This window comes from Xanthobacter aminoxidans (assembly GCF_023571765.1).
In the GTDB taxonomy this organism is placed as follows: domain Bacteria; phylum Pseudomonadota; class Alphaproteobacteria; order Rhizobiales; family Xanthobacteraceae; genus Xanthobacter; species Xanthobacter aminoxidans.
Genome location: NZ_JAMJXC010000008.1, coordinates 112,877 through 169,427 on the forward strand (window position 1 = coordinate 112,877; position 56,551 = coordinate 169,427).

The following is a 56,551-nucleotide window of genomic DNA, read 5'->3' on the forward strand; positions in this document are numbered from 1 at the left end:
CTACGGCCCGCCGCGGCAGGAGGGGCTGATCGTCGTGCCCCTCGGCGAGGAGACGGTGACGCCCCTGTGCGCGCCGGAAATGGCCGCCCGCATCTCGGGGCCGTTGGACCTGCTCGAACACGACCTCATCGAGAGCGACAACAAGCGCGTGCGCTGGAACCACTGGTTCGAATCCAACGGCGTGGCCCCGCCCGGCCCGCGCGGCTCGCGCTTCGACCGCTCCTTCATGGCCATCGCGGCGGCGGTGGACGGGCTCGGGATCGCGCTGGAATCCACCCGCCTCGCCGAACGCGAGATCGCGCGCGGGCAATTGGTGGCGCCGCTCGCCGGCAAGGCGAACGACGTCACTTATGTCGGGCACTATCTGGTCTTCCCCCGCGCCGCGAAAGCACGCCGGGCGGTGCGCATGTTCGCCAGCTGGATCACGCAGGAACTCGATTTGCCCACGCCCCGCATCTGAGAGCGCAGGCGACGGCAACCGTGGCGTTGCGCGATGTCCGGCCATCGCCCGAACATCGTTTCGCAACACAGATTCGAGCTGTCCGACCTCAGGCAATCCTCGGGAGATGCAGCGCGAGGGTTTCTCCCCCGCTGCCTTCCACTGCCGGATAGAGCACGCGGACCCGTGGATCGTGGCCGGGCACGATCATCTCCTCCCGGCCCTCTGCCAGCACACGCGCCCGCCCCCAACCGGCGGCCATGTCGCCGAGGTTGAAGACGATCGGGAAGGGCAGGCCTTCCTGCATGTTGGCGTAGAAGTGGCTGGCATCGCTGGCGAGGACGAGGGGGCCGCGCGCGGTCTCCACACGCACCATCTGCAACCCGTCCGTGTGGCCGCCCACATGGTGGACACTGACGCCGGGCGCCACTTCCCCGTCGCCGGCGTGGAAGCGCACCCGGCCCGCATAGAGGGCGCGCACCATCTTCACCACGTCCTCCACATCGAAGGCGTGGCGCATGCAGGCCACGCACATATGCCGCCCCGTGGCGAAGCCCATCTCCCGTTCCTGCAGGTGGAAGGTGGCGTTCGGGAAGAGATCGAGGTTGCCGGCGTGGTCGTAGTGGAGGTGGGTGATGATGACGTCCCCGACGTCCGCCGGATCGCAGCCGAGATCGGCATAGGCCGTCGCGACATCGCGCAGGATGCGCCGCCCCCGCGCCGGTGTGCCGACCTTCGCAAAGCCGGTGTCCACGGCGATCAGGCGGCTGCCGCTGCGCAGAAGCCAGACGTAGAAGTCGAGCGGCATCGGCGTGTCGTGCGGGTCTCCCGCGCCGATGAAGTTCATGCCGCGCGTGCGCTGCTGGTCGCCGTAGCGCAGGGCGTAGACCTCCCACTCCATCGTTACCTCCCTGTGACCCGCTCTCGTTCAAGCCACTTGCCAGCGGTCTACCCCTCTGTATATTCGACTTCGAAAAAAGAACAGACGTTCTGTCTAGAAGAACGATAATCGGGAGGAAGCTGGTGGACTCAGAAGACGACGTGGTGGCGCGGCTCCTCCGCCTGCCCGACCTGCTCGAACGCGCGCCGGCCCTTCAGGAGCGCGGCCGCTTCCTCTCGGTTGATTGGCTCGTGGGCGTTCCCGGCCGGCCCTTCCGGGTCCGGATCGAGCAGGGACGCATCGTCCGCATGGACGAGGCGCCGAAGGTGATGGCGAACTGGCGTTTCGCCTATCGCGCGCGCCCCGAGGCGTGGATGGAGTTCTGGCAGCCCATGCCGAAGGCGGGCTGGCACGACCTTCTGGCCCTAACCAAGCGGGGAGCGGCGACGCTGGAGGGTGACCTCCACCCCTTCATCGCCAACCTCCAGTATTTCAAGGACCTTCTGGCGCTGCCGCGGGAGGTGCGGGCATGAGCACGACCGTTCCCGCGCCCATCGAGCCGATGATCGGCCGCTATGTGACCTTCCCCATCGAAGGCCGGCCGCATCGCGTCTATTTCGAGGAGGCCGGCGCCGGCATTCCGCTCGTCTGCCTGCACACCGCAGGCTCGGACGGACGCCAGTGGCGCCACCTTATGACCGATCCCGAGATCACGCAGCACTTCCGCGTCATCGCCTTCGATCTGCCGTTCCACGGCAAGTCCAATCCGCCCGAGGACTGGGACGGCACCGAATATCGCCTCACCACGGCGGCCTACACCGCCACCATCCGCGCCTTCTGCGGCGCGCTCCGACTTGAGAAGCCGGTGGTGATGGGCTGCTCCATCGGCGGGCGCATCGTGCTCAACCTTGCCATCGATCACGCTGCGGAGTTTTCCGCGCTGATCGGCCTCGAGGCGGCCGATTTCCAGCAGCCCTGGTACGACACGGAATGGCTCAACCGGCCCGATGTCCACGGCGGCGAAGCCTGTGCGGCGCTGGTTTCCGGCCTGATGTCGCCCGACCTCCCCCCTGCGCGGCGCATGGAAACGCTGTGGCACTACAAGCAGAGCGGGCCGGGCGTGTTCAAGGGCGACCTGTATTTCTACCGCGTCGATGGCGACCTGCGCGGTCGCACCGCCGCCATCGACACCAAGGTCTGCCCGCTCTACCTGCTCACGGGCGAATACGACTATTCCTGCTCGCCCGACGACACGCTCCGCACCGCCCGCTCCATTTCCGGGGCGCAGGTAACGGTGATGGAGCGTCTCGGCCACTTCCCCATGAGTGAGAACCCCGAGCAGTTCCGCCGCTACATCGCGCCCGTGCTGGACGACGTCCGGCGGCGCGCCAGCCAACCATAACCCAAGAAAGAAAACCGAGGAGGAAACCCAGAATGAAGACAACGAAGAGGCTCGCCGCGGCCGCCCTTGGCATGGCCCTCGCCACCGCCCCCGTCGCGGCACGGGCCGCCGATGACGTGATCCGCATCGGCATCCTAAACGACCAGTCCGGCGTGTTCGCCGACAACGGCGGGCGCGGTTCCGTCATCGCCGCCAAGCTGGCGGCGGAAGACTTCGCCAACGAAGTGATCGGTCAGCGCATCGAGATCATCGATGCCGACCACCAGAACAAGGCGGACATCGCCTCCGCCACCGCCCGCAAGTGGTTCGATACCCAGGGCGTGGATCTGATCGCGGACGGCGCGGCCTCCTCGGCCGGCTTCGCGATCCTGGAGGCGGCCAAGGAGCGCAAGAAGATCTTCATCGTGAACGGCCCGGCCTCGTCGGACTTCACGGGCAAGGCCTGCTCGCCCTACTCCTTCCACTTCACCTACGACACCTACGCGCTGGCCAAGATCACCAGCCAGGCCATCACCAAGGCCGGCGGCAAGAGCTGGTATTTCATCACGGCGGACTACGCCTTCGGCCACGCGCTCCAGCGCGACGCCACCAAGTTCATCGAGGCGGCAGGCGGCAAGGTGGTCGGCCAGGCGGCCCATCCGCTCGGCACCAACGACTTCTCCTCCTTCCTCCTTCAGGCGCAGGCCTCGAAGGCGAACGTGGTGGGCCTCGCCACCTCGGGCCGCGACGTGCAGACCGCCATCAAGCAGGCGGGCGAATTCGGCATCGTCGAGGGCGGGCAGCAGCTCGCCGGCCTCCTCGTCTTCATCACCGACGTGAAGGCGCTGGGCGTGAAGGCCGCGCAGGGCCTGAAGGTGACCACCTCCTTCTACTGGGACCTCACCGACGAGACCCGCGCCTGGACCAAGCGCTTCCAGGCCCAGATGGGCGGGCGTGTCCCCTCCATGATCCATGCCGGCGTCTATAGCGGCGTGAAGCACTATCTGGCGGCGGTGAAGGCGCTCGGCACCAAGGACGGCGAGAAAGTCGCCGCCAAGATGCACGAGATGAAGGTCAACGACATGTACAACAAGGATGTCGTGATCCGCGCCGATGGCCGCGTGCTGCACGACATGTACCTGATGCAGGTGAAGACACCGGCGGAGTCGAAGTACGAGTTCGACTATTACAAGACGGTCGAGCGCTTCCCCGGCTCCGAATCCTTCCGCCCCCTGAGCGAGAGCGAGTGCCCGCTCGTCAAGCGCTGATCCGCCTTGCCGCGCCCGCGCACGACGCGGGCCGGCTCCCCTGCGAGGATCTCATGAGCCCATTGCCTTTCTTCGTCTCCGGAAAGCCCGTCACGGGCACCGGCCCCACCTTCGTCTCCCGCAACCCGGCGACCGGCGAGGTGAACTACGAACTCTCCGCCGCCTCCGCCGCCGATGTGGACGCCGCCGTCTCCTCGGCGCAGCAGGCCGTGCGGTCCGCCGCGTGGCGCAACATGCGGCCCCACGAGCGCGCCCGCATCATCGCCCGCATCGCCGATGGCATGGCCGCCAACGCCGATGAGCTTGCCGCCATCCAGATGCGCGAGAACGGCAAGGTCATCGCCGAGTGCCGCACCCAGGTGGCGAGCGCCATCGCCACCTTCCGCTACTTCGCGGCGGTCTGCGAGACGCTCGGCTCCGAGGTGACGCCGGCGCGCGGCGATTACCTGTCCATGACGGTCTATGAGCCCATGGGCGTCATCGCCGCCATCACCCCCTGGAATTCGCCGCTCACCATGGAGGCCCAGAAGGTGGCCCCGGCGCTCGCCGCCGGCAACGCCATCATCGTGAAGCCGTCCGAGGTGACGCCCACCGCCGCCATTCTCGTCGCCCGCATCGCCGCGGAAGCGGGACTGCCCCCCGGCATCCTCAATGTGGTGACCGGCCTCGGCGGCGATACCGGCGTCGCGCTGGTGCAGCATCCGGGCGTGCGCATGGTGTCGTTCACCGGCGGCACCGGCACCGGGCGCGCCATCGGCCGCATCTGCGCCGACCGGCTCATTCCCGCCGCGCTGGAACTCGGCGGCAAGTCGCCGAACATCGTGTTCGAGGACGCCGATCTCGATGCGGCGGTGGCCGGTGTCATGGGCGGCATCTTCGAAGGCTCCGGCCAGTCCTGCGTCGCCGGCTCGCGCCTGTTCGTGCAGAAGTCCGTCTACAACGCCTTCGTCGATCGCCTGAAGGCGAAGACCGAGGCGCTGGCGGTGGGAATGCCCACGGAGCCGGCCTCGAAGATGGGGCCCCTCGCCTCCTTCCCCCACCGCGACCGGGTGGAAAGCATGGTGGACATCGCCCGCAAGGAGGGCGGCGACATCATCGCCGGCGGCCGCCGGCCCGACGCGGCCGCGCTTGCCAACGGCGCCTTCTATCTGCCCACCCTCATCGGCGGGCTGACCAATGCGGCGCGGGTGGCACAGGAAGAGATCTTCGGCCCCGTGCTGGTGATCCTGCCCTTCTCCGACGAGGCGGACCTCGTCGCCCAGGCCAACGACAGCGTCTACGGCCTCGCCTGCGGCATCTGGACGGCCGACTACCGCCGCGCCTGGCGCATCGCGCGGGCCATCGAGGCCGGCACCATCTGGATCAACACCTACAAGCAGCTCTCCGTGGCAACGCCGTTCGGCGGCTTCAAGGAAAGCGGCATCGGCCGCGAGAAGGGCATCTCGGGCGTCCGCCTCTACCAGCAGGCGAAGGGCATCTATTGGGACATGGGCAAGCTGGTGCCCGAGGAAGGCATGGGACAATGAGCGGCAGCGTCGGTTTCATCGGGCTCGGCGTCATGGGCGAGCCCATGTGCCGCAACCTCGCACAGAAGAGCGGGCGGCCGGTCATTGGCTTCGACCGGGCGGACGCGCCGCTGGAGCGGCTCGCCGCTTCCGGGGTGACCCGCGCGGCCAGCCTCTCCGCGCTATCCGAGGCGTGCGACGTGATCTTCATGGCCCTCCCGAGCGGCGCCCATGTGGAGGCCGTGACCCTTGGCGCGGACGGCCTTCTCGCCCATGCCCGTCCGGGGCAGGTGATCGTGGACCTCGGCACCTCGCCGGTGGAGCTGACGCGGGACATCGCGGCGAAGTTCGTCGCGGCCGACGCGCGCTATGCGGATGCGCCCATCGCGCGCACCCGTCAGGCGGCCGAGGAAGGCACGCTCTCCATCATGGTCGGCGCGGATCAGCCGACGTTCGACGTCGTCCGCCCGCTGCTCGCCACCTTCGCCAGCGACATCACCCATTGCGGGCCGATCGGAGCGGGGCAGATCGTCAAGATCCTGAACAACATGGTGCTGGTGGAGACGGTGGTGGCGCTGAGCGAGGCGATGGCCACGGCCACGCGCGCCGGTGTCGACGGCAAGCTGCTGTTCGAAACCCTGATGAAGGGATCGGCCGACAGCTTCGCCCTGCGCAACCACGGCATGAAGGCGGTGGTGGCGGAGACCTTCCCGGAGCGCGCCTTCTCCACCACCTATGCCCGCAAGGACATCGGCTACGCGCTGTCCCTCGCCCAGTCCGTGGGGCTGCGGCTGCAAGGCGCGGAACTCGCCGACCAGTTGCTGGAGAAGACGCAGGCCGAGGGGTTTGGCGATCTCTACTGGCCCGTGGTCAGCCGCATCGTCGCCAAATCGAACTGAGGCCCGAGCCGGGGCCGAGACCAGACCGCTCCCTGCGGGCAACCTCGCACCGCAGGAAGCGTTCCAATTGCCGGCCGCTTCTGCGATCATCCATCGCCCGTTCGGCTCAGGCCGGCGGGCGTACTGGAGATGCGTGTGTCCGAGTCCAAGACCCTCAGTGCGCCTGACGGCGGCGGCGTCGCCGCCGTGGAGCGGGCGCTCACCATCGTCAGCGCGCTGGAGCGCGCGAACGGTCCCGTCAGCCTGGCGGATCTCTCCCGTTTGACGGGGTTCTACAAAAGCACCATCCTCCGCCTCATGGCCTCGCTGGAAGGCAACGGCTACGTCACGCGCCTGCGCGATGGCGGGTACGATCTCGGGCCGGCCGCCTTCCGCCTCGGCATCGCCTATGAGCGGCGCAACGGGCTGCGCGGCCATGTGATGCCGGTTCTGCAGGATCTGGTGGAGCGCGGGACCGAAAGCTCGTCCTTCCATGTCCGGCAGGATGCCGGCCACCGCCTGTGCCTGTTCCGGGTGGATTCGCGCCATGCGACGCTCGACAGGGTGGCGGCGGGCGATGTCTATCCCATACGGGTCGGCGCCGGCGGGCATGTCCTGCTGGCCTTCGACGGTGAAGCGGGGCCGCGCTACGACGCAATCCGCACCGAAGGCTTGGCGGTGTCCCTGGGCGAACGCGATCCCGCCTGCGCGGCGGTTGCCGCGCCCGTATTCGGCCCCGCGGGGCTATTTGGCACGCTCTCCTTGTCAGGCCCACGCGAGCGCTTTTCGCCGGAGCAGGTCGCCATCATGCGCGCCGAGCTTCTGCCGCAGGCGGAGCGGCTGACGCGCACGCTCGGCGGTACCTGGCCTCATTTCCAGCGTCCCACCGGAAAGGTCGAGCGCGGCGCCGCCTGAGGGACGGCGACACCGCGCCCGACACCCGCATCCCGGCCCGCGCCGAACGCGAACCGGGACAGGGAGCCCTACTTGAGCGAAGCGCCGGAGGCCTTCACCGCGGCGGCCCACTTGCCGCTCTCCTCCTTCATGAAGGTCGCGAATTCGGCGGGCGTGCTGTTGACCACGTCGCCGCCGAGCTGCTCGATGCGGCGGCGCATGTCCGGCTCCGCGACGATCTTCGACACGTCGGCGTAGATCTTCTCCACCAGCTCCGGCTTGATCTTCGCCGGCGCCAGCAGGCCGAACCAGGTGGCGGCCTCGAAGTCCTTGACGCCGGCCTCGGCGAAGGTCGGCACCTGCGGCAGCGCGCCGAGGCGGCGGTTGTGGGCGACGGCGATCGCCTTCACCTTGCCGCTCTCGATGAGCGGAATGACGGCAGTGGCGGTGGCGAGCATCATCTGCACCTGCCCGCCCATGAGATCGGTGAGGGCCGGCGCATCGCCCTTGTAGGGCACGTGGGTGATGCCGCTCTTGGTCGCGATCTTGAACAGCTCGCCGGAGAGATGCTGCGCGGTGCCGATGCCCGGGGAGGCGTAGTTCACCTTGTCCCCCTCCTTGGCCAGCCAGGCGAGGAACTCGGCCATGTTGGAAGCCGGCACCTGCGGGCTCACCACCAGAACCAGCGGCACCTTGGTGATGAGGGTGATGGGCGCGAAGTCCTTCAGCGCGTCGAAGGTCAGGCCGGGATAGAGGTGCCCCGAAATCGTGTGGGCGGAGGTCGTCATGTACAGCAGGTAGCCGTCCCCCGGCGCCTGCGCCACCGTCCGGGCGGCGATGGTGGTGCCGGCACCCGCGCGATTGTCCACCACGACCGCCTGGCCCCACGCCCCGGTGAGCTTTTCGGCCACGGCACGGGCCACGACGTCGGTGGCGCCGCCGGCGGCATAGGGCACGATCATCGTCACCGGCCGCGCCGGGTAAGTCTCCGCCGATGTGGGGCCGGCGAGGGCGATGCAACTCGCGAGGCAGCCGGCGACGGCAGCCATCATGCTTCGGAACGACATGTTTCCTCCTGAGCCGCTCTGTGCGGCCTTTTTGTTCTGTTAGACAGAATAGTTATTCTTTTTTATAACCGTCGCGAATTCGGGCCGGTACGTCAAGGGGTCGCTTGACGTGGACGGGAAACGCGCGCAGAAATCTGCGCACGACTGTATACAATAGAATGCAGCCATGAGCGGGCGTATGGCGAGACGGGTGGAGGAGCGGATGACGCGAGAGGGAGCCGAGGCGCAGACGGCAGCTGAAGCCTCCGCCGTGCTGGGCAGGCGCTGGGATGTGCTGGTGGTGGGCGGGGGCAACGCGGCCCTCTGCGCCGCCATCGCCGCGCGGCGGGACGGCGCGTCGGTTCTGGTGCTGGAAATGGCGCCGCGCTTCTACCGCGGCGGCAACACGCGCCACACCCGCAACATGCGCTGCGCCCACGACACCGCCACCGACACCCTGACCGGCCCCTACACCGAGGATGAGTTCTGGGACGACCTCAAGCGCGTCACCCAGGGCCATACGGACGAGGAACTGGCCCGCTTCATGATCGCCCAGTCCAAGGACATGCTGGGCTGGATCACCGAGCAGGGCGTGCGGTTCCAGCCCTCCCTCGGCGGCACGCTGAGCCTCGGGCGCACCAATTCCTTCTTCCTCGGCGGTGGCCGCTCCATGCTGAACGCCCTCTACCAGACCGCCGAGCGGCTGGGGGTTGAGGTGCTGTACGACGCCGAGGTGGTGGACCTCGACATCGCCGACGGCTTCTTCCTCGGCGCCCAGGTGAAGCATGGCGGGCAGCGCCACATGGTGCGCGCGGGGGCTCTGGTGGCGGCCGCCGGCGGGTTCGAGGCCAACATCGACTGGCTCAAGGAATATTGGGGGCCGCCGGCGGAGAACTTCCTCATCCGCGGCACGCCCTACAACCGCGGCACCATGCTGCGGATGTTGCTGGACAAGGGCGTGAAGCCGGTGGGCGATCCCACCCAGTGCCACGCGGTGGCCATCGATGCGCGCGCCCCCAAGTTCGACGGCGGCATCATCACCCGGCTCGACTGCGTCGTGTTCGGCATCGTGATGAACAACAAGGCCGAGCGCTTCTACGACGAGGGCGAGGACTTCTGGCCCAAGCGCTACGCCATCTGGGGCCGGCTCGTGGCCCAGCAGCCGGACCAGATCGCCTACATCGTATTCGACGCCAAGTCGCTCACCTCCTTCATGCCCTCGCTTTACCCGCCCATCAGCGCGGCGACGCCGGAGGAACTGGCGGGCAAGCTCGGGCTCGATCCGCAGGCCTTCGCCGCCACCGTCGCGAACTTCAATGCGTCCATCGTGCCCGGCGGCAGCTTCGACCACACCGTGCTGGACGACTGCCGCACGGAAGGCCTTACCCCGCCCAAGACCCACTGGGCGCGGCCCATCGATACCGCACCGTTCTATGCCTATCCGGTGCGCCCCGGCATCACCTTCACCTATCTCGGCGTGCGCGTGGACCGCGAGGCGCGGATGCAGATGGCGGACGGCTCAGCGGCGGCCAACATGTTCGCCGCGGGCGAGATCATGGCCGGCAACGTGCTCGGCCGCGGCTATGCGGCGGGCATCGGCATGACCATCGGCAGCGTGTTCGGCCGCTGCGCCGGCACCGGGGCGGCCCGCAGTGTGCGCAACTAGCCGGAGCGCCTCAGTCGAGCTGCAACAGCGACAGCCGCGCCTCCTGCGCGCGCTGGATGTGCAGCCGCGCCGCACGCTCGGCCGCGTCCGGATCTCGGGCGGCGATGGCGGCGACGATGGCGGCATGTTCGCTCACCGCCAGCGGCCCGCGCTCGGCGAGCTGAAAGGTGGTGCCCGGCAGCAGGGCCAGGGCATCGCTCAGCTCGTCCAGCATCCGCACGAGGTAGCGGTTGTGGGCGGCGTCCACGATGGCGGAATGGAAGCGGCGGTTCAGCTCCGCCAGCCGGCTCGCATCACCGAACGCCGTCTCGAAGGCGGACGAGAGGCGATCGAGCATGGCGATTTCGCTCGGCGCGGCATGCTGGGCGGCGAAGCGGGCGGCCGAGCCCTCCAGCACCTCGCGCATGGCGTAGAGTTCGAGCGTCTGGGGGCGGGAGATGGTGGCCACCACGAGCCCGGCCGGCGTCGCCTCGATCAGCCCGCGCGCGGTGAGCCGCGCCAACGCCTCGCGCACCGGCGTGCGGCTGACGCCCAGCGCCCGCGCCACCTGCTCCTCGCGCACGCGCTCGCCGCGCCTGAGGGCACCGGCCCGGATATCCTCCTTCAGGCGCTCGTAGACGCGCTGTGCGCGGGAGAGGCCATCGTCTCCTCCAGCCGTCGCGTCCGCCATTGCGCTCCTCCCCGCTTTCCGGCGCGCTCCGCGCGCTGGCCCCTCAAGGGAGTACGGCTGTGCGCAGCTGTATGCAACACAACTCACACAACAAGGAAGAATTCCAGATGAACGCGCACAGCTCGCCGCTGGAAGAAGCGGCCCGGCTCATGACGGTCTGCAATTCGTGCCGCTATTGCGAGGGCCTGTGCGCCGTGTTTCCGGCCATGGAGATGCGTCGCGCGTTCTCGGCCGGGGATCTCAACTACCTGTCCAACCTCTGCCACTCCTGCGGCGCGTGCTATTTCGACTGCCAGTTCTCGCCACCGCACGAGTTCAATGTGAACGTGCCGCGCACGCTCGCCGAAGTGCGCAACGATTCCTACGCCCACTATGCCTGGCCGCGCCCTCTGGCCGGCCTGTTCCGGCGCAACGGACTCGTCATCGCCCTCATCACGGCGGCATCGGTGGCCGCCTTCCTCGGCGGCTTCATGGCCTTCAATGACCCGGCAGTGATGTTCGGCGCCCATGCGGGGCCGGGCGCCTTCTTCCGCCTCATGCCGCACAATGCCATGGTGGCGCTGTTCGGCGGCGTGTTCATCTATGCCCTTCTGGCCCTGTTCATGGGGCTGCGCGCCTTCTGGCGGGACATGGAGAACGGCAAGCCCCTGCCGCCCGATGCGCCGTCCCTCTGGCAGGCCATGAAGGACGCCGGCCAGCTGCGCTATCTCGATGGCGGCGGCGTCGGCTGCATGAATGCAGACGAGAAGCCCACCGACAACCGCCGACTGTTCCACCATTTCACCTTCTACGGCTTCGCTCTGTGCTTCGCCGCGACCTCGGTGGCGACGCTCTATCACTACCTGCTCGGCCGCATGTCGCCCTATCCGTGGTGGGATCTGCCGGTGGTGCTCGGCACCCTCGGCGGCATCGGCCTCGTGATCGGACCGGCCGGCCTGTTCATGGCGAAGAAGGCGCGCGATCCCATGATGATGGACGACACGCGCCGGGGCATGGACGCGGCCTTCCTCGCCATGCTCTTCGGCACCGCGCTCACCGGCCTTGCGCTTCTTGTCGTGCGTGCGACGCCGGCCATGGGAACCATGCTGGCCATTCACCTCGGCTTCGTATTCGGCTTCTTCCTGACCATGCCCTACGGCAAGTTCGTCCACGGCCTCTACCGCTTCGCCGCGCTGGTGCGCTACGCCAAGGAGCGGCAGCAGGAAGCCCACGCCACTGGGGAGTGAAGCGGCTCGGCGGCGGGGGCGCCGCCCTCCCCCGCCCCCACTGGATGCGAAGCATGCGATCGACCTTGCGGTGGCAGACCTTGGCGCCACCTCATCGCCGATCGGGACAGCCTCGATGAAGTCGCACGCGCCCACTATCCATCGCGAAACTGCGGCGCGCGCTTCTCCACGAATGCGGCCATGCCCTCCTTCTGATCCTGGGTGGCGAAGAGGGCGTGGAAGGTCCGGCGCTCGAACAGAAGCCCCTCGGACAGCGAGGTCTCGAAGGCACGGTTGACGGCTTCCTTGATCGCCATCGTGCTGATGCGGGATTTGGTGGCGATCCCCTCCGCCACGGCCTGGGCTTCGGCGAGCAGCGCCGATGCCGGGACGACGCGTGAAACAAGCCCCAGACGTTCCGCCTCCGCGGCGTCCATCATCCGGCCGGTCAAACAGAGATCCATAGTCTTTGCCTTGCCGATGGCGCGCGCGAGGCGCTGGGTGCCGCCCGCACCGGGCATCACGCCGATCTTCACCTCCGGCAGGGCGAACCGCGCCGTTTCGGCCGCGATGATGACATCGCACATCATCATGATCTCGCAGCCCCCGCCGAGGGCATAGCCGGCCACAGCGGCGACCAGAGGCTTGCGCAGGTGCGCGATCGCATCCCAGGAGGCGAGGAAGTCCTCGAGGAAGGTCTCGGGATAACTGCGCCCCGCCGCCTCCTTTATATCCGCTCCGGCGGCGAAGGCGCGGTCCGAGCCGGTGAGAACCACGCAGCCGATGCCGGGATCGGCACCGAACCCGGCGAGGGCGCACACAATCTCGCCCACCATCGCCGCGTTCAGGGCATTGAGCGCGTCCGGCCGGTCCAGCGTGATCCAGCCCACCCGCCCGGCGACGCGGGTCTGAATGAAGTCGTATGCCATCGGTTTTCCCATCACTTGCGGTCCGCCCCGATCTGCGCGCGGAAGTCCCGCCAGGTGTCGGGGAACCGCTCGGAGAAGCTGGCGGCGACCGGCGCGACCGCCTCCCGCCAGGGCTTGAGATCGGTCACGGTGACGATGGCGGCGCCTTTGGCGGCCATGTCCTTGAGGATGGCCGCGTCGTCCGCCTCCATGCGCGCCCAGCCTTCGGTGATGTTGCCGCGGGCCGCCGCGAGCAGCACGTCGCGATCGGCGGTGGAGAGGCGATCGATCGCGTCCTTCCGCGCCACCAGCACGTAAGTGATCATCATCAGCCCCGGCGCATGGGTGGCCTTGGGCGCGGTCATGCCGAGCTGCGAGGTCCAGGCGCCGGGCGAGGTGAAGACCCCGTCGAGGGCGCCACGCTCGAACGCGGGCTTCATCTCGGGGATGGGCAGCACCACCGGCTCCGCCGAGAGGCGGCGCATGATGTCCTCGTAGGTGCCGGCCCCGGCCACGCGGATCTTCAGTCCCTTGAGGTCCGCCGGGGTGGTGACGCGCTTGTCGCGGAAGACGAAGAGCTGGTCCGCGCCGCGCATCAGGCCGATCACCCGCAGGTCCTGCTTCTGGGCGAGCGTGTCGAGGAGGTCCACCACGCCACGGCGCGCGGCCGGCTGGGCCATGGCGGTGTCGTCGAGGGCGAAAGGCAGGTTGACGAAGCCGAAGCGCGGATCGAGGCGCTCCAGATTGGCCGCATTGACGAAGGTGAGTTCCGCCTTTCCGGCCTTCAACGCCTCGATGGAGGCGAAACCCGGATAGATGGTGCCGCCCGGATTGGCGGCGATCGTCAGCCGGCCCGAACTCGTCCGGGCCACATCCTCCGCCATGGCCGTGAAGTAGGGCACGCGCGGATGATTGGTCGGGATGTCGAAGACGAGCCTCAGCTCCTCCGCCATGGCGACGGCGGGAAGCGCGGCGAGGGGCGCGAGCGTCATCATCGCCGCCACGACAAGGCGGCCGACAGTCGTGGTCATGGCGTGTTCCTCCGGTCTTTGCGCGCGTTGGTGCGCGTCGTTCATCCGCGGCGCGGATTTCAGTAGGGCAGCGGCCAGCGGCGCAGGCGGTCCTTCGCCTTGACGGCGAGGCGGGCGAGGCCGTTCGGCTCGATGATGAGGAAGGCGACGATGAGCGCCCCGAAGATCATCAGCTCCAGATTGGCCAGAACATCCGGCTTCAGGGCCTCGCCGAACACCGTCGCGGCGTTGGCGATGGCCACGGGCAGGAGCACGATGAAGGCCGCGCCCAGGAAGGAGCCGAGGATGGAGCCGAGGCCGCCGATGATGACCATGAACAGGATCTGGAATGAGCGGTGCAGCGAGAAGGCCTCGATCTCCACGTTGCCGAGATAGAGGAACGCCCACAGCGCGCCCGCCACCCCGCAATAGAAGCCGGAGACCGCGAAGGCGGTGAGCTTGGCGCGGGTGGTGTCGACCCCCGTCAGTTCCGCGGCCGTCTCGTGGTCCCGCACCGCCATCAGGGCGCGGCCGGCGGAGGAGCGGATGAGGTTCTTCGCCACGACGGCAAGGGCGACGACCGTCACGAAGGCGACGAGGTAGCGCGACGGCACGGACGAGAAGCCGAAGCCGAATAAAAAGAGCGTCGGGGTGGAGACGACGCCGGAGGGGGTGTTCAGCACCAGCCACGGAATGTGGGTGCAGATCCATTCGATGAAGAACTGGGCGGCAAGCGTCGCTACCGCCACGTAGAAGCCGCGGATGCGCAGGCTCAACAGGCCGAAGGCGAGCCCCACGGCGCCCGCCACCATCCCCGCCAGCACGAAGGAAACCGGGAACGGCAGCCACGGCAGGCGGATGACGAGGTTCACCGCCGCATAGGCCCCCACCGCCATGAAGGCGCCGGAGCCCAGCGAGAGCTGGCCCGCATAGCCGGTGAGGATGTTGAGCCCGATCGCCGCGAGCGAAAGGATGAGACAGGGCAGAAGGATGGAGCCGAGCCAGTAGGGCCCGGCCACGAACGGCACCACGAGCGCCCCCGCGGCCACCAGGGCCACCACAGACCAGCGGTCGAGCGCCACGGGAAAGATGGCCTGCTCCTCGCTGTAGGAGGTCTTCAGCGCGCCGGCGTCACGGTGGAACATGGGTCAGACCCTCGCGATGCGCGCCGCGCCGAACAGGCCGGCGGGGCGGATGAGCAGGACGGCGATGGCGAGGGCGTAGGGGAACCAGTTCTCGATGCCGCCGCCGACGAAGGGCCCGAGATAGATCTCGGCGAGCTTCTCGCTGACCCCGATCACCAGCCCCGCCACGATGGCGCCGGCGATGGAGTTGAACCCGCCCAGGATCATCACCGGCAGCGCCTTGAGCGCCACCAGCGTCAGAGCGAACTGCACGCCCAGCCGCGCGCCCCAGACCAGGCCCGCGACGAGCGCGATGAAGCCAGCGGCGCCCCACACCACCGCCCAGATGAAGCCGAGCGGCACGCCCGCCACCTGTGCCGCCTGGGTGTCGTCGGCCACCGCCCGCAGCGCGCGCCCGACCTTGGTGTAGGAGAAGAAGGCGGACAGCACCGCCACCAGCACCGCGGCCATGAGCGCGGCGGAGAGGTCGAACTGCGAGATGAGGATGCCGCCGATCTCGATGGGCTCGTCGGAGATGCCGAGGTCGAGACCGCGCACCTTGGTGCCCCAGATGAGCTGGGCGAAGCCCTCCAGGAAGATGGAGAGGCCGATGGTGGCCATGAACAGGATCATGTGGTCCTGCCCGACGAGGGGGCGCAGCACCGTGCGCTCGATGGCTACCGCCAGCGCCAGCATGGCGGCGAGCGCGAGGAGGAAGGCGGCCCACATGGGCAGGCCGAACTCCAGGAAGCCGACGAAGGTGAGCGCGGCGAACAGCACCATGGCGCCCTGGGCGAAGTTGAACACGCCCGAGGCCTTGAAGATGAGCACGAAGCCCAAGGCGACCAGCGTGTACATCACGCCGGACAGGAGGCCGCCCACCACCACTTCGAGAAAGAAGGAAAAGTCGCCCATGGTGTTCTCCCTCAGGCGGCTTCGCCGAGGGCGGCGGAGCCGAGATAGGCGGCGATGACTTGGGGATCGGCACGAACCACGTCGGGCGTGCCATCGGCGATCTTGCGGCCGTAATTGAGGACCGCGACGCGGTCGGACAGGCCCATCACCACGCCGATGTCGTGCTCGATGATGAGAATGGTGGTGCCGAAGCTCTCGTTGACCCGGCGGATGAAGCCGCACATGTCGCGCTTCTCCTCGTGGGTCATGCCCGCCATGGGTTCGTCGAGCAGCAGGAGCCTCGGCTCGGTGGCGAGCGCGCGGGCCAGTTCCACCCGCTTCTGGATGCCGTAGGGCAGGCTGGCCACCGGCGCCTTGCGCAGGTGCTCCAGCTCCAGGAAAGCGAGGATGCGCTCCGCCGCCTCCCGCTCGCGCCGCTCTTCCGCCGATGTGGAGGAGAGGCGCAGAACCTTGCCGAGCAGCGAGCCCTCGAAGCGCGCGGCGCGGCCCACCAGCACGTTGTCGATCACGTTCATGCCCTTGAACAGGGAGACGTGCTGGAAGGTGCGGCCGATGCCCGAGCGTGCGGCAAAGGCCGGGCGCATGCGGGCGCGCGCCTTGCCGGCGAAGGTGATGGTTCCCGAGCGCGGGTTGTAGACGCCATTGATGACGTTGAGCAACGACGTCTTCCCCGCCCCGTTCGGCCCGATGATGGAGAGGATTTCCCCTTCATGGATGGCGAGGGACACGTCGGTGAGCGCCTTCACCCCGCCGAAGGCGACGGCGACGCCGCTGACCTGCATGAGCACGGGACCGCGCGAGCGGGCTTCGCGCTCCCTCGGCCTTGCCTGCGTCTCGCGTCCAACCGGCGCGAACGGGGCGTCGCGCACCTCGCCTTCCAGCGTCAGCTCCTGCGGACCGAAGCCATCGGCGGCGAGGTCGAAGGCGTGGACGGCAAGGGACATTCGAGGGAATTCCGCAGCCAGCCGTGCATTCACCCGCTCCACAGCGGCCGATGCGCGGCCCCGGGCGGTGGCGGTGTCCTCCGCGTCAGCAGCAGACGGCGCGAGCGCGATCCGGGCGCTGAGGCCGCCGGGAACGCGGGTGACGCGGGCGCGATCAATGACAGCCTCGCCCCGGAGCACGGCTTCCACGGACCTCAGCAGATGGGCATCGTCGGCCGGGGCACCGGCGTGGGACTGGGGGCTGCCGTCGTCGGCGAGGGCAAGGTCCGCATCGAGCGGCACCCCGTAGGCCGCGAGGCAGCGGCCGGTTTTCGGGTCCAGGATGCCGGAGGTGACCAAGGCCAGACGGCAGGCGCCGAGGCCGAGGGTGTTGCGCAGCGGCGCTCCGAAGGCGAGACCGGAGCCCGGGAGACCCTTCTCACTCGCCAGCGCGAGGGCGCGCACCAGTGGCCCGCCGGCGGACAAGCGAACGCCGGCGTCCCTCACCAGAAGCTCGAACACGCGCGCCGGCGCGGCCAGCACGGTGGGCGCCACCTCGCTCAGATCGTTGGGGAAACTCGCCGGCCCCTCCACGCAATGGACAGAGCAGCCCGAGAGCAGCGGCTGCACCAGGCTGCCGGCGGCGTCGGCAATACCCGAGACGGGCAGAAACGCCATGAGCCGGTCGGAGGAAGAAAGCTGCAGCCGGGACATGGCCGCCGCGCCGGCGTCGAGGAGGCGCCGGTGGGTGAGAACCAGCGGGCGGGGCGGTCCGTCCAAGCCGGCGGTGTGGAGAATGAGGGCGGTTCGGCTCCCTTCGACCGTGGCGGCCCGCCAGGCGTACCAGGCCACGGCCTCGTCCGGGGCAGATTCCGGCGATGGCGCGTATTCGTCGAGGTGCAGCACGATGGCGGGCGAGCGGCTGGCGGCCCGCCACGCGCGGGCCGCCTCCTCATTCTCGCAAAGGACGAGGGCAGGCTCGGCCGCCGGCGCGCCGAAGCGGCGCAGGAATTCGGGGCCCACTGGCATCACCGCGGCGCCCAGACCCTGCGCGGCGAGGGCAGCGGCGTAGAGCTCCTGCCGGTTCTCGCCCACGATCACCAGCAGGCCTTCGCCGGCGAGGCCGACGCCATCCAGCAGGCGGGCCATGGCGGCGGTGCGGGCGAGATAGTCGGCGAACGTCCAGGTGCGCCAGATGCCGCCGACCTTGTGGCGCAAGGCCGGGCGGGCGGCATGGCGCCGGGCGGCGGCGATCAGGGCGCCGGGCAGCGTGTCCGCGGCGCAAGGATCGGCCCGTTCCACGGCACCGGAGACATGGTCGAAGGCGCGGTTCATGGCAGGAGGAATCCCTTCGTCCATGGAGGATCAGGAGAGCCAGCGCGGGCGACGGCGGGCGGCGAGGCTCGCCCCATCCGCTTCGGCGGAGGCATCGAGCCCGAGATAGGAGGCACGGATTTCGGGATCGGCGGCGAGCGCGCGCGCCGGCCCCTCGCGCACCACCCGGCCGCCCTCCACGAGATAGCCGTAGGTGGCGTAGCGCAGCGCCACGGCGGCGTTCTGCTCGGCGAGGAGGAACGTCACCCCGGCTTCGGCATTCAGCTGCTGCATGATGGAGAAGATCTCCTCCACGAGCAGCGGCGCGAGGCCCATGGAGGGCTCGTCGAGCAGGATCATGCGCGGCCGGGCCATGAGGGCGCGGCCGATGACGCACATCTGCTGCTCGCCGCCGGAGAGGAGGCCGGCCGGCTGATGCCGCCGCTCCTTCAGGCGGGGGAAGGTGGCGTAGACGCGTTCGAGACTCTCGGCGACCGCGCCGTCGCTGCGGGAGTAGGCGCCGACCTTCAGATTGTCCTCGACCGACAGGGTGGAGAAGGCATGGCGGCCCTCCATCACCAGGGAAAGGCCGCGGCGGGCGAGGTCGGACGGGTCGAGCCCGTCGATACGCGCACCGTCATAGTGGATGGCGCCTTTCGTCACCTCGCCGCGCTCGGAACGCAGGAGGTTGGCGATGGCCTTCATGGTGGTGGTCTTGCCCGCCCCGTTGGCGCCCAGCAGGGCGACGATGCCGCCCCGCGGGACGCTGAGCGTGAGGCCGCGCAGCACGAGGGCCAGACGGGAATACATCACCTCGATGCCGGCGACGGACAGCAAGGGGCCTTGCGCGCTCATGGCGTGCTTCTCCCAAGGGATGGCTCCGGCACCGGGCGGGCTTGGCAGCCCGGCGCGCGGCAGGTCACGGATCAGGGCTGAACGGGGCCTGCGAGGTCAGTTCGTCTCGCCGGCGCAGTCGCGGGGCGTGATGCCCTTTTCCTTGGCGAACTGGGCGGCGGACGCCTCGATGAGCGGCCGGACCATGGACTGGTCGGACTTGATCCAGTCGGAGATCATCACCCACTTGGCGCCGTCCCATTGCTGGAAGCGGATGGCACCGTCACCCTCGTGGTCGGCGCAGGTGACCTTGATCTCGGGCATCAGGCCTTCAAGACCAAGCTGCTTGATGCGCTCACTGGTCATCACCAGATGCTCGAGCCCCCAGCGCACCTCGTCACCGGTGAGCGGACGGTTGCCGAACTTCTTCATGGCGGTGCGCATGGCTTCCGTCACCGCAACGCCATGGAGCACGCCGCGGACATAGTAGACGGATCCGATGCGGTTCTCCTCCACATTGCCCTCGCCCTTGGCGTAGACGTATTTCTTGATGTCCTCGAACACCGGATAGTTCGGCCCGGTGGCGTGGAACTGGGCGGTGATGAAGCCCTTGGCCGCGTCGCCGGCGGGCGTCACGTCCTCCTCCGATCCCGACCACCACCAGCCGATGATCCGGTCACGGGCGATGCCGGCGCGGGCGGCTTCCTTGATGCCGGTGGGCGTCGCGGCGCCCCAGCCGCGGAACAGCACCCAGTCCGGCCGATACTGGCGCACCTGAAGCCACACGGCGCGCTGGTCGAGGCCGGGCGGCGTGATGGGGAAGGTCGTCACCTCGAAGCCGTAGCGCTTGGCCTGGGCGTCGAGGATGGCCTGGGTCTCGCGGCCGGCGGCGAAGTCCATCACCACATTGGCGATCTTCTTGCCCTTCAGCTTATCCAGCCCGCCCTCGCGCTCGGCGATGTAGCGGATGGTGGCGGTGTTTTCGCTCCAGTAATTGGAGATGAGCGGGAAGAAATAGGGGAAGACCCGGCCATCGGAGGAATCGGTCCGCCCGTAGCCGATGGTGACGGAGGGGATCTTGTCCGCCGTCATGCGGTCGATGAGGGCATAGACGCCGCCCGTGCCGGAGGGCGTGAAGGCCGCGGCGCCGGTCGGCCCCTTCGCCTTCTGGCGCTCATAGCACTCGATCATGCGGTCGGGCTGGTAGCCGGTCTCGCACTCCTCGTAGACGAGCTTCACGCCGTTCACGCCGCCGTCGCGGGCGTTCACCAGCGCCAGATAGTCCGCATAGGCACCGTAGATGCCCGAGCCGCCCGGCGCGTAGGGGCCGGTGCGATAGATGGCGATGGGCACGAACTGCTCCATCGCTGCACCGCCTGTGGCCGCAGGCGCCGCCGTCTGGGCGGCGGCGGGCACGGCGAAACCAAGCGTCGCGACGAGGGCAAGGAGACAGGCCGGCGCGACGGATTTCCGGCGCCGCGGGCTGAAGCGTTGAGGCATGGCGTCATCCTCCAGGCCGGAATTCTGGTCCGGCATCTTTATCTGATGATCGGACCATAAATCCAAAATCGTCGCACCGTCAATCTCCAGATGGAGACGACGGAATTTCCAACTAATACACTGATTATCATATGAATTATCGCAATTTCCTCCACCTGAGGCGGGCAGCTGGTGGAAAATTTTCGCTTGACCGCACGATTTCAATCGGACAATTTTAGCCCGACAAAAACGAGGCAACGCGTCCATGGTCGAGGCTATTCACGAGCTGGAAGGCGGGGGCACCGCAGAGGGGGACGTCGGCGCGTCCGTGCTGGACCTGGCTGCGCCGGCCGGTGTCGCCCTGCGCAGCGCAGCCGAAAGCCGGGGGCTCGACTGGGCGGTGATCGGGCGTCATCTGGCGGCCCACGGCATCGGTCTCGATCCCGCCTTCGTGCCCCGTCAGTTCACAGGCGGCCTCGCCAACCTGAACTTTCTCGTGCGCGTGTCGGACGGCTGGGCCGTGCTGCGGCGTCCGCCCGATGGCCCCCTGCCCCCGGGCGCGCACGACATGGCGCGCGAGCACCGCATCCTGTCGAACCTCTGGCGGGAGCTGCCGCTCGCCCCCCGCAGCCTGCATCTGTGCGCCGACCCAAGCATTGCCGGCGCGCCGTTCCAGGTGATGGAATTCCGCCCCGGCGTCGCCCTGCGCGGTGACAGCCTGTCGCCCTTCCCGGCGACCGCCGCCACCGGCGCGGACCTCTCGCACAAGCTGGTCGAGACGTTGGCCGCCATCCACGCGGTGGACCCGGCGCGGATCGGCCTGTCCGATCTCGGCCGCCCCGCCGGCTTCTTCGCCCGCACCGCTGCGGGCTGGATCGGCCGCGCCGAACGGGTGGCGCAGGGCGCGCTCTCCCCGGCCGCCCGTGCCGTCGCCGGCTGGCTCGCTGCCGCAGAGGTGCGGGACGCGTCGGCGCCGACGCTTCTCCACAACGATTTCAAGCTCGACAACGTGCTGCTGGACCCCGCCACCCGCGGGCCCGTCGCCGTGGTGGACTGGGACATGGGCACCCGGGGCGACCCGTTGTTCGATCTCGCGACGCTGCTCAGCTACTGGACCGAGGCCGGCGACCCGCCGTGCATGCACGAGCTGGCGCAGATGCCCACGACCCACCCCGGCTTCCTGACACGAGCCGAAGCGGCGGACGCCTACGCCCGCGCCACCGGCCGCGACCTGTCCCAGCTCAAGGTCTACCGCGTGCTCACCATGCTGAAGCTCGGCGTGGTGTTCCACCAGCTCCACGCGCGGCACCGCGCCGGCGAGACGGCGGACCCGCGCTATGCCGGCTTCGGCACACTCGCCGAGGCGCTGTTCGATTTCACCCTCGACATCATCAACGACAAGACCTTCTGAAGGCGAGGCCCATGGATTTCGCGCTCCCCCCCGATCTCGCCGCGCTGGAGGCCCGCACCGCGGCCTTCGTGCGCGACGAGGTTCTGCCCTTCGAGGCCGACCCGCGCCGCACCGCCCACGGCCCCACCGACGATTTGCGCCGTGATCTGGTGGCGAAGGCCCACGCGGCCGGGCTGCTGAGCCCGCACGTACCGAAGGCCTGGGGCGGGCTGGGCCTCTCCCATCTCGGCAAGGCCGTGGTGTTCGAGGCGGCGGGCTATTCCATGCTCGGCCCCATCGCGCTTGCCATCGCCGCGCCGGACGAGGGCAACATGCACCTTCTCGCCGAAGTGGCGAGCGAAGCGCAGAAGGCCCGCTACCTCGCGCCCATGGCGGCGGGCGAGACGCGCTCCTGCTTCCTGATGACCGAGCCGCATCCCGGCGCCGGAGCGGACCCGTCCTCGCTCAAGACAACCGCGGTGAAGGACGGCGACCACTTCGTCATCAACGGCCTCAAATGGCTCATCACCGGTGCCGAGGGCGCGGCCTTCGCCATCATCATGGCGCGCACTATCGTGGACGGGCGGGACGTGGGCGCCACCATGTTCCTCGCCGATCTGCCGACGGAGGGCTTCCGCATCAGCCGCGCGCTCGACACGCTGGACAGTTCCTTCACCGGCGGCCACGCGGAAGTGGCGCTGGAAAATCTGCGCGTTCCCGCGTCCGACGTGCTCGGCGCCGTGGGCGAGGGCTTCCGCCATGCGCAGGCGCGGCTCGTGCCGGCGCGGCTCACCCACTGCATGCGCTGGCTCGGCGCCGCGCGGCGCGCCCACGACATCGCCACCGACTATGCGGGCCGGCGCGAGGCGTTCGGCGGCACGCTCCTGTCCCACGAGGGTGTGGGCTTCATGCTGGCCGACAATGAGATTGACCTGCACACCACCCGCCTCGCCATCCGCCACGCCGCCTGGCTGCTGGACCAGGGTGAAAAGGCGAACGTGGAAAGCTCCATGGTGAAGGTGTTCGCCTCCGAAGCCATCTTCCGCATCGTGGACCGGTCGCTCCAGGTGCTGGGCGGCCTCGGCATGACGCGAGACACGGAGGTGGAGCGCATCTTCCGCGACGTGCGCGGTTTCCGCATCTACGACGGCCCGTCCGAGGTCCACCGCTGGAACATCGCGCGCCGGCTGGCCCGTGGCGCGGCGGTGAAGGCCGTGCCGGAAGGGAGGGCCGCGTGATGGGCCTCGCCCTTCCCCTGCCCCAGCCCGCGCCCATGCCCGGCCTTGCCGGCAAGATCGTCATCGTCACCGGCGGCGGGCGGGGCCTCGGCCGCGCGGTCGCGGAGGGCTTTGCCACCGCCGGCGCCCATGTGGTGCTCACGGGCCGCAGCGCCGAGACGCTGGCCGAGGCGGCCGCCGCGATCGTCACGCAGGGTGGATCGGCCGAAGGCATCGCCGCCGATGTGGCCAGCGAGGCGGACGTCGAGGCGCTGGTCCGCTCCGTGGTGGAGCGTCATGGCCGCATCGACGTGCTCGTCAACAATGCCGGCATCAACCCTTGGTACAAGACCGCCGAGGACACGAGCCTCGCCGAATGGCGGCAGGTGGTCGACACCAACCTCACCGGCGTGTTTCTCGCCGCCCGCGCGACAGGCCGCGTGATGCTGGCCCAAGGCGAAGGCGCCATCGTCAACATCACCTCGGTGGCCGGAAAGGTGGGGCTGGCGCGCACCACCGCCTATTGCGCCGCCAAGGGCGGGGTGGAGCTGATGACTCGTCAGCTCGCGCTCGAATGGGCGAAGAAGGGCGTGCGGGTGAATGCCGTCGGCCCCGGCTATTTCGAAACCGAGCTGACCGAAGGCATGCGCCAGAACCCAAAGCTCGCCGAGCGCGTCACCGGCCGCACGCCCATGGGCCGCTTCGGCCATCCGCAGGAGCTGGTCGGCGCCTGCCTGTTCCTCGCCTCGCCCGCGGCCTCCTACATCACCGGCGCCTCGCTGGCGGTGGATGGCGGCTGGACCGCCGCCTGATCCGAAAGACCAGAGATGAACGCCCTCACGCCCACATCCACACCGAGCTCAACCCCCTTGGCCCTCGCCGGCCTCAAGGTGCTGGACCTCACCCGCCTGCTGCCGGGCGCCTTCTGCTCGCTGATGCTGGCCGACCTCGGCGCCGACGTGCTCAAGATCGAGCAGCCGGAGGGCGGCGACTACAACCGCACCTTCCCGCCGCTGAACCGCGCGGAATCCGGCTCCTTCCTGCTGCTCAACCGCAACAAGAAGAGCCTGACGCTGAACCTCAAGTCGGAAGAGGGCCGCGCCATTCTCCTCAATCTGGTGAAGGATGCGGACGTGCTGCTGGAGGGCTTCCGCCCCGGCGTCATGGACCGCCTCGGCCTCGGCTATGACGCCCTCGCCGAGATCAATCCCCGCCTCGTCTATTGCGCCATCTCCGGCTACGGGCAGGACGGGCCGAGCCGGCTCAAGCCGGGGCACGACCTCAATTATCTCGCCGAGGCGGGGGCGCTGCAGTTGTTCGGCAAGGCGGGGGAAGGCCCCATCGTGCCGGGGCTCTCCATCGCCGACGTGGGCGGTGGCTCCCTCATGGCCTCCACGGGAATCCTCGCCGCGCTGCTGGCGCGGGCGACCACCGGGCGCGGGCAGTTCGTGGACGTGTCCATGCATGACGGCGCCATGTCGTGGCTGACCCTGCACGGCGCCGATCATCTCTTCGCCGGCATCGAGCCGAAGGGTGGCGAGCGGCCCTTCATCGGTCAGGCGCCGTGCTACAATGTCTACGCCTGCGCCGACGGAAAACACGTCGCCCTCGGCCTCATCGAGACGCATTTCTGGCACCGCTTCTGCGACGCCGTGGGCCTTCCCGCGCTGAAGAACGAGCAGTGGCCGGAGGGCGAGCGGGAAGTGGCGCAGAAGGCCACCCTCGCCGCCCTGTTCGCCCGCAAGACGCGCGACGAATGGGTGGCGGACCTTGAAGCCGCCGACATTCCCTTCGGCCCCGTCTTCTCCATGGAGGAGGCCTTCGCCGATCCCCATGCCCGCCACCGGCAGATGCTGATGTCCATGGAGCATCCGGTGGAGGGCACCATTCCTCAGCTCGGCTTTCCGGTGAAGTATTCCGGCACCCCCTGCGCCCTGCGTTCGCCGCCGCCCCTGCTCGGTGAGCACAATGGCGAGGTGCTGGCGGGCCTCGGCTATGCGCCCGAGGAAATCGCCGCGCTCAAGGCCAGCCGGGCGATCTGAGGCACCACGCGCAAAAGACCAGCAAGAGAGCACCAAGAGAGCACAATGCTCCGGGAGGAAACCATGGCCCCCAGCCAGATGGCGCCGACCAGAATAGCGCCCAACATGACCGACTATGCCGAAACGGCCCGCACCTTCCGATGGCAGGTGCCGGAGACGTTCAATTTCGGTGCCGACGTGGTGGATCATTTCGCCCGTACCGCCGACGGACCGGCCCTCATCTGGGCCAATGCGGCGGGCGAGGAGCGGCGCTTTTCCTTCTCGGACATGGCGCGCCTCACCAGCCGCTTCGCCTCGGCTCTGGCGGCACGCGGCATCCGGAAGGGCGACCGGGTGCTGGTCATGCTGCCGCGCATTCCCGAATGGCAGGTGGCCATGGTGGGCTGCCTGAAGCTCGGCGCTGTGCCCATTCCGTCCATCGAGATGCTCACCGCCAAGGACATCGCATATCGCGTGCGCCATGCCGGCGTGCGGGCCGTGGTGGCCCGGGCCGAACATGCGGTAAAGTTCGCGGATGTGATGGACGAGGTGCCGGTACGCCTCGCGCTGAAAGGCCCCCTTGGCGGCGCGCCCGGCTTCGAGCCGCTGGAGGAGGCGCTGGCCTCCGGCGACGAGGCATTCGTGCCGGTGACGGTCAAGGCCGACGACCCGGCCGTGCTCTATTACACCTCCGGCTCCACAGGGCAGCCGAAGGGCGTGCTGCACGCCTCCCGCGGGCTCTACGCCTGGCGCGGCTCGGCCGTCTGCTGGCTGGATCTTCGGCCCGGCGATACCATCTGGTGCACGGCCGACACCGGCTGGAGCAAGGCCGGCACCTCCATCCTGTTCGGCCCCTGGAGCTGCGGGGCCGCCAGCTTCTTCTACGATGGCACGTTCGACCCCAAGGAGCGCCTGCGTCTGCTGGAACGCTACGGCATCACCGTCTATTGCGCACCGGGCACGGAGCTGTTCCGCGTGGTGGATGCCGGCGTCGCCGAGCACGACCTCTCGCGCCTGCGCCACACCGTCTCCTCGGGCGAGACGTTGAACCCGGCGGTCGCGGCACGCTGGCAGACGGCGACGGGCGTCCCCATCCTTGAAGCCTACGGCCAGACCGAGACGCTGATGACGCTGCTCAACTATCCCAGCGTCGCCCCGCGCGAGGGCTCCATGGGCAAGCCGTTGCCGGGCCTCGATCTCGCAATCATCGACGGCGCGGGGAACCGCCTGCCGCCCAGCATGGAAGGCGACATCGCCCTTCTCACCCCCAACCCGCAGATGATGCTCGGCTATCTCGACGAGCCCGAACGCACCGCCAGCGCCCATGTGGAGGGGCCGGAGGGGCGCTGGTTCGTCACCGGCGACCTCGGGATGGTGGATGCGGACGGCTATTTCTACCATCGTGGCCGCAATGACGACGTCATCAATTCCGCCGGCTACCGCATCGGTCCCTCCGAGGTGGAGAACGCTTTGCTCGACCATCCGGCGGTGCAGGAATGCGCGGCGGTGGCGTCGCCCCATCCGGAGCGTGGCGAGATCGTGAAGGCCTTTGTCGTGCTCCGCCCCGGCTTCACCGGCGACGATGCGCTGGCGGCCGCCTTGCAGGATCACGTGAAGCGTGTCACCGCTCCCTACAAATATCCCCGCGCCATCGCGTTTCTCGGCGAGCTGCCGAAGACCATGACCGGGAAGGTGCAACGCAAGGTGCTGCGGGACCTGGAGAAGGCCCGCGCCGCCGAGAGGATGGTCCCTGATGTCGCTCGCGCTTGATCCGGTGCAGGTGGAGCCCGCCTTCCGTCTCGTCGCCCGCACCATCGAGGACAAGATCCTGGCCGGCGAAATCGCGCCGGGGGATCTGCTGCCCTCCGAGGCCGGGCTCGCCGAGAAGCTGGGTGTGAACCGCTCCACCATCCGCGAAGCCATCCGCGTGCTGGAGCAGAACGGCTTCGTCAGGCGCGAGGCCGGCCGGAAGAAGCTCTATGCCTCCATCCCCCAGTCCGGCGACATTTCCCGCCGGCTCACGGCGGCGATGGTCCTGCATCAGGTGACGTTCGAGGAATTGTGGGAGGCCATGTACGCGCTAGAACCCGCCGCCGCAGCCTCCGCCGCCCAGCGCAGCGATGCGGCCGACCTCGAGGATCTGGAGCGCAATCTCGAGGAGACGCGCAAGGCGCTGAAGGATTCCACCAGCCTCACCGCCCTCGACATCGAGTTCCACGATCTGGTCGCCCGCGCCACCCGCAACCGGGCGATCCAGATGGCGCGCCTGCCCATCTCCGAGCTGTTCTATCCGCCCTTCCTGAAGGTGATGTCGCGCCTCAATGCCGGCGAGCGCCTGCTGGTGGCCCATGAGGCGATCTTCGCGGCGGTCCGCGATCACGACGAGAAGCGCGCACGGGACTGGATGGAGAAGCACATCCTGGACTTCAAGCGCGGCTACGAGCTCGCCAATCTCGACATGGCCACCCCCGTGGATATGCCCGAAAAATGAGTGCGCCCGCCCCCTCCCCCGCTGCTGTCACCTCCGGCGCTATCTCCGCCGAGGACGCCATCCGCTCGCGCCGCTCCATCCGCGCCTTCCTGCCGACGCCGGTCGGCGACGAGACCGTCGCGGCCATACTGGAGCTTGCGGCCCGCGCGCCCTCCGGCACCAACATTCAGCCATGGCAGGTGCTGGTGCTGCGGGGCGAACCGCTCGCGGCGCTGACGCGCGAACTCCATGCCCTCTCCCTCGCCGGCGATCCCGGCACGGAGGAATTTGCCTATTACCCGCGGCAATGGCGCGAGCCCTATCTCTCCCGTCGCCGCAAGGTGGGGTGGGATCTCTATGGCACGCTCGGCATCGCCAAGGGCGACACCGAGCGGATGCGCCAGCAGCTCGCGCGCAACTTCCTGTTCTTTGACGCGCCCGTGGGCCTCATCTTCACCATCGACCGCGACCTGGAGCGGGGCTCCTGGCTCGACTACGGCATGTTCCTCCAGAACATCATGATCGCCGCGCGGGCGTTCGGCCTCGACACCTGCCCGCAGGCGGCCTTCAACGCCTATGGCGCAGTCATCGCACGTCGCCTCGCCATTCCCGACACGCAGATGATCGTCTGCAGCATGGCGCTCGGTTTCGCCGATCCAGAGGCTCCGGAGAACACCTTCACCACGGTGCGAGAGCCTCTGGAGAACTTCGTGCGTTTCGTCGACCAGATCGCCTGAGACGCACGCGCAATTTCATCCCCGATCGGTTCGCCCGTCCCGCTGCCGCGGGGCGATCGCCTGCGCATGTCACCTGCGCCTGCCACATGAATGGGGTCATCATGGATTTGAAGGACAAGGTTGCCATCGTCACCGGCGCCGCCTCCGGCCTCGGCAACGCCACCGCACGCCGCCTCGCCGGCCTCGGCGCCCGCCTTGCCGTGGTGGACCTGAAGGAGGCGGGCATGTCGGCCCTCGCACAAGAGACCGGGGCGCTGGCCCTCGCCTGCGACGTGGCCGATGCGGCAGCGTCCGAGGCCGCCTTTGCCCGGATCCTGTCGGAACGCGGCCGTCCTCACCTGCTGGTGAACTGCGCCGGCATCGCCCCAGGCGCCCGGATCGTGGAGAAGGACGGGCCGGGCTCCCTCGGCGAATTCGAGCGCATCGTCCGCGTCAATCTCACGGGCACCTACAACTGGCTCCGCCTTGCCGCCGCTGCCATGGTGGAGAACGCGCCGGATGACGAGGGCCAGCGCGGCGTCATCATCAACACCGCATCGGTCGCGGCCTATGAAGGCCAGATCGGCCAGACGGCCTATGCGGCGGCGAAGGGCGGCGTGGCGTCCCTGACCCTGCCGGCTGCCCGCGAACTGGCGCGCCACGGCATCCGTGTCGCCGCCATCGCGCCCGGACTGTTCGGCACGCCCATGGTGGAAGCGATGACGCAGGAGGTGCAGGATCGCGTCTTCGAGGTCATCCCGTTTCCGAAGCGGCCCGGCCGGCCGGACGAATTCGCCCGCATGGTCCTCAGCATCGTCGCCAACCCCATGATCAACGGCTCCGTGCTCCGGCTGGACGCCGGCCTGAGGATGCAGGCGCGGTAACGTTGAAGCGTTCGGCCAAACGCGAAGGGGCACCGCCACCCGGCGGCCCCTCTATCGCGGCGGCGCGCAGCCGCACATGGCGTTGAGGCCGGCAGTGACGAACCGCACGAAATCCTCGAACAGCGCAGGATCACCCGCCGTCGCCCGCCCCCCGGACAGGCGTTCGATGCGCTTGTCGGCCACGTACATCAGCAGGGCGCCCACGGCATATTCATAGGCCCAGAGCAGCCGGTCGTCCGGGCAACCGGGAAGCGCGACGGCCATGGCCTCCAGGAAGGCGCGGACCAGCGGATCATAGAAGCGCTCGATCGTCTCGGTGGCTTCCGGGCCCGGATCCCAGGCGGTGCGGGCGACCAGCAGGGAGAAGCTGTCGCCGCTCGCCGAATCGTGCAGGCGCACCACCGGCTCCGCCCACGCGGTGACGATCTCCGCCACCCGCCCTTCCCCGGGGCCACGCGCCCCGATCTCCCGGATGCGGGAGATGCGCTCGTCGAGATTGGCCTGTCGGTGGGCGAAGACGGTGGCGAGCAATTCCGGCTTGCGGCCGAAATAATAGCCCACCAGGGCCACCGGCACGCCGGCGCGGGCGGCGATGTCGCGCACCGAGACCGCGGCATAGCCCCGCTCGGCAAAGAGGAATTCTGCGCTGGCGAGAATGTCCTGCCGGCGATCCGGCCGCTGCGGATCGCCGGGCGCGATTGCCGAGCGGCGCGCGCCCTTTCCCCGTCCGGACGGCGAGGCGGAGCGCCTGGCGGAAGATGGCTTCTTTGTCGTCTCCATGGACCTTTTCTAGCGTTACCGGTGCATCCGCACCAGCCATGGCGTCACGCCGACTTGTACAATTGTACAATAACATATACGACTGTACAAAACGAAGCCTGCGCGATGGGCTGGGAGGACGAGACGCCGTGCCAAGATTCGTCGATATCTCCATTCCGCTGGAAAACGACGTGCCCGCCGACCCGCCCTTCCAGCGGGTCCGCATCGACTATTCCGTCCACACGGAAACCGCCGCCACCCTGTGCGCCGCCTTCCCCGGATTGAAGCCCGAGCAGCTCCCGGAGGGCATGGGCTGGGCGGTGGAGACGGCCCACATCTCCACCCACAACGGCACCCATGTGGATGCGCCCTGGCACTATCACCCCACCATGGACGGCGGTGCACGCGCGATCACCATCGACGAGATCCCGCTCGACTGGTGCTTCCGCCCCGGCGTGAAGCTGGACTTCCGCCACCTGCCGGACGGCCATGTGGTGACGCCCGCCGAGATCGACGCGGAACTCGCCCGCATCGGCCACACGCTGAGCCCCCTCGACATCGTGGTGGTGAACACCTCGGCCGGCGTCGCCTACGGCCAGCCCGACTATATCGACAAAGGCTGCGGCTTCGGCCGGGACGCCACCCTCCACCTCGTGAACCAGGGCGTGCGCGTGGTGGGCACGGACGGCTGGAGCTGGGACGCGCCCTTCTCCTTCACCGCGCGCCGCTTCGCCGAGACGGGCGATGCCTCCCTCATATGGGAAGGCCACAAGGCCGGGCGCGAGAAGGGCTACTGCCAGATCGAGAAGCTCCACAATCTCGAGGCTCTGCCTGCCACCGGCTTCACCATCAGCTGCTTCCCGGTGAAGGTGCGCGCCGCCTCCGCCGGCTGGACGCGGGCCGTCGCCATCCTTCCCGATTGAACGCTTTCCCAAACGCTTCCCAAAACGCTTCCTTGGCGGAGACATGTCTTGAGCAAGGTCATCATCACCTGCGCGGTGACGGGCGGCATCCACACGCCCACCATGTCCGACGCACTGCCCATCACGCCCAACGAGATTGCCGAGCAGGCCATCGCGGCCGCCGAGGCCGGCGCCGCCATCCTGCACCTGCACGCCCGCGATCCCAAGGACGGGCGGCCCACGCCGGATCCCGCCGTGTTCATGGAATTCCTGCCGCGCATCAAGCAGGCGACCGATGCGGTGATCAACATCACCACCGGCGGCGGCCTGAACATGACGGTGGAGGACCGCCTCGCCGCCCCGTTGAAGGCCGCGCCGGAGATGTGCTCGCTGAACATGGGCTCCATGAACTTCGCCCTGCACCCGCTGGCGAAGCGCTATTCCAACTGGAAATACGCGTGGGAGGAGCCCTACCTCACCGGCACGAAGGACTTCATCTTCCGCAATACGTTCGGCGACATCGAACGCATCTACAAGATGCTGGGCGAGGAGCACGGCACCAAGTTCGAGCATGAATGCTACGACGTGGGCCACCTCTACAATCTCGCCCATTGCCTCGATCAGGGCTGGTTCCGCCCGCCGGTGTTCCTGCAGCTCATCTTCGGCATCCTCGGCGGCATCGGGCCGGACATGGACAATCTGATGTTCATGAAGCGCACCGCCGACAAGCTGTTCGGCAAGGACTATCACTGGTCCGTGCTCGCCGCCGGCCGCCACCAGATGCCGTTCGCGACGCAGGCGGCGATGATGGGCGGCAATGTGCGGGTGGGGCTGGAGGACAGCCTGTTCATCGGCCGCGGCAAGCTCGCATCCAGCAATGCCGAGCAGGTGGCGAAGATCCGCCGCATCCTGGAAGAACTCGGCCACGAGATCGCCACCCCGGACGAGGCCCGCGCCACCCTCGGCCTCAAGGGCGCCGACAAGGTAAGCTTCTGAAAGCCTGAGGAACGCCATGGCCACGCCCAACCCCATCGACGGCTTTACGGTAGACCCCGCCGCCATCGCCTATGTGGGCGAGGGCCTGCAGCGTCCCGAATGCATCCTTGCCGAGCGCGACGGCTCCCTGTGGAGCGCGGACGCGCGCGGCGGTGTGGTCCATATCCGCCCGGACGGCACCCAGAAGCTGATCGCGCAGAGCGAGGCGACGCATTTCGCTTCCGCCACCGACGAGGAGACGCGCTTCGTCTCCGGCACATTGCCCAACGGCCTCGCCTTCGCCCGCAACGGCGACATCCTGATCTCCAATTTCGGCACCGACCGGCTGGAGATCATGACCCGCGACGGGCAATCCCGCGTGCTCGCCGACACCATCGACGGCGCGCCCATCGGCAAGGTCAATTTCGTGCTGCGCGACAGCCGCGACCGCATCTGGCTCACCATCTCCACCCGCATCAGGAACTGGATGCAGGCCATGAGCCCGAACGTCTCGGACGGCTACGTGGCGCTCTACGAGAACGGACACCTGCGCATCGTCGCGGACGGCTTCTGCTTCACCAACGAGATCCGCTTCGACGCCAACGAGGAATGGCTCTATGTGGTGGAGACGGGCGGCAAGCGGGTGACGCGCCTCAGGGCCCTGCCCAATGGCGATCTGGTGGACCGCGAGACCTTCGGCCCCTCCGACCATGGCGCCCTCATCGACGGCATCGCCTTCGACGCCCATGGCAACCTCTGGGGCACCCATGTGATGACGGACCGCATCTTCGCCATCACGCCCGACGGCGACCTGCGCATCATCCTCGACGACGACCACGGCAGCCCGGCCGGCAAGGCGCTGATGGCGGCTCTGGAGAAGGACGCCGTGACGCCAGAGCTGATGCTCGCCTGCGGCGGCACCATCGCGCCGTGGTTCGCCAGCGTGACCTTCGGCGGGCCGGACCTCAGGACCGTCTATGTGGGCAGCCTGCGCGGCACCCGCATTCCCTTCTTCCGCTCACCGGTGGCGGGCCTGCCCATGGTCCACTGGTGACGGCCGACCAATAAAAAGCACGAACGGGAGGACATTCATGACTGCGAAATTCGGCCCCCTCGCCTTGGCCCTGGCGGCGGGACTTGCCGCGGCTCCGGCAGCGGCGGAAATCTCCGGCGGCACGGTGAAGGTGGGCGTGCTCACCGACATGTCCGGCGTCTATTCCGACATCACCGGCAAGGGCTCGCTCATCGCCGCCCAGATGGCCATCGACGACTGCCTGAAGGCCGAATGTGCCGGCATGAAGATCGAGATGGTCTCCGCCGACCACCAGAACAAGGCGGACATCGCCTCCGCCACCGCGCGCAAGTGGATTGACCAGGACGGCGTGGACGTCCTCGCCGACATGTCCAACGCCTCCATCCAGCTCGCCATCGCGCCGCTGGTGAAGGAGAAGAACCGCGTCGCGCTCTTCCCCGGCGGCACCGCGCGCCTCACCGGCGATGCCTGCCAGCCCGGCCATGTGGTGCAGTGGATGTGGGACACCTACGTGCAGGTGGCCGGCATCGCCAACCGCCTCACCCAGCCCGGCACCTCCTGGTATCTGGTGACGGCGGACTATGCCCTCGGCCAGCAACTGGAGGCGGACGCCAAGACCGTGGTGGGCAAGAAGGGCGGCAAGGTGCTCGGCTCCGTGCGCCATCCCTTCCCGGCGGTGGACCTCTCCTCCCCGCTGCTCACCGCGCAGGGCTCGGGGGCCGACATCATCGCCCTCGCCAATGCCGGCAACGACACGGTGACCGGCATCAAGACCGCGCGCGAATTCGGCATCACCACCTCGAAGCAGAAGCTCGTCGCCTTCTTCCTCACCGCGCTGGATGTGAAGAGCGTGGGCCTGCCGGTGGCGCAGGGAACGCTTCTGTCCGAAGGCTTCTATTGGGACCTCGACGACGGCACCCGCGCCTTCTCCGAGCGCTTCAAGGCGCAGAATGGCAAGATCCCGTCCGCCATCCACGCCGGCGTCTATTCCTCCGTCCTGCACTATCTGAAGTCGGTGGCGGCCACGAAGAGCGATGATGCCGAGACCGTGGTGAAGAAGATGGGCGAGCTGCCCATCAAGGACGACGTCGTGCGCAACGCCAAGCTGAGGCCCGACGGACGCATGGTCCACGATTTCTACGTGTTCGAGGTGAAGGCGCCAGACGCCTCCAAGGGCGAATGGGACCTCTACAAGCTGGTCGCCACCCTGCCCGGCGACGAGGCATTCCGCCCGCTCTCCGAAAGCGCCTGCCCGGCCATCATCGCTGCGCGCGGAGAGAAGAAGGCGAACTGAGCAACAACGGGGCCGCGCGTCCGGCACGGCCCCGTAGCGGCTTCGCCCCCTTGCCGCTTTCAAGCGCGACGCAACGCGCAGCGGGATCGACGTGTCAGAAGTCCGATGCCCGGAGCAAGAGGTTAACCGCGGCGGGCGGTTCCACGCAGGGTCGGCAGTCCGATGCCCGCAGCGTCGAAGCCGCCGTCCACGGCAAGTTCCTGCCCGGTGATGTAGCTTGCCTTGTCACTGCACAGGAAGAGGACCGCCTCCGCGAGCTCCTCCTCCAGCCCATAGCGGGCGAGCGGGATGGCGTCGTGATAGTCGGCGCGGATCGCGGGCGAATGCACCTCTTTCGCCATGGCGGTGTCCACCGGCCCCGGCGCCACCGCGTTGACGCGGATGCCGAAGCCCGCGAGTTCCACCGCGAGCTGCTTGGTGAGGTGCGCGAGCGCAGCCTTGCTGGTGCCGTAGGCGGCCCGCAGGGTCGAGGCCCGCAGCCCGGAGATGGACGTGATGTTGACGATGGCCCCACCGCCCTGACGCGCGATCAGCGGCACGGTGGCTTTGGTGCAGTTGAACGGGCCGGACAAGTTGACATCGAGCACGCGGCTCCATTCCGCGTCCGTCGTCTCGAGAATGGGCTTGAACACGGCGATACCGGCATTGTTGACCAGCGCATCGAGCCGGCCGAACCGGGCGTCGATCGCCTGAACCGCGGCCGCGACCGCCGCCGGATCAGCCACATCGCAGACCAATGCGAGCGTGCGCTCGGGCTCCGCCAGGGCGGCGAAGGCCTCCTGGAGCAGCAGGGGCTCGATATCGAGCAGCGCCACCCGCCAGCCGTCGGCAATGAACTTGCGCGCCACGGCAAGTCCGATGCCGCGCGCCGCGCCCGTGACTAGAGCAACTTTGGGATCTGGGAAGGTGGAGGTTTCGGGCATGACCGTTTCATCGTGGAATGATCTTGCTGAGGCTCATACCCCGACGGTCGGCGAAACGGAATGCCCGCTGCAACAGACAGCGCGGCGGGCGTCTCCTGCTTCGGAGGAAAGGCTCGGCGGAGAACGCCGAGCCCTGGCTTGCCGCAACTAGCGGAAATCGCCGGTGGCGATGGGGTCGGAACCCGGGAAGGTCTCCTCGAGCGCCTCGTCGAGCAGCGCGGCGTCGGCGGTGGGATAATCGGTGTAGCCCTCCGGCCCCTGCGTGTACCAGGTCTCCATGTGGTCCGGCGCGAGCGGAATCGCGTGCCGGATGCGGGCGGGCAGATCGGGATTGGCGAGGAAGCCGCGGCCGAAGGCGATGGCGTCCGCCTCGCCCTTCTCCAGGGCGGCCATGGCACGGGCGCCGTCGAAATCGGAATTCAGCACCAGCGGCCCGTCGAACACGGCCCGGATCTCCGGATGGACCGGCGGATGGTCCGGCGTGCCGCGGGTGCCCTCCGGAGGCGGCTCGCGCAGTTCGAGGAAGGCGATGCCGATATCCGACAGGATCTGCGCGGCGTGGCGGAACAGGGGCACCGGATCGGGATCGTTGACGCCCTGGCTCTCTCCGTTGGGCGACAGGCGCACGCCCGTGCGGTCGGCGCCGATCTCGCCGGCCACGGCCTCCGTCACCTCGCGCAGCAGGCGGGAGCGGTTCTCGATGGAGCCGCCGTAGGCATCGGTGCGGTGATTGGCCGAGGCGCGCAGGAACTGGTCGATCAGATAGCCGTTCGCGGCGTGGATCTCCACGCCGTCGAATCCAGCGAGCAGGGCGTTGCGGGCCGCCCGGCGATAGTCGTTGAGCAGGCCGGGGATCTCGGCGGCATCGAGGGCACGGGCCTCGGCATGGGGTTGCTTGCCGTCATAGGTATGGGCGTAGGCCGGCGCGGTCGTCGCCGATGCGGAAACGGCCTTGGCGCCGTCAAGGAAGCTCGGATGCACGATCCGCCCCATGTGCCAGAGCTGGCACACCATGCGCCCGCCGGCGCTCTTCACCGCGTCCGTCACCGGTCGCCAGGCGGTGACCTGCTCGTCGCTCCAGATACCGGGCGCGAAGGGCCAGCCGAGGCCCTGTCGGCTGATGCCGGTGGCTTCGGAAATGATGAGGCCGGCGCTGGCGCGCTGGGCATAATATTCCGCCATGAGCGCGGTGGGCACATGCTCGCGCGTGCCGCGGCCACGGGTCAGGGGCGCCATGAACATGCGGTTCGGCGCCGCGATGGCACCCATCTGGATGGGATCGAACAAGGTGGGCATGGGTCTTCTCCGGGAGCTCTACGAAGAACCGCCCTCGGCCGGCGTCCGGATGCGAAAGATGGGGCGGACAATTGGCTGCGGGCGAGAGGTCAAGGGGGGACGAACACACCGGCGGCCCCGGAAGAGCAAAGCGGGGAGCGCTTGCCGAGGCGGCCGCCTGTTGGATCGCGACGGCATGGATGGTCGTGTCGGGACAGCAGGACAAGGCGAGCGTGCCGAAGGCGGCGACGAAGATCAAGGCCGCGGGCGCAACCGCAGTTGCTCGCGCCACCAAGCGACCAGCGGCGGCCGGAAGTTCACTGGCCGCGCCAGTCTCCTGAGCACGGCCGCTGACGGCCTCGGCGGTGTCACGAGCCGCAGCCGTCTCTTCGCCGCGAACGTCGCATCACCGCGTCGCGCCCTCGACGCGCCTCCACATATCGGCATTCCGGGCGCGAGGCCTTGCTCCCGGACACAGCCTGTCCCGGCGTCCTGACCGAGCACCATCCTTTCGGCGCCCCCTCCCCACGCATTGACCGTCAACGCCGGAGAATGGCGCCGGGGACACCATCAGGAGCGTCGTGTCGGCTTTCCTTTAGGCTTTCCCTCGAATGTATTCGGACGCCCGCTTCTACGCTGGCCCTCGCCTTTGCCTTGACCAGACGGCTTGGCCTCGCGCGGCTTCTCGAACCCGGCCTTGCCGTGCTCCGCCCTGCCATCGGCAGATTTCCCCTGCGCGGGCCTGTTGCGAAACGTCTTGCCGCGGGGGGGCTCCCCGGATGGCGGAAAGCCGCGCGCCGGCTTCCCGCGGGCGGGCCGCTTCGAAGGCTCAGCAGGCTGGCCGGGCAACACTTCGATGACGACATCGTCGCCATCCGCCCTGCGGGCCGCCTTGCCGAAGCGGTCGGCGGCAGCGAGGCTGACCTCGAAAGCCGTCTCCTCATCGGATATGCGGATGACACCGATATCCTTGCGCGTCACGTTCCCGCGCCGGCAGATCAGGGGCAGCAGCCATTTGGGATCGGCATTGTTGCGGCGCCCGACATTGAGGCGGAACCAGACACTGCCGGCGCCCGAGCCGCCGTCGAAATCCCGGCCGGCCGCCCGGTCGCGCGCGGCACGGGGCTCACCCGGATCGGCGACCTCCTCTGGGGCCGGCAGGCCGGCCCTGTAGAGGCGCACCAGCGCAGCGGCCAGATGCTCGGGCGTATGCGCGGCGAGCAGCGCGAGGCCGGCGCTGGCATCCTCTTCATTCGGCTCATCTGTGATGACCGCATCGCTCAGCATCCGTTCGTGGTCGAGCTTGCGGATGTCCTCGGAGGTGGGCGGGCCGGACCATGAGGGCCGGATGCCGATCGCCCGCATGAGATCCTCGGCCCGGCGCCGGCGAAACGGCGGCACCAGCAGCACGCTCACGCCCTTGCGCCCCGCCCGGCCGGTGCGGCCGCTGCGGTGCTGCAGGCTTTCGGCATCGTTGGGCAGGTCGGCGTGGATGACGAGGCCGAGGTTCGGCAGGTCGATCCCCCGCGCGGCGACGTCGGTGGCGACACAGACCCGCGCGCGCCCGTCCCGCAGCGCCTGCAAGGCGTGGTTGCGCTCGTTCTGGCTCAGTTCTCCAGACAGCGCGACGGCCGAGAACTGGCGCTCCTGAAGCATGGCGTGCAGACGCCGCACGGCCTCCCGCGTGTTGCAGAACACGATGGCGCTTGGAGTATCATAGTAGCGAAGAACGTTGACGATCGCATGCTCGACCTCGGTCGGCGCGACGCGCATGGTGCGGTATTCGATGTCGGCATGCCCGCCTTCGGCCCCCGCCACCTCGATGCGCAAGGCATCGCGCTGGTAACGCTTGGCGAGGGCGATGATCCCACGCGGCATGGTTGCAGAAAACAGCAGGCTGCGCCGCTCCGGCGGGGTGGCGTCGAGAATGAACTCGAGATCCTCGCGAAAGCCGAGATCGAGCATCTCGTCGGCCTCGTCGAGCACGGCCACGCGCAGCGCCGAAAGATCGAGACGGCCGCGTTCCAGATGATCGCGCAGGCGGCCGGGGGTGCCGACGACGATGTGGGCGCCCCGCGCCAGCAGGCGCTGCTCCTGGCGCGGGTCCATGCCGCCGACGCAGGAAACGATGCGGGCTCCGGTCGCTGCGTAAAGCCAGGCGAACTCACGCTGGACCTGGAGCGCCAATTCCCGTGTGGGCGCCACCACCAGCGCCTGCGGCACGCTCGCGAACTCGAAACGCTCCGCGGTGCCCAGCAGCGTTTCGGCCATGGCGAGGCCATAGGCGACCGTCTTGCCGGAACCCGTCTGGGCCGACACGAGAAGATCGCGACCTGACGCCTCGAGCGCCAGCACGGCGAGCTGCACCGGCGTCGGATTATCGTAATCTTTTTCCGCCAGGGAGCGGGCGAGCGCCGGATTTGTCGTCAGGAAGGGCACGGCTGGGTCCGCCTATCTCGCAGTATCGTCAGGCGTCGAAGGGTAGCCGTCGGAAAGCATGTGGAACGCCTTCCTAATACCCCGGGAGCCAAGACGCCACAGCCGCCTGGGTGCGCTTCTAAGGCACATGGCGTCGTTTTCGTAAAGCTATGACCCGCCCCGGGACCAACAGCCACCGGTTTCCTGCACGCCTCCTTCCCTGAATTTTGAGGTATGGAGGCCCCGATGAGCAAAGCGAACTTCACGGGGAACGCCGAGCGCGACGCCGTCCTTCAAGCCCGTGGTGACGATGACCAAGGTCTGATCGTAGAGCCGGCCTGATATGCATCTTTATAAATACAACAACCGCGTCCGAGGCGGACCTTATGACAATCCGATACTCATCAGGCTGGCGTTTCCCCCCGCGGCGGCGGTGTTGATGGATGTCGAGACCTCCTCCATGAGCCAGTTGAGGCAATAGGCATCGGGATCGTTGAGCAGGTCCTGTGTCGACGCGGATTGGGCCAGCACCAAGGGGCCGCCGAGCGTCGCGATCTTGATGTTCACCGCACGGACCCGCTCAGCCTCGCCCTCGATGAGGGCACCTGAGAACGGCCCGTCGGCCTGCCAATCCGAACTCAGCCTAATCCGGGCGGCGACCGCGGCCGGGAGATCAGAAAGCGCACCGTGCAGTCCGGGCGCGGCATCGATGGCAACGAGATTCCCGGTCGCGAGAGCCGCGGCGATCTGGCGGTAGAGGCCCCGCTCCGTCTGCGGCACGAGGAGGATGAGGCCGCGCGGGTGGAGCGCGTAGAGGTTGCGCTCGCCTTCCGGGCCGGCGAGCTCCTTCTCCACCCCGAGCGCGGAGCGCACCGCGAACTCCCGCGCCGCGTTGGCCTCCGAGCGCAGTCCCTTGCGGCTGAGCCAGCTCGCGAAATCGAGCACCGCCGGGTCGGTGTGCACCGTGCCCTGCAGCAGCGGCACCGGCGCTTTCCGAACGAGCCGTCCGAGATAAAGCGGGCCGACGACGCCATCGCCCACGAGCGGCGCCGCTTCGGCTATCGGCGTCTGCACGTGCTGCTGCGGCGGGAGGGGTTCACGGTCAACCACAAGCGCCTGTTCCGGCTTTATCGCGAGGAGCGCCTCAAGGTGCGGCGCCGTGGTGGCCGCAAGCGGGCCATCGGAACGCGGGCACCCATGACGATCCCGATGCGGCCGAACGCGCGCTGGTCGCTCGACTTCGTGTCGGACCAGCTCACCTGTGGCCGTCGCTTGCGCATCCTCACCGTCGTCGACGACTGCACCCGGGAATGCCTCACCCTGCTGGCGGATAAGTCGCTATCCAGCGTGCGGGTGGCGCGGGAGCTGGATCGCCTCGTGACCGAGCGCGGCCGGCCGGAGATGATCGTCAGCGATAACGGCAGCGAGTTCACATCCAATGCCATCCTCGCCTGGGCGGACGCGGCACAGGTCGAGTGGCATTACATCGCGCCGGGCAAGCCCATGCAGAACGCCTTCATCGAGAGCTTCACGGCCGCCTGCGCGATGAGCTTCTCAATGAGACCCTGTTCTCGGCACTGAGCCAGGCCAGAGCGACCCTGAGCGGGTGGCGGTCCGATTACAATGGATCGAGGCCCCACTCCGCCCTCGGCTGGCGACCCCGTCCGCCTTCGCCGCCACCTTCCATCCGCGACGGGATCTGCCGCTGCGCCAAGTCAAAAGCTCCACGCCAGATCCCGCCGCTCACCCGGCCGAAAGGGCCAAATCCACCCGACAGAACGAACTCACCGCTGGATAAAACTTGGGGGCAACGTCAGGGCGGATGCCGGCAATCCGGGCTGACGAACCGGCATCTCGCGCCGGCCTTGCGACAGTCTCTCGCCCCTGCTCGGTGATCCCTTTGCTCCCCCCGCGTCCGGGCGGGAGAAGGCCGAGCTGAAGAACTAGGTCGGCTGGCGCGGGAGCCCGTCTTCATACGACGCCTTCGGCGTGAAGAGCGGATCGCTCAGGGCTCGATCCGCTCAATGATGGTCGCGGTACCCAGACCACCACCACAGCACATGGACTGCAGGCCGAACCGCCCACCGCGTCGCTCCAATTCGCCCAGTAGCAACGTCATCAGCCGCGCCCCGGAGGAGCCCAGCGGATGGCCCATTGCAATGGCACCGCCATTGACATTGACCCGCGAGAGGTCGGGCTGGATTTCATCGATCCAAGCCCCGAGCACCGAAGCGAATGCCTCGTTGACCTCGAACAGGTCGATATCGCTGAGCGCCAGCCCGGCGCGGGCGAGGATGCCCCGGGTCGCCGGGATCGGGCCCGTGAGCATGATCTCGGGATCGACACCGACAACGAGCTGCGCATGAACCCGGGCGCGGGGCGTAAGTCCCAAAGCGCGAGCCTTGCCGGCGCTCATGAGCAGGAGAGCCGCCGCCCCGTCCGAGACCTGGCTGGCATTGCCCGCCGTCACCCGGCCGTCCGGGCGGAAGGGCGGCTTCAGGGTCGCAAGCTTCTCCACGCTCGATCCGGGCCGCACGCCCTCGTCGCGCGTGAGCATCACACCGTCGGCCCCCTCAATGGGGATCATGTCGGCATCGAACCGACCCGCCTCCTGCGCCGCGGCGGCACGGCGGTGGCTTTCCACGGAAAGCTCATCCAGATAGATCCGGTCCAGATGCCACCGCTCGGCGATCCGCTCGGCCGCCTCGCCCATGCTGGGCATGGAAAAGCGCTCGACCAGATCCTTCGGATAACGCGCACCGTAGCGCGTATCGTCATTGCCGCCACGGGTGGCCGACATGATCTCGACGCCGCCGGCCACAACCACATCGCAGACGCCGGAGCGGATCAGCGTATCGGCGAAGTGCACCGCTTGCTGGGACGAACCGCACGCGCGCTGCACGGTGGTGCCCGGAACCGTCACCGGCATTCCCGCCATGAGGAGCGCGGTGCGCGCCACGTTGCCGGCCTGCATGCCCACCTGCGTGGCGCAGCCGGCGACCACGTCATCCACCAGTCCCGGATCGAGGCGGCTGCGCTCCAGAAGGCGGGCGAAGACGTGGCCAAGCAACGCCGCCGCATGCCATTCCCGGAGAGCACCATCCCGGCGCCCGACCGGCGTGCGGACGGCATCAATGATGACCGGTTCATGGTCGCCGACCTCGTGAAACTTCATCTCGTCATTCCTCCTGCCGCGTCAAACGCGCCCGCCTGAGGCGGTTTTCCACATTCACCTGTTCTGCAGCGTCCAGGGCGTGCGCGAGGTCGCAGCGATCACTGGTGCGAACCATGCGCTTCACCTCGGCCACCAGTTCTGTCGGATGGCCCGCGAGTTCCGTCGCACGACGCGCGACGTCCGGAGCCGCATCGGCACCGGAGGGCAGCACCACGAGACCTGGAATCCGGGCCTCGGCAGCCGTGAAAATCCGCCCGTTGGCGAGCAGGTCGAACGCCACCAGAGGTCCCGCACGCCTCACGATGCCGGGCACGACCAAGGCGGGCACAACCGCATGGCGCATCTCGGGGAAACCGAGCCGCGCATCCGCGGCGCACACTGCCACGTCGCACGCGAGCGCCAGCGCGAAGCCCGCGCCCAGGGCGAAGCCGTGGACCTCGGCGATCACCGGCTTGTCGATCTCGCCGGGCGCCTCCAGCAGACGTCGCATGCGGTGCGCATGGGCGGCGGCCACGGCTGCATCGGTGATCCGCGCCGTCTCCTTGAGGTCGGCTCCGGCGGAGAATCCGCCGCCAGTGCCGGCAAGCACCACCACGCGAACCGCGGGATCGGCGCCGGCCGCCGCGATCGTCTCGGTGAGCGCAGCGACGAGGGCGCCGTCGAGCGCGTTGCGCGCCTCGGGTCGGTCGAGAACGAGCCGTCTTACGCCGCCCGCGTCCTCGACGCGCAGCCTGTGGTCACGGGACATCATTTCCTCCAGCCCGGCCCCCGGACGAGAGCCGTGGTGCGGCCCGCCGCGGGGCCGAATGCAGCCCCGCGGCACCGCCTCATCCCCTCACTTGATGGGGTTTTGCACGTCGACCTTGGCGTAGATCTCTTCCCAAAGGAGGCGCTTGAACGTCGCCTGGTCGCGGCCGTTCTTCTCCAGCAGCCCCCGCCACTTTTCGGCAAGGCGGGTCAGTTCGGCAGCGATCTTCTCTGGATCCTTCACCCCAACCTTTGCGCCTTTCTCAACCGCCGTGGCCGTGTATTTTTTGGCAAAATCCTTGATGAAGGCACCGAACTCGGCATCCCCCTTGTAAAACTTGGTTCCCTTCTTGGTGTATTCGGACACGACTTCCTCATCCTCGTGGATGTAGTTGAAGATCGAATCCGTGACCAGTTGGGGAAGGTTGGTGACGATCGCCTTGCGCTGATCGACGGTCAGGGCATTCCACTTGTCGATCCGCAGGTCGAACAGCGCCGCTCCAAGAAAGCCGCCGAGCGGGTCGAGCAGCACGAATTTCGCCGCCTCGCCGTAGGAGCGCGCCTTCTGGGCGGCGATAGAATGAAGCGCGCAATCGATGATGCCGCGATCCAGCGCCTCGTAGCCTTCGTCGGGGCTAACGTTGACCGGCACCGCACCGAGGGCGCGCGCCAGGTCGGCATATGCGGAAATGCCGCGCACGCGCTTGCCCTTGAAATCCGAGAGCTTCTTCATCTCGGTGCGGCAGTGGTAGACATAGGGCGTCAGCGCATAGGTGGCGAGAAAACGCGTGTTGAACTTCTTGTATTCCTCAGTGCATTGCGGGCAGTTGAACAGTTCAAGCTCGTTCAGCACCGCCGTCATCACGAGCGGCTCATCGTTGAGCAAACTGAACTCGGCGAGGAAGTTGTCGACCGGCATTTCGGTAGGAATGTAGGCGCCGACGAAGTACCCGGCATCGGCGATCCCGTCCCGCACGCCGCCCGGGATGTCCTTACCCGACAGGAGAGACGATCCGAAGTGATACTCGAATTTCAGCGTGCCCTTTGAATCCCGCTCCACATCCTGAAAGTAGCGCAGGAGCACCGGGTTGGTGATGTGCTTTGGGTTAAGATAATTCGCATAGACGATCTTGACTGGGTCGGCTGCTTGGGCGGACGCCGGCAGGAGGGCCGTCGCCCCGCTGATGGCAGCCAGACCGGCCGCGAAAAGGACGTGTTTCATTTTTTATCCTCCCGATTTTTCTTCTTCACTTCATTATGTTTGGCAAGAAAAGAGAGATCTCAGGGAAGGAAATGAGAATGATAAGCGTGATGATGTCGGTGACAATGAACCACATCACGCCCTTGAAGATCGTCTCCAGCGGCACTGACTTCCCGACCACGCTCTTGATAACGAAGACATTGAGGCCGACCGGCGGTGTCACGAGCCCGATCTCCAGGTATTTGATGACGAGGACACCAAACCAGATCAGGTTCAGATGGGCCGCCTCCAGCACCGGCAGCATGATCGGCAACGTCAAAAGCATGATGCCGATGGAGTCCAGGAACATCCCGAGGATGATATAGACCACCGACGCGCCGATGATGATGTAGAGCCAGTGCAGCTCCATCCCGTCGACAACATGGGCAACATAAGCCGGCAAGCCGGATACAGCCATGAAGCGCGAAAGCAGGAAGCCGCCGAGCGCGATGAAGAGTATGGTGGCGGTTGAGTTCACCGATTCCACCACGGATTCCTTGATCACGCGCCAGTTCAGCGCCCCCCGCAGCGCGACAATGACGAACGTCATCAATGCACCGCCCGCGGCGGCTTCGGTGGCGGTGAAGATGCCCACATACATGCTGCCGATCACCGCCAGCACCAGCACCGGCAACGGCCACACCGACCCGAGCACCGCCCAGCGGGCCGCCCAGCTCACCGCCTCTTCCACCGGCGGGGCCAAGGCGGGATTCAGCTTGCAGCGGATCGCGATCATGGTCGCGAACATGACCGCCGACAGAATTCCCGGGATGACGCCCGCGACAAGAGCCTGGCTCACCGAGACCTCGGCGAAGATGGCGTAGAGCACCATCAGAATGCTGGGCGGAATCAGCGAACCGAGCGTGCCGGCGGCAGCCACCGCGCCGGTGGCAAGGCCCGGATCGTAGCGGTAACGCAGCATTTCCGGGATCGCGATGCGCCCCATGGCCGACGCGGTGGCGACGCTGGAGCCAGAGGCCGCGGCAAACATCGCGCAGGCGGCGGTGCTGGCCACCGCGAGCCCGCCGGGCAGCGCGCTCAGCCACAACCGCGCGGCCCTGTAGAGACTTTGGGTGAGGCCGCCGTGATAGGCCAGTGTGCCCATGAGGATGAACATGGGCACCGCCGACATCGACCAATGGGCGATGAAATTGTAGGGCTGCTCGGCAAGCACGCTCATCGCCGCCGCCGGCCCTCGTATGACCAGCATCCCGACCACGGAAACCGAGGCGAGCGCGAAGGCGATGGGCACCCGCACGGCCAGCATCAGCAACAAAATGGCGATCGCAAGAATGCCGACGGTGATCGATGACATGATGTGCCCTTGAAGACGCCGGTTCGGGGAAAGGTGGAGGGGGCGCGGCGTCAGTCGACGTCGAGCGCATGGCCATGACGGGCGCCGCCCGGTGCCGGCTTTCCAAAGATGGCGGCGCGCGCTTCCTCCGCCGCGTTGAGCAGGAGATAGAGCGCAAGCACCAGCGCGCCGGCCACCACCAGCCAGCGGGTCGGCCAGATCGTGACGATCACCGTGCCGACCGCGTATTCACCGGCCCGCGTCATGGCGAGGGCCTTCAAGTAGGTCGCATAGCAGAATACGAGCGTCCCGGCGGCGCAGGCGAGGCAGACCACCGCATCGAGCGAGGCCACGGCGCGTGGCGGCATCCAGCCGGTGAACAGCTCAATGATGACGTGGGCCTTGTCCCGCTGCACGCAGGCCAGCGGCAGGAACGTCACCGCGACCATGAAATAGTTGGCGGTCAGCTCCTGACTGCCGGGCACGGTGCCGTTGAACAGGCTGCGCGCCACCGCATCGGCGACGACGATCACCATCATCAGCACGATGCTCAAGCCCGCGGCAAGCAGCAGCAGATTCGGTACCGGATCGAGGATCCTGCGCGCCAATCCCATGGGTTCCTCCCGTGTGCGCCAGTCATGCCGGACGCATCGTCGTTAACTCGAACCATAACAAAGCCTTGATACAGATCAACACAATTCGTCCAGATTGATACTTTGAATTTTGGTATTAATCGGCGGATGCGTTTCGCCACAGTCGCCACACGCTCAGCAGCCCCAGTCATCCCCGGGGCTCTTCCGTCCGTGGAGCAAGCAAAGCGGAACCATGCCTCGCCACGAAGTCGGTCGTGGCGGCACCGGTGCGAAATTCCGCATGCGCGAGCACGGACCGCAGGAACGCGAGATTGCTCCCCACGCCATTGATACACGTCGCCGCCAAAGCATCATCAAGGCGCCGCCGTGCGGCTTCCCTGTCCGGGCCCCAGGCGATCACCTTGGCAATCATGGGATCGTAGAATGGGGTGATCTCGTCGCCCGCCCGAACCCCTGTATCGATGCGCAGGCCGTCGCCCAATGCAGGAAGATTCAGTCGCGCAAGTCGTCCCGGCGTTGGCAGGAACCCACGGTCCGGAGCCTCCGCATAGATGCGGGCTTCGATGGCATGGCCGACCGCCACCGGCGGATCGGGGATCGCCGCCAAGAGGTTTTCGCCGGCCGCCTGGCGCAGCTGCAACGCCACCAGATCGAGGCCCGTCACCATTTCCGTAACGGGGTGCTCCACCTGGATGCGCGTGTTCATCTCCAGGAAGTAGAAACGCCCGGTCGCGGCGTCGACGATGAATTCGACGGTCCCCGCGCCGAGATACCCGACCCGCGCCGCGAGGCGGGCGGCCGCCGTCCTCAGCCCATGGGAGACACCTTCGGGCAGGTTTGCGGCGGGGCTCTCCTCGATCACTTTCTGGAAGCGGCGTTGCACCGAGCAGTCTCGCTCGGGAAAGGCGATGACCCGGCCGGGCGCAACGCCAAACACCTGGACTTCCACATGGCGCGCGGCGGCGACGAAATGTTCGAGATAGACGCCGTCATCACCGAAGCTGCGGGCCGCCTGCTCGCGCGCGCGTTCGACGGCGACCGGGAGATCGGCTTCGGTGTCGACGCGACGCATGCCGATGCCCCCGCCACCGCCTGTCGCCTTCACCAGCAGCGGGAAGCCCACGGATGCGCCGAGGCCGGGCAGGTCCCCCCCCATGTCCCGGGGCAACCGACCAGAGCCTGGCAGAACAGGGACGCCCGCATCCTCGGCCCGCGCGCGGGCGCGCCCCTTGTCACCCATCTCGGCAATGATGGTGTCAGCCGGCCCCACGAAGAGGAGCCCGGCGTCCACGACCTTCCGTGCAAAAGAGGGGCTCTCCGAGAGGAAACCGTAGCCGGGATGGATGGCCATGGCGCCGGTGGCGCGCGCGGCTTCCAGGATGGCATCGGCATCGAGATAGCTCTGCCGCGCCGGAGGGGGACCGATGCGCACCGCCTCGTCCGCCAGCTCCACGTGAAGAGCGTTGCGGTCGGCGTCGGAGTAGACTGCGATGCTTCTCAGCCCGAGGTCGCGGCAGGCCCGCACGATGCGGCAGGCGATCTCGCCGCGATTGGCGATGAGGACACTCTTCATCGACCCCTTCCCGGTTTGGAGCGTGGAGCCGGCGGCCTGGGCCCGGCTGGAATGCGTGCCTATCGCTGAAACGCGAGGGTGGCGTTGCCCTGAAAGACGAGCCTCCGCTCGACCTCGCCTCTCACCGCGAGATCGCAGCAGGGGACCCCCTCCCGCGTCTCCTTCGCCACCACTTCGACGGTCATCACCACCACGTCACCCGGGCGCACCGGATTGAGGAAGCGCCCTTCGATGTCGCGCACGAACGCGCCCGGACCGCCGAACGCAGAGGCGCTGCGCCCGGCGATACCCATGGTCAGCATGCCATGGGCTATCACGCCGCCCAGCCCGGCCTCCCGGGCGTAGGCGTCATCGTAATGGATACGGTTGAAGTCGCCCGAGGCGCCCGCATACATCACCAGTTGGCGGGTCGTAACGGGATCGCTCGAAAGCGTATCCCGGTCCCCCACGGCCAGTTCGTCGAAGCGCCTCTGCATCGCGCCGCGCCTCAGCGCTGGAGGGTCGAATCGAATGTCTCGTTCAACTCCGCCTGGCCGACGATCTGCGCCGTGCGGTCGTGCCCCGCATGAAGCACATGCGTCTCCAGATCGCGGAGATAGCGACTGAGCGGATACTCGTCGAACAGCGCAGTCGAGCCGACCGCGTGGATCAGCTTGTGGGACAGTTCGAAGGCGACGTGCGCTGCCGTGGACTTGGCGCTCATGGAGAGCAGCTCCGCCTCAACCACCGACCGCGTCTTGAACGCGCGAATGGCGTCGTGGAAGAGAGAGCCGGCGGCATCGAGGGCGATGCGCATCTCGCCCATACGCATCTGGATCAGTTCCGCCCTGCCGCGCCCGCGCTCGATCAGGTATTGGCGGCACCACTCGTACATGCCCTCCGTGGTGCCGAGATAGTTGGCGGTGAAGCCGAGATGAAACCGGCCCTGCCAGCGCCCGCGCGGATAGGCGCCGGGCTCGCCGAGGACATGGCTGTCCGGAATGAACACATTGTCGAGGGTGATGATCGGACTTGCCGCGGCACGCATGCCGTTGGGCCGATACCAGTCATTGTCGATCGTCACGCCCTTCATGCCGGGCTCGACGATGAGCATCTGATGGTTGTCGAGATAGTTGTTCACGCCATCGATGGCGGCGAAGATGATAGCAAAGCTCATCATCGGACCGTTCGTGGCGTAGTTTTTCTCGCCATTGAGGATAAACCCTCCATCCACGCGCTTGGCGGAGGTGTTCATCATGTACATGTGCTTGCGTTTTGCCTCGGAGCCCACGAAGCCGGACAGCGACGGGCGCTCGAACATGGGCTGGATGAAGCGCTCGCGCTGCTCCGGCGTGCCCAGATCGTTCACCGCCCAGGCGGTGTGGTTCTGCACCTGGTAGCAGTGGGCGGTGGAACTGCATCCCCGTGCGATCACGCGCAGCGCCTGCAGATAGGTGGCGGGATCGTCCGTGGTGAGGTTCGAGCCCTTGCCGCCCATCTCCTTGGGGAGCGTCGTGGTCAGCCAGCCGCGGGAGAAGAGCGCCTCGATATTCTCGCGCGGCATATCGCAATTGGCGTCATAGCTCGCGCCGCGCGGGCGAAATTCGCCGATTGCAAGGGCTGCCAGCTCCTTGATGTCGTCACGCTCCAGCGCATCGACGGGATCGATCATCGTCTCCTCCACTTCCGATTATTCTTGAGAGAGTGGCACCGCCCGGCGATCAGCCGCGCCGCGTCTCCGGGCCGCCGCTCGCATAGACGACCTGCCCATTCACGAATCCCGCCTCGTCGGAGCACAGGAAGCAGACGAGGTTCGCCACGTCGCGCGGTACGCCAACCCGGCCAATGGCGATGGTCTTCGCACGCATCTGGCGGTAGGCCTCAGGCTCGTGGCCAAGCCGGCGAGCCGTGAGCTGCGTCATCTCGGTATCGATGAAGCCGGGTGCCACTGCGTTCACATTGATGTTGAAGCGCCCCAATTCGAGCGCGAGGCTGCGGGTAAAACCTTGCAGCCCGGCCTTGGCGGTCGAATAGTTGACCTGCCCGCGATTTCCGAGCGCGGAGGTGGAAGAGATGTTGCAGATCTTGCCGTAGTTCTGGCGCACCATGTGCCGTTGGGCGGCGCGCGTACACAGGAATGCGCCACGCAGATGGACCCCCATCACGAGATCCCAATCCTCATCTTCCATCTTGTGAATGAGGTTGTCTCTGGTGACGCCGGCATTGTTGACGAGCACATCGATCCCGCCGAGCCGCTGCGCCACCTCTTCGGCCATCGCTTCGACGCTCTCACGCACGGAGACGTCGCAGGCGATGCCCACCGCCTGGGTTTCGTAGGTCGCAGCGATTTCCGCTGCCGTAGCCGCGGCGGTGGCGGCATCGAGATCGACCACCGCCACTGCGGCGCCGTCCTCCGCAAACCTCTCCGCCGTTGCCCGGCCGATACCTCGGGCAGAGCCAGTGACGACCACCCGCCGGCCGGAAAAGCGCTTCTCCCCCATCGCGTCTCTCTCCCATCGGGTCCCTCGCCGCATCTGCCGATACCGGGCGGGACTCCTATTGTTAGGCCATTCTGAGCACGTTCAAATCAGATTGTCACCATTTATATGGTAATAATACATGCCATTGATGCGATGAAATGATCACAATCTGCAGCTTCAGCGGCTGCGGGGCCGTCTTGATCACGGAGAAGCCGGGCGCCCCGACTCCGGAGGCACGAGACCGAGGCGTTGCAGCGCCTCGGCGCGAAGCTTGAATTTCTGGACCTTCCCAGTGCCGGAGGTCAGCGGCAGCGCTTCGATGAAAAACACGCGGGCCGGCATCTTGTAGGCGGCGATCTTCGGCTTCAGGTAGCCGAGCAATTCCGCCTCCTGCGCCCCCTCCCCCGTAGCGGGAACCACGAAGGCGATGCCCACCTCGCCATATCGATCGTCGGGCACACCGACGACGGCGCACACCTCCACGCGCGGGTGGCGATCCAGCACCGCTTCCACCTCCGCCGGAGAGACGTTGAAGCCGCGCGACTTATAGGTGTCGCCAAGGCGGCCGAGCAGCGTGACACGGCCGGTCTCGTCCTGCCGTCCCCAGTCGCCGGTGCGCAGCCAGCCGTCAGGGTTGATGGCGCGGGCCGTCTCCTCCGGCTTCTTGTAGTAGCCAAGCATGATGGAATAGCCGCGCACCCAGATCTCGCCCGGCTCGCCGGCGGGCATGGGCGCGAGCGTCGCGGGGTCGATGATCGACACTTCGAGGTCCGGCAGCGGCCAGCCCTGGGTGGCGTGGCGCACCTCGCGCGGGTCGTCCCAGCGGTTGCGGGTCACCACAGTGGTGGTCTCGGTCATGCCGTAGCCGGTGATGGTGCCGGGCACGCCCAGTTCATCCTCCACCTGGGCGAGGATTTCGGGGTCAATGCTCAGCGTATAGGCGAGGCGCAGGGACGACGTGTCGGTCCTGCGGAAGTCCGCGTGGGCGAGCAGCTGGCGCAGGATCGGCGGCAGCACGTGCATGCCCGTGACGTTCTCGCGCGCGATCGCCGCAAGGCATGCACCGGCATCGAACTGCTCGCCCAGCACGACCTTGGCCCCACGCACCCAATAGGGTGCGATGCCGTTCATCGTGGCCATGGAGCCGAACATGGGAATGGCGAGATAGAGGCAATCGTCCGCGGTCAGATCCACGCGGATGCCGATGTCCCACGCCTTGCGCCACAGGCAATGGGAAATCATCGCCCCCTTCGGCAGGGCCGTGGTGCCGGAGCTGTAGGAGATAATGGCCGGGGACGCGGGATCGTCCGCCATGTCCGGCATCGCATCTGAGGGACTGTCGAGCCCGGCCCAGGTGAGAGCCCCGGAATAGCCACGGTTCGTGTCCTCGCAGATGATCACAAAATCGAGCAGAGGCAAGGCTTCGCCAGCTATTGCGCCCGGCGCGCCGTCGCGGAGGCCGGGGCACAGCTCCGCGAGCGCGACGAGGAAATCGGGACCCTCGCCGGCATCGGTCACGATCACCGCCCGGCAGTCGGACTGGCCGAGCTGGTAGGCAATTTCGTCGCGCCGAAGACGGGTGTTCAGCATCACGCAGACCAGTCCCATCTGCGCCGCGCCGAGCCACGACCAGATGAATTCAGGCCGGTTCGGCATCAGAATTCCGACCTTGTCGCCGGGCTTCAGCCCCAGCGCCGCGAACCGCCGGGACGCGGCATCGGCCTCGCGGCGGAGATCGGCGAAGGAGAAGCGCTGATCGCGGAACACCAGGGCGTCTCGCTCCCCATGACGCGCGGCAAGCATCGCCAGGGCCTGCGCGTAGGTCGCATTGCGGAACGGATTGCTCATTGTTGTTTCCCTTCCCTCCCGGCGCTCGACCCGCCTTAGGCGAAGGCGCGCCAGTTGATCGTTTCCGGAGAACGCGCCACGGCGTGGGGCTGGCGACCCGAATGTCCGACATGCGACGGCTCAGTCCGCCGGGGCGCGGGAGGAATTGTCCGGCGGCCTCGGCGAGGCCGGCCGCCTCCGTAACATCCCTGTATCAATGTAGCCGTCAGATAAGTTACATTATGCTGGACATTGATCTTCGGCCGGAGAACCCGAACGCCATGACTGACGCCGCCGGCGCGGGGGTATGGACACCCGACATTTCGAAGTTTGAAGGCCCGCGCTATCTCGCGCTCGCGGGCGCCATCGCAGAGGCCATCGACAGCGGCGAGCTGCCGCTCGGCGCGCAATTGCCCCCGCAGCGCGATCTGGCCGAACAGCTCGGCGTCACCGTCGGGACGGTCGGACGCGCGTACAACATCATGAAGAAGCGCCAGCTGGTCTCCGGCGAGGTCGGGCGTGGCACCTTCGTCTGCCGTGGGATCGAGGCGACCATCCCGAACTACCTGCCCGAGCGCATGCCCGGCACCATCGATTTCGCCTGCTACCGTTCGCCCGTGGCCGGCCTTTCCGAGGAACTCGGGAAGGCCATGACGCTCGCCGCGGCACGCGCCGCCCTCATGCCGGTGCACAAGTATCCGCCCGCCGAAGGCCTGCTGAGCCACCGCACCGCCGGTGCCCAGTGGATTCGCCGCTCCGGCCTCCAGGTGACGCCCGACCGCGTGATCGCCTGCGGAGGCGGCCAACAGGCGCTGCTGGTGGCCATCAGCGGCACCGTCGGCCCCGGCGAAACCCTCTTGTCCGAAGCGCTCACCTATTCCGGCGTCAATTCCCTCGGCGCGCTGCTCGGGCGCCGTCTGGCGCCTGTGGCCATCGACGGCGAAGGCATCATTCCCGAGGCCCTGGAGGAGGCGGTCGCCACCACCGGCGGGCGCTGCCTCTATCTTCAGCCCACGGTTCACAATCCCACCGCGGCGATGATGTCCGAGAAGCGTCGCCAGCGCATCGCCGACCTTGCGCGCCGCCATGATCTGATCCTCATCGAGGACGACGCCGCCATCAGCGGCATGACGGAGCGCCCTCTGCCCATCGCGCACTTCGCGCCGGAGCGGACGATCTATCTCAGCTCGTTCGGCAAGAGCGTCACCCCGGCTCTGCGCGTCGCCTACATGGCGAGCCCGCCGACGCTCTGCGAACGCCTCGTCCACACGCTCCATGCGCTGATGCTTGCCAACGCGCCGCTGCCGCTGGAGATCGCCGGGACGATGATCGCCGACGGTTCCGCCGACGCCATCGCCCGCCACAATCTGGCCGAGCTGCGTGCCCGCCACGAAGCGGCTCTCAAGCTGCTGGCGGGCTGGAAGGTCTCCAGTCACCCAGCCGCATTCTTCCAGTGGCTGCATCTCCCGGATCACTGGAACGCGGCGGAGTTCTGCGAGGCAGCCTATCGGGAGGGTGTCTCGGTCGTGCCGTCGGACAATTTCACCATCGGCGGGTCGAGGCCGCCCCGCGCGTTCCGCATCTCGGTCAATCCGGCGCAGAAGGCGAGTGTTCTCGCCAAGGGCATCGACATCCTCACCCGACTTGCCCGCGAGCGCCCGCAGCCACGCATGACCGTGGTGTAGGGCTAGAGCGCGCCCCCCCGGCCGGAACGCCGGCCCTCGGAGCTGGCGGCTCATGCGCCGCCCTCCGGCGTCGGCGACTGGCCGTGCAGCGCGATCTCCCACTCGAGATAAGACCGCATTCCGGTCAGCCCACGCCGATAGGGCGGATCCACGATGTCGTCGGCGCCCGCTCCATCAGGCAGGCCTTCCGCGAGCGAAAATCCCGCGGCGCGCCAGGCGGCGATGCCGCCTTCAAGGACATAGATTTCCTCGCGGCCGAGACGTGCCAGCGCGCGTGCGGCGAGAATGGATTGAGCCTCCTCCGCCGATGCGAGCACCACCGTCCGGCCCGGTGGGAGCTCCGCCGCCCGAAGCTCCACCGAGCCGCGCGGCAGCCAGAGCGCACCCGGTATGTGGCCCGACGCAAGATCGCGGCTCGAACCCACGTCGACCACCAGGGGCCGCGTCTCAGGCGGCGCGTCCAGGCGGCGGGAGAGGTTCGCCGCGTCCAGGAAGGCGCAAGCGGAAGTCGGGGCGGCAAGGCCCAGCGGCGTGGCGCGGGCGTGGCCCTGCACGACCCTGCGGCCCGAGTCGCGCCAGGCCGGCACGCCCCCTGCGAGCACATGGACACGCGGGAAACCCATGCGCCGATACCAATAGGCGGCAAGCAAGGCGCGCGCGTCTCCTTCGTCCACAAACACCACGTCGGCACCGGGCACGGCGATGAAGTCGTCGGCCCGCTGCACCGCCTGTCCGCCCGGAGCGAACGCGGCGCCAGCGATGTGCCCGGCGTCGAAGGCATCTTTCGCCCGAACGTCGATGAGGCGCACATCGGCGGATGGGCGGGCAAGGAGCGCTGAGAGACCTTGGGGAGAAAGGAAACCGACCCCGTGCGTTCGCGCCAAGCCTTCGGCGCAGGCCACGGCGTGCGCCCGGCTGCCGGACGAAGGAGGCGGAGAGCCCGCCTCCCCGCGCTCCAGCGCGCGGCCATCCAGCTGCCAGCCCATGGTGCCATTCTCAAGCGCAAAGACCGATCGCACGCCGAGCAGCGCCAGAGTGGCGGCACCGATGATGGAGCGCGTGCGGCCGGCGCAATTCACCACAACCGTGTCGCACTCCGCCTCCAGATCCATGAGGCGAAGCGCCAGCTCGAAGCCGGGCGCAGATCGGGCCGTCGGAATGTGCGCGTCAGCGAACTCCTCCGCGGTGCGGACATCCCGGATTGCAACGCGCACACCGTCGGCACGGAGGGCGTCGAGCCCCGCCGCATCGATATGGCTCACCCGGTCCTCGGCGAGAACCCGCTCGCCAAAGGTCTTGCACGGCACGTTCACGCCCGTCGCCGGCCGGCCACCACGCACGCGCCAGCCGGCGAGGCCGTGGGCGAGCACGCTCACACGACTATAGCCGTACCCGCGAAGATCGTCCGCCGCGAGCACGGCGCGACGATCGTCCCCGCCGTCGTCGTACAGCACCACCGGGGTGGCGCGAGCGGGCACCAGTTCCTCCACGCGATACTCGAGCCGGCGACGCGGCAGCGATGTGGCGCCGGGGATATGGCCTCGCTCGTAAGCGCCGTGCTCGCGGACATCGAGCAGCGCCCATTTCCGGCTCGGCCAGGCGTGCCGTGGGTCGGCAAGCGCCGCAGCAAAGGCGTCCGCCGTCATCAGGGGGGTGGCGGCGATGGCATCCATCGCTCAGATCGCCGGGGCGGCGCGATAGACCATGACCCGCCGGTGGCGGTAGACCGGCGCGCCGGCCGCATCTCGGCCCTCGATCTCCTGAACCAAAAGCTCCATGGCGCCGGAGCGCGCCTGCTTCTCCTCCACCCCGACAAAGGTGATGCAGCAGGTGAGGATGTCTCCCACCACGATCGGCCTCGCATAGTGAAAGCCCTGCTCGCCGGCGAGCACGCGCCGCCGGTCGAGGTTGCGGGTCCACTCGGGCTCTTCGGGGCAGTGAAAGGAAACCGGGAAGGTGGGCGGCGCAATGATGCCGGCATAGCCCTGCGCCCGCGCCGCCTCCATATCGCGGTACACGGGATTGGGGTCGCCGATGGCGTCGGCGAAGCGCCGCACGGCCCCCTTCTCCACCTCGACGATGTAGGGGGCGCTGCGTCTGCCGATCAGCGAGCGGTCGATCTCGACGGTCACGGCGGCCTCCCTCAGGCCTTCTTCCACTGGCTGTTCTCACGCTCGAGGATGGCAGCCGCGATCATGTTCTTGTGGATCTGCATGGTGCCGCCATAGATCGAGCCGCCACGCACCTCGGCATAGCGGTGAACGAGGGGATATTCCTTGGTGTAGCCGTTGGCGCCGAGCACCTGGATGGCGTCGTCACAGATTTCCTTCGCCGCTTTGGCGGTGAACACCTTGGCAATGGAGGTCTCAAGCGGCGCGGGCAGGCCCGTGACCTGGGCCGTCGATGCCGCGCGCATGACGAGCAGGTGGGCCGCATCGAGCTTCACGCGCATGTCGGCCAGCATCCACTGGATGCCTTGAAAATCGCAGATCTCGCGACCGAACTGCCGCCTCTCCTTGGAATAAGCGAGCGCGAATTCATAGGCCGCGCGCGCGGAACCCAACATTCGCGCCATGCTTCCGAGGCGCTCGGCATTGTAGACGCTGATGAGCTTTCCGAATGCCCCTCCATCAAGGAGAATATTCTCCTTCGGCACCCGGCAATCGTCGAAATAAAGCTCGAACAGAAGCTCGTCGGCCATATTGAGCGTGCCGTTCGAATGGCGGAAGCCCGGCGCATCATGCGGGACGATGACGGCACCGATGTCCGACGCCTTCCCCGACGTGCCAAACCGGCAATAGACCAGCGTGAACTCGTTGATGTTCACGAAGCTGACGAACTGCTTGGAGCCGTTGAGCACCACGTGGTCGCCGTCGATCCGGGCGCGGGTCTTCAATGCGGTGGCGGCCGAGCCGGCGTCAGGCTCGGTAATGCCGATGGAGATGCCGATCTCTCCGCGGCACAGGGGCTCGACGAAGCGCGCGCGCTGCTCGGGCGTGCCGTATTCCACAACGGCACCAACGGCGCCCGTGGAGGTGCGGTGGCTCAAGCCACCGACGATGGGCGCGCAGGCCTGGAGGGTCTGGATCACCAGCAGCGTATCGAGAAGCGGAAGACCGAGGCCACCATGCTCGGGAGGCAGATTGAGCCCAAGAAGCCCCTGCTCCGCCATGGCGCGGCGCAAGCGGCGCACGCCGGCGACACTGGAATCCGCCACCAGCGGAGCAAGCTTGCGCTCGTACGCCCCCTTCGCCGCCTCGATCAACTCCTTCTGACGATCGGTCAGTTGAAAATCCATCCGGATGTCTTCCTGCCCTGCAGGTGCAGCCGTGGGAGCGGCAC

The 56,551-nt window shown here is 67.9% G+C and carries 51 protein-coding genes and 2 pseudogenes (1 of these 53 only partly in view); 24 read left to right on the top strand and 29 right to left on the bottom strand.

The features are described 5' to 3' along the window. Positions 1–460 carry the 3' portion of a LysR substrate-binding domain-containing protein gene (locus EJ105_RS14105; protein WP_284145454.1) on the top strand. Its footprint begins 428 nt before the window's first position, so 460 of the gene's 888 nt are visible here — the last part of the coding sequence; its start codon lies beyond the left edge, outside the window; its stop codon occupies positions 458–460. A gap of 88 nt (positions 461–548) precedes the next feature. On the opposite strand, the gene EJ105_RS14110 is transcribed toward EJ105_RS14105, so the two are convergent. After that, positions 549–1,340: an N-acyl homoserine lactonase family protein gene (locus tag EJ105_RS14110; RefSeq protein WP_250166822.1), complete on the bottom strand. Its 792-nt coding sequence runs from the start codon at positions 1,338–1,340 to the stop codon at positions 549–551. Positions 1,341–1,462: 122 nt separating this feature from the next. Between EJ105_RS14110 and EJ105_RS14115 the strand changes: the two genes are divergently transcribed. From EJ105_RS14115 to EJ105_RS14140, 6 genes are all read left to right on the top strand, one after another. Further along, complete coding sequence (locus tag EJ105_RS14115) at positions 1,463–1,852, top strand: hypothetical protein (RefSeq protein WP_250166823.1); 390 nt, start codon at positions 1,463–1,465, stop codon at positions 1,850–1,852. Continuing rightward, positions 1,849–2,721, top strand: coding sequence for an alpha/beta fold hydrolase (locus EJ105_RS14120; RefSeq protein ID WP_250166824.1), 873 nt, complete (start codon positions 1,849–1,851; stop codon positions 2,719–2,721). Before EJ105_RS14115 ends, EJ105_RS14120 begins: the two co-directional genes overlap by 4 nt. 32 nt (positions 2,722–2,753) lie before the next feature. Continuing rightward, positions 2,754–3,968: an ABC transporter substrate-binding protein gene (locus EJ105_RS14125; RefSeq protein WP_250166825.1), complete on the top strand. Its 1,215-nt coding sequence runs from the start codon at positions 2,754–2,756 to the stop codon at positions 3,966–3,968. A gap of 53 nt (positions 3,969–4,021) precedes the next feature. After that, positions 4,022–5,494 carry an aldehyde dehydrogenase gene (locus tag EJ105_RS14130; RefSeq protein WP_250166826.1) on the top strand — a complete coding sequence of 491 codons (1,473 nt, stop codon included), beginning with the start codon at positions 4,022–4,024 and terminating at the stop codon, positions 5,492–5,494. After that, the gene (locus EJ105_RS14135; RefSeq protein WP_250166827.1) at positions 5,491–6,372 is read left to right on the top strand and encodes an NAD(P)-dependent oxidoreductase; all 882 of its coding nucleotides are present in this window, start codon (positions 5,491–5,493) and stop codon (positions 6,370–6,372) included. Before EJ105_RS14130 ends, EJ105_RS14135 begins: the two co-directional genes overlap by 4 nt. A gap of 135 nt (positions 6,373–6,507) precedes the next feature. Next, positions 6,508–7,266: an IclR family transcriptional regulator gene (locus tag EJ105_RS14140; protein ID WP_245279352.1), complete on the top strand. Its 759-nt coding sequence runs from the start codon at positions 6,508–6,510 to the stop codon at positions 7,264–7,266. A gap of 68 nt (positions 7,267–7,334) precedes the next feature. Here the strand turns inward: EJ105_RS14140 and EJ105_RS14145 are convergent, their stop codons facing one another. After that, the gene (locus tag EJ105_RS14145) at positions 7,335–8,312 is read right to left on the bottom strand and encodes a tripartite tricarboxylate transporter substrate binding protein (RefSeq protein ID WP_250166828.1); all 978 of its coding nucleotides are present in this window, start codon (positions 8,310–8,312) and stop codon (positions 7,335–7,337) included. Positions 8,313–8,514: 202 nt separating this feature from the next. Between EJ105_RS14145 and tcuA the strand changes: the two genes are divergently transcribed. Then, positions 8,515–9,957, top strand: coding sequence for an FAD-dependent tricarballylate dehydrogenase TcuA (gene tcuA, locus EJ105_RS14150; protein ID WP_051679093.1), 1,443 nt, complete (start codon positions 8,515–8,517; stop codon positions 9,955–9,957). Between the two features lie 10 nt (positions 9,958–9,967). On the opposite strand, the gene EJ105_RS14155 is transcribed toward tcuA, so the two are convergent. Next, positions 9,968–10,627, bottom strand: coding sequence for a GntR family transcriptional regulator (locus EJ105_RS14155; protein WP_024280072.1), 660 nt, complete (start codon positions 10,625–10,627; stop codon positions 9,968–9,970). 107 nt (positions 10,628–10,734) lie between these two features. On the opposite strand from EJ105_RS14155, the gene tcuB reads away from it, so the two are divergent. Continuing rightward, positions 10,735–11,853 (top strand): tricarballylate utilization 4Fe-4S protein TcuB, encoded by a 1,119-nt coding sequence (gene tcuB / locus EJ105_RS14160; RefSeq protein WP_250166829.1) that lies wholly within the window; start codon positions 10,735–10,737, stop codon positions 11,851–11,853. A 134-nt stretch (positions 11,854–11,987) separates the two neighbouring features. Here tcuB and EJ105_RS14165 read toward each other — a convergent pair whose 3' ends face one another. The 8 genes and pseudogenes from EJ105_RS14165 to EJ105_RS14200 form a co-directional block, all read right to left on the bottom strand. After that, the gene (locus EJ105_RS14165) at positions 11,988–12,761 is read right to left on the bottom strand and encodes an enoyl-CoA hydratase (RefSeq protein ID WP_250166830.1); all 774 of its coding nucleotides are present in this window, start codon (positions 12,759–12,761) and stop codon (positions 11,988–11,990) included. 11 nt (positions 12,762–12,772) lie between these two features. Next, a complete protein-coding gene (locus EJ105_RS14170) occupies positions 12,773–13,771 on the bottom strand; it encodes a TRAP transporter substrate-binding protein (RefSeq protein WP_250166831.1) in 999 nt (332 codons plus the stop codon). Positions 13,772–13,830: 59 nt separating this feature from the next. Continuing rightward, positions 13,831–14,895: a branched-chain amino acid ABC transporter permease gene (locus EJ105_RS14175; protein WP_250166832.1), complete on the bottom strand. Its 1,065-nt coding sequence runs from the start codon at positions 14,893–14,895 to the stop codon at positions 13,831–13,833. A 3-nt stretch (positions 14,896–14,898) separates the two neighbouring features. After that, the gene (locus EJ105_RS14180) at positions 14,899–15,789 is read right to left on the bottom strand and encodes a branched-chain amino acid ABC transporter permease (protein ID WP_029557538.1); all 891 of its coding nucleotides are present in this window, start codon (positions 15,787–15,789) and stop codon (positions 14,899–14,901) included. A gap of 11 nt (positions 15,790–15,800) precedes the next feature. Next, positions 15,801–16,733: an ABC transporter ATP-binding protein gene (locus EJ105_RS28100; RefSeq protein ID WP_394042295.1), complete on the bottom strand. Its 933-nt coding sequence runs from the start codon at positions 16,731–16,733 to the stop codon at positions 15,801–15,803. A 453-nt stretch (positions 16,734–17,186) separates the two neighbouring features. After that, positions 17,187–18,071 (bottom strand): annotated as a pseudogene (locus tag EJ105_RS28105) (AMP-binding protein); the annotation flags it as partial. A gap of 6 nt (positions 18,072–18,077) precedes the next feature. Further along, positions 18,078–18,881, bottom strand: coding sequence for an ABC transporter ATP-binding protein (locus EJ105_RS14195; protein ID WP_250166833.1), 804 nt, complete (start codon positions 18,879–18,881; stop codon positions 18,078–18,080). Positions 18,882–18,977: 96 nt separating this feature from the next. Next, positions 18,978–20,360: an ABC transporter substrate-binding protein gene (locus EJ105_RS14200; protein ID WP_250166834.1), complete on the bottom strand. Its 1,383-nt coding sequence runs from the start codon at positions 20,358–20,360 to the stop codon at positions 18,978–18,980. Positions 20,361–20,604: 244 nt separating this feature from the next. Between EJ105_RS14200 and EJ105_RS14205 the strand changes: the two genes are divergently transcribed. From EJ105_RS14205 to EJ105_RS14240, 8 genes are all read left to right on the top strand, one after another. Further along, positions 20,605–21,750, top strand: a complete 1,146-nt coding sequence (locus EJ105_RS14205) for a phosphotransferase family protein (RefSeq protein WP_250166835.1) — start codon at positions 20,605–20,607, stop codon at positions 21,748–21,750. 11 nt (positions 21,751–21,761) lie between these two features. Next, positions 21,762–22,967: an acyl-CoA dehydrogenase family protein gene (locus EJ105_RS14210; RefSeq protein ID WP_250166836.1), complete on the top strand. Its 1,206-nt coding sequence runs from the start codon at positions 21,762–21,764 to the stop codon at positions 22,965–22,967. Continuing rightward, the gene (locus tag EJ105_RS14215) at positions 22,967–23,758 is read left to right on the top strand and encodes an SDR family NAD(P)-dependent oxidoreductase (RefSeq protein ID WP_250166837.1); all 792 of its coding nucleotides are present in this window, start codon (positions 22,967–22,969) and stop codon (positions 23,756–23,758) included. The genes EJ105_RS14210 and EJ105_RS14215 overlap by 1 nt, the downstream gene beginning before the upstream one ends. A gap of 15 nt (positions 23,759–23,773) precedes the next feature. After that, positions 23,774–24,988 carry a CaiB/BaiF CoA transferase family protein gene (locus tag EJ105_RS14220; protein WP_250166838.1) on the top strand — a complete coding sequence of 405 codons (1,215 nt, stop codon included), beginning with the start codon at positions 23,774–23,776 and terminating at the stop codon, positions 24,986–24,988. A gap of 63 nt (positions 24,989–25,051) precedes the next feature. Continuing rightward, on the top strand, positions 25,052–26,737 hold the full coding sequence (locus EJ105_RS14225) for an acetate--CoA ligase (protein WP_250166839.1): 1,686 nt from the start codon (positions 25,052–25,054) through the stop codon (positions 26,735–26,737). Continuing rightward, a complete protein-coding gene (locus tag EJ105_RS14230) occupies positions 26,721–27,458 on the top strand; it encodes a FadR/GntR family transcriptional regulator (protein ID WP_024280086.1) in 738 nt (245 codons plus the stop codon). Before EJ105_RS14225 ends, EJ105_RS14230 begins: the two co-directional genes overlap by 17 nt. Continuing rightward, on the top strand, positions 27,455–28,174 hold the full coding sequence (locus EJ105_RS14235) for a nitroreductase (protein WP_250166840.1): 720 nt from the start codon (positions 27,455–27,457) through the stop codon (positions 28,172–28,174). The genes EJ105_RS14230 and EJ105_RS14235 overlap by 4 nt, the downstream gene beginning before the upstream one ends. Before the next feature lie 101 nt (positions 28,175–28,275). Then, positions 28,276–29,037, top strand: a complete 762-nt coding sequence (locus EJ105_RS14240; RefSeq protein ID WP_250166841.1) for an SDR family NAD(P)-dependent oxidoreductase — start codon at positions 28,276–28,278, stop codon at positions 29,035–29,037. Positions 29,038–29,088: 51 nt separating this feature from the next. Here EJ105_RS14240 and EJ105_RS14245 read toward each other — a convergent pair whose 3' ends face one another. Beyond that, positions 29,089–29,817 (bottom strand): TetR/AcrR family transcriptional regulator, encoded by a 729-nt coding sequence (locus EJ105_RS14245; RefSeq protein WP_250166842.1) that lies wholly within the window; start codon positions 29,815–29,817, stop codon positions 29,089–29,091. Positions 29,818–29,945: 128 nt separating this feature from the next. Here EJ105_RS14245 and EJ105_RS14250 point away from each other — a divergent pair, with 128 nt between their 5' ends. Genes EJ105_RS14250 through EJ105_RS14265 form a run of 4 tightly spaced genes read left to right on the top strand, consistent with a single transcriptional unit; the run spans position 29,946 to position 34,000 of the window. Beyond that, positions 29,946–30,719, top strand: coding sequence for a cyclase family protein (locus EJ105_RS14250; RefSeq protein ID WP_250166843.1), 774 nt, complete (start codon positions 29,946–29,948; stop codon positions 30,717–30,719). A 48-nt stretch (positions 30,720–30,767) separates the two neighbouring features. Continuing rightward, the gene (kce, locus tag EJ105_RS14255) at positions 30,768–31,694 is read left to right on the top strand and encodes a 3,5-dioxohexanoate:acetyl-CoA acetone transferase (RefSeq protein ID WP_284145455.1); all 927 of its coding nucleotides are present in this window, start codon (positions 30,768–30,770) and stop codon (positions 31,692–31,694) included. Positions 31,695–31,710: 16 nt separating this feature from the next. Further along, a complete protein-coding gene (locus EJ105_RS14260; RefSeq protein ID WP_250166844.1) occupies positions 31,711–32,727 on the top strand; it encodes an SMP-30/gluconolactonase/LRE family protein in 1,017 nt (338 codons plus the stop codon). A 37-nt stretch (positions 32,728–32,764) separates the two neighbouring features. Further along, positions 32,765–34,000, top strand: coding sequence for an ABC transporter substrate-binding protein (locus EJ105_RS14265; protein WP_250166845.1), 1,236 nt, complete (start codon positions 32,765–32,767; stop codon positions 33,998–34,000). A gap of 122 nt (positions 34,001–34,122) precedes the next feature. Here the strand turns inward: EJ105_RS14265 and EJ105_RS14270 are convergent, their stop codons facing one another. The 4 genes and pseudogenes from EJ105_RS14270 to EJ105_RS14285 all read right to left on the bottom strand — a co-directional run. Beyond that, on the bottom strand, positions 34,123–34,923 hold the full coding sequence (locus tag EJ105_RS14270; protein ID WP_250166846.1) for an SDR family NAD(P)-dependent oxidoreductase: 801 nt from the start codon (positions 34,921–34,923) through the stop codon (positions 34,123–34,125). Positions 34,924–35,070: 147 nt separating this feature from the next. Further along, positions 35,071–36,219: an alkene reductase gene (locus EJ105_RS14275; RefSeq protein ID WP_250166847.1), complete on the bottom strand. Its 1,149-nt coding sequence runs from the start codon at positions 36,217–36,219 to the stop codon at positions 35,071–35,073. Between the two features lie 549 nt (positions 36,220–36,768). Continuing rightward, entirely contained in the window at positions 36,769–38,637 is a 1,869-nt protein-coding gene (locus EJ105_RS14280) for a DEAD/DEAH box helicase (RefSeq protein ID WP_250166848.1), read from the bottom strand. Between the two features lie 363 nt (positions 38,638–39,000). After that, a pseudogene (locus tag EJ105_RS14285) lies at positions 39,001–39,639 on the bottom strand (trifunctional transcriptional regulator/proline dehydrogenase/L-glutamate gamma-semialdehyde dehydrogenase); the annotation flags it as partial. Between the two features lie 51 nt (positions 39,640–39,690). Between EJ105_RS14285 and EJ105_RS14290 the strand changes: the two are divergent. Next, positions 39,691–40,197, top strand: a complete 507-nt coding sequence (locus tag EJ105_RS14290; RefSeq protein ID WP_431192966.1) for a DDE-type integrase/transposase/recombinase — start codon at positions 39,691–39,693, stop codon at positions 40,195–40,197. Continuing rightward, a complete protein-coding gene (locus EJ105_RS28110) occupies positions 40,092–40,511 on the top strand; it encodes an integrase core domain-containing protein (RefSeq protein WP_431192967.1) in 420 nt (139 codons plus the stop codon). Before EJ105_RS14290 ends, EJ105_RS28110 begins: the two co-directional genes overlap by 106 nt. Positions 40,512–40,621: 110 nt before the next feature. Here the strand turns inward: EJ105_RS28110 and EJ105_RS14295 are convergent, their stop codons facing one another. The 10 genes from EJ105_RS14295 to EJ105_RS14340 form a co-directional block, all read right to left on the bottom strand. Beyond that, on the bottom strand, positions 40,622–41,791 hold the full coding sequence (locus EJ105_RS14295) for a thiolase family protein (protein ID WP_250166849.1): 1,170 nt from the start codon (positions 41,789–41,791) through the stop codon (positions 40,622–40,624). A 4-nt stretch (positions 41,792–41,795) separates the two neighbouring features. Next, the gene (locus tag EJ105_RS14300) at positions 41,796–42,539 is read right to left on the bottom strand and encodes an enoyl-CoA hydratase/isomerase family protein (RefSeq protein WP_250166850.1); all 744 of its coding nucleotides are present in this window, start codon (positions 42,537–42,539) and stop codon (positions 41,796–41,798) included. Between the two features lie 87 nt (positions 42,540–42,626). Then, positions 42,627–43,760: a C4-dicarboxylate TRAP transporter substrate-binding protein gene (locus EJ105_RS14305; RefSeq protein WP_250166851.1), complete on the bottom strand. Its 1,134-nt coding sequence runs from the start codon at positions 43,758–43,760 to the stop codon at positions 42,627–42,629. 25 nt (positions 43,761–43,785) lie between these two features. After that, positions 43,786–45,093 carry a TRAP transporter large permease gene (locus tag EJ105_RS14310; RefSeq protein ID WP_029557508.1) on the bottom strand — a complete coding sequence of 436 codons (1,308 nt, stop codon included), beginning with the start codon at positions 45,091–45,093 and terminating at the stop codon, positions 43,786–43,788. A 50-nt stretch (positions 45,094–45,143) separates the two neighbouring features. After that, positions 45,144–45,686, bottom strand: a complete 543-nt coding sequence (locus EJ105_RS14315) for a TRAP transporter small permease (RefSeq protein ID WP_250166852.1) — start codon at positions 45,684–45,686, stop codon at positions 45,144–45,146. A gap of 166 nt (positions 45,687–45,852) precedes the next feature. Further along, complete coding sequence (locus EJ105_RS14320) at positions 45,853–47,238, bottom strand: acetyl-CoA carboxylase biotin carboxylase subunit (protein ID WP_250166853.1); 1,386 nt, start codon at positions 47,236–47,238, stop codon at positions 45,853–45,855. A gap of 59 nt (positions 47,239–47,297) precedes the next feature. After that, entirely contained in the window at positions 47,298–47,714 is a 417-nt protein-coding gene (locus EJ105_RS14325; RefSeq protein WP_250166854.1) for a MaoC family dehydratase, read from the bottom strand. Positions 47,715–47,725: 11 nt separating this feature from the next. After that, on the bottom strand, positions 47,726–48,889 hold the full coding sequence (locus EJ105_RS14330; protein ID WP_197022996.1) for an acyl-CoA dehydrogenase family protein: 1,164 nt from the start codon (positions 48,887–48,889) through the stop codon (positions 47,726–47,728). 49 nt (positions 48,890–48,938) lie between these two features. Then, on the bottom strand, positions 48,939–49,718 hold the full coding sequence (fabG, locus tag EJ105_RS14335; protein ID WP_029557503.1) for a 3-oxoacyl-ACP reductase FabG: 780 nt from the start codon (positions 49,716–49,718) through the stop codon (positions 48,939–48,941). 180 nt (positions 49,719–49,898) lie between these two features. After that, a complete protein-coding gene (locus EJ105_RS14340; RefSeq protein WP_250166855.1) occupies positions 49,899–51,545 on the bottom strand; it encodes a class I adenylate-forming enzyme family protein in 1,647 nt (548 codons plus the stop codon). A gap of 260 nt (positions 51,546–51,805) precedes the next feature. Between EJ105_RS14340 and EJ105_RS14345 the strand changes: the two genes are divergently transcribed. Next, complete coding sequence (locus EJ105_RS14345; RefSeq protein ID WP_250166856.1) at positions 51,806–53,209, top strand: aminotransferase-like domain-containing protein; 1,404 nt, start codon at positions 51,806–51,808, stop codon at positions 53,207–53,209. Positions 53,210–53,259: 50 nt separating this feature from the next. Here the strand turns inward: EJ105_RS14345 and EJ105_RS14350 are convergent, their stop codons facing one another. Genes EJ105_RS14350 through EJ105_RS14360 form a run of 3 tightly spaced genes read right to left on the bottom strand, consistent with a single transcriptional unit; the run spans position 53,260 to position 56,507 of the window. Further along, positions 53,260–54,882 carry a rhodanese-like domain-containing protein gene (locus EJ105_RS14350; RefSeq protein ID WP_250166857.1) on the bottom strand — a complete coding sequence of 541 codons (1,623 nt, stop codon included), beginning with the start codon at positions 54,880–54,882 and terminating at the stop codon, positions 53,260–53,262. A gap of 3 nt (positions 54,883–54,885) precedes the next feature. Continuing rightward, positions 54,886–55,341: a MaoC family dehydratase N-terminal domain-containing protein gene (locus EJ105_RS14355; RefSeq protein ID WP_250166858.1), complete on the bottom strand. Its 456-nt coding sequence runs from the start codon at positions 55,339–55,341 to the stop codon at positions 54,886–54,888. Positions 55,342–55,352: 11 nt separating this feature from the next. Next, positions 55,353–56,507, bottom strand: coding sequence for an acyl-CoA dehydrogenase family protein (locus tag EJ105_RS14360; protein ID WP_250166859.1), 1,155 nt, complete (start codon positions 56,505–56,507; stop codon positions 55,353–55,355). Positions 56,508–56,551: the final 44 nt, after the last annotated feature.

Coding starts and splice junctions, on each gene's coding strand:
- EJ105_RS14110 (WP_250166822.1), bottom strand. CDS start 1,340: ATGGAGTGGGAGGTCTACGCCCTGCGCTACGGCGACCAGCAGCGCACG.
- EJ105_RS14120 (WP_250166824.1), top strand. CDS start 1,849: ATGAGCACGACCGTTCCCGCGCCCATCGAGCCGATGATCGGCCGCTAT.
- EJ105_RS14125 (WP_250166825.1), top strand. CDS start 2,754: ATGAAGACAACGAAGAGGCTCGCCGCGGCCGCCCTTGGCATGGCCCTC.
- EJ105_RS14130 (WP_250166826.1), top strand. CDS start 4,022: ATGAGCCCATTGCCTTTCTTCGTCTCCGGAAAGCCCGTCACGGGCACC.
- EJ105_RS14135 (WP_250166827.1), top strand. CDS start 5,491: ATGAGCGGCAGCGTCGGTTTCATCGGGCTCGGCGTCATGGGCGAGCCC.
- EJ105_RS14145 (WP_250166828.1), bottom strand. CDS start 8,312: ATGTCGTTCCGAAGCATGATGGCTGCCGTCGCCGGCTGCCTCGCGAGT.
- tcuA (WP_051679093.1), top strand. CDS start 8,515: ATGACGCGAGAGGGAGCCGAGGCGCAGACGGCAGCTGAAGCCTCCGCC.
- EJ105_RS14155 (WP_024280072.1), bottom strand. CDS start 10,627: ATGGCGGACGCGACGGCTGGAGGAGACGATGGCCTCTCCCGCGCACAG.
- tcuB (WP_250166829.1), top strand. CDS start 10,735: ATGAACGCGCACAGCTCGCCGCTGGAAGAAGCGGCCCGGCTCATGACG.
- EJ105_RS14165 (WP_250166830.1), bottom strand. CDS start 12,761: ATGGCATACGACTTCATTCAGACCCGCGTCGCCGGGCGGGTGGGCTGG.
- EJ105_RS14170 (WP_250166831.1), bottom strand. CDS start 13,771: ATGACCACGACTGTCGGCCGCCTTGTCGTGGCGGCGATGATGACGCTC.
- EJ105_RS14175 (WP_250166832.1), bottom strand. CDS start 14,895: ATGTTCCACCGTGACGCCGGCGCGCTGAAGACCTCCTACAGCGAGGAG.
- EJ105_RS14180 (WP_029557538.1), bottom strand. CDS start 15,789: ATGGGCGACTTTTCCTTCTTTCTCGAAGTGGTGGTGGGCGGCCTCCTG.
- EJ105_RS28100 (WP_394042295.1), bottom strand. CDS start 16,733: ATGTCCCTTGCCGTCCACGCCTTCGACCTCGCCGCCGATGGCTTCGGT.
- EJ105_RS14195 (WP_250166833.1), bottom strand. CDS start 18,881: ATGAGCGCGCAAGGCCCCTTGCTGTCCGTCGCCGGCATCGAGGTGATG.
- EJ105_RS14200 (WP_250166834.1), bottom strand. CDS start 20,360: ATGCCTCAACGCTTCAGCCCGCGGCGCCGGAAATCCGTCGCGCCGGCC.
- EJ105_RS14205 (WP_250166835.1), top strand. CDS start 20,605: ATGGTCGAGGCTATTCACGAGCTGGAAGGCGGGGGCACCGCAGAGGGG.
- EJ105_RS14210 (WP_250166836.1), top strand. CDS start 21,762: ATGGATTTCGCGCTCCCCCCCGATCTCGCCGCGCTGGAGGCCCGCACC.
- EJ105_RS14215 (WP_250166837.1), top strand. CDS start 22,967: ATGGGCCTCGCCCTTCCCCTGCCCCAGCCCGCGCCCATGCCCGGCCTT.
- EJ105_RS14220 (WP_250166838.1), top strand. CDS start 23,774: ATGAACGCCCTCACGCCCACATCCACACCGAGCTCAACCCCCTTGGCC.
- EJ105_RS14225 (WP_250166839.1), top strand. CDS start 25,052: ATGGCCCCCAGCCAGATGGCGCCGACCAGAATAGCGCCCAACATGACC.
- EJ105_RS14230 (WP_024280086.1), top strand. CDS start 26,721: ATGTCGCTCGCGCTTGATCCGGTGCAGGTGGAGCCCGCCTTCCGTCTC.
- EJ105_RS14235 (WP_250166840.1), top strand. CDS start 27,455: ATGAGTGCGCCCGCCCCCTCCCCCGCTGCTGTCACCTCCGGCGCTATC.
- EJ105_RS14240 (WP_250166841.1), top strand. CDS start 28,276: ATGGATTTGAAGGACAAGGTTGCCATCGTCACCGGCGCCGCCTCCGGC.
- EJ105_RS14245 (WP_250166842.1), bottom strand. CDS start 29,817: ATGGAGACGACAAAGAAGCCATCTTCCGCCAGGCGCTCCGCCTCGCCG.
- EJ105_RS14260 (WP_250166844.1), top strand. CDS start 31,711: ATGGCCACGCCCAACCCCATCGACGGCTTTACGGTAGACCCCGCCGCC.
- EJ105_RS14265 (WP_250166845.1), top strand. CDS start 32,765: ATGACTGCGAAATTCGGCCCCCTCGCCTTGGCCCTGGCGGCGGGACTT.
- EJ105_RS14270 (WP_250166846.1), bottom strand. CDS start 34,923: ATGCCCGAAACCTCCACCTTCCCAGATCCCAAAGTTGCTCTAGTCACG.
- EJ105_RS14275 (WP_250166847.1), bottom strand. CDS start 36,219: ATGCCCACCTTGTTCGATCCCATCCAGATGGGTGCCATCGCGGCGCCG.
- EJ105_RS14295 (WP_250166849.1), bottom strand. CDS start 41,791: ATGAAGTTTCACGAGGTCGGCGACCATGAACCGGTCATCATTGATGCC.
- EJ105_RS14300 (WP_250166850.1), bottom strand. CDS start 42,539: ATGTCCCGTGACCACAGGCTGCGCGTCGAGGACGCGGGCGGCGTAAGA.
- EJ105_RS14305 (WP_250166851.1), bottom strand. CDS start 43,760: ATGAAACACGTCCTTTTCGCGGCCGGTCTGGCTGCCATCAGCGGGGCG.
- EJ105_RS14310 (WP_029557508.1), bottom strand. CDS start 45,093: ATGTCATCGATCACCGTCGGCATTCTTGCGATCGCCATTTTGTTGCTG.
- EJ105_RS14315 (WP_250166852.1), bottom strand. CDS start 45,686: ATGGGATTGGCGCGCAGGATCCTCGATCCGGTACCGAATCTGCTGCTG.
- EJ105_RS14320 (WP_250166853.1), bottom strand. CDS start 47,238: ATGAAGAGTGTCCTCATCGCCAATCGCGGCGAGATCGCCTGCCGCATC.
- EJ105_RS14325 (WP_250166854.1), bottom strand. CDS start 47,714: ATGCAGAGGCGCTTCGACGAACTGGCCGTGGGGGACCGGGATACGCTT.
- EJ105_RS14330 (WP_197022996.1), bottom strand. CDS start 48,889: ATGATCGATCCCGTCGATGCGCTGGAGCGTGACGACATCAAGGAGCTG.
- fabG (WP_029557503.1), bottom strand. CDS start 49,718: ATGGGGGAGAAGCGCTTTTCCGGCCGGCGGGTGGTCGTCACTGGCTCT.
- EJ105_RS14340 (WP_250166855.1), bottom strand. CDS start 51,545: ATGAGCAATCCGTTCCGCAATGCGACCTACGCGCAGGCCCTGGCGATG.
- EJ105_RS14345 (WP_250166856.1), top strand. CDS start 51,806: ATGACTGACGCCGCCGGCGCGGGGGTATGGACACCCGACATTTCGAAG.
- EJ105_RS14350 (WP_250166857.1), bottom strand. CDS start 54,882: ATGGATGCCATCGCCGCCACCCCCCTGATGACGGCGGACGCCTTTGCT.
- EJ105_RS14360 (WP_250166859.1), bottom strand. CDS start 56,507: ATGGATTTTCAACTGACCGATCGTCAGAAGGAGTTGATCGAGGCGGCG.